Source organism: Variovorax sp. GW821-FHT10C12, from assembly GCF_059415405.1.
The window spans coordinates 111,569-166,268 of record NZ_JBWKNE010000005.1; the positions used below are offsets into that span (position 1 = coordinate 111,569).

Annotated in this window: 54 protein-coding genes (2 of these 54 cut by a window edge); 19 read left to right on the top strand and 35 right to left on the bottom strand. The window is 69.1% G+C overall.

Annotation, left to right across the window (positions count from 1 at the left end):
- The 3 genes from AC07OH_RS21870 to AC07OH_RS21880 form a co-directional block, all read right to left on the bottom strand.
- A protein-coding gene (locus tag AC07OH_RS21870; protein WP_495302095.1) for a beta-ketoacyl synthase chain length factor crosses the window boundary here: on the bottom strand, positions 1–194 show its beginning. Its footprint begins 619 nt before the window's first position; only the first 194 of its 813 coding nucleotides appear in the window; its start codon is at positions 192–194; the stop codon falls past the left edge of the window.
- Positions 191–1,393 carry a beta-ketoacyl-[acyl-carrier-protein] synthase family protein gene (locus AC07OH_RS21875; protein ID WP_495302096.1) on the bottom strand — a complete coding sequence of 401 codons (1,203 nt, stop codon included), beginning with the start codon at positions 1,391–1,393 and terminating at the stop codon, positions 191–193. The genes AC07OH_RS21870 and AC07OH_RS21875 overlap by 4 nt, the downstream gene beginning before the upstream one ends.
- A gap of 155 nt (positions 1,394–1,548) precedes the next feature.
- The gene (locus tag AC07OH_RS21880; RefSeq protein ID WP_492743686.1) at positions 1,549–2,943 is read right to left on the bottom strand and encodes an AmpG family muropeptide MFS transporter; all 1,395 of its coding nucleotides are present in this window, start codon (positions 2,941–2,943) and stop codon (positions 1,549–1,551) included.
- Positions 2,944–3,062: 119 nt separating this feature from the next.
- Between AC07OH_RS21880 and AC07OH_RS21885 the strand changes: the two genes are divergently transcribed.
- On the top strand, positions 3,063–3,917 hold the full coding sequence (locus tag AC07OH_RS21885) for a M48 family metallopeptidase (protein WP_495302097.1): 855 nt from the start codon (positions 3,063–3,065) through the stop codon (positions 3,915–3,917).
- A gap of 18 nt (positions 3,918–3,935) precedes the next feature.
- Here the strand turns inward: AC07OH_RS21885 and AC07OH_RS21890 are convergent, their stop codons facing one another.
- Both AC07OH_RS21890 and AC07OH_RS21895 read right to left on the bottom strand, forming a co-directional pair.
- Positions 3,936–4,898 carry a tripartite tricarboxylate transporter substrate binding protein gene (locus AC07OH_RS21890; protein WP_495302098.1) on the bottom strand — a complete coding sequence of 321 codons (963 nt, stop codon included), beginning with the start codon at positions 4,896–4,898 and terminating at the stop codon, positions 3,936–3,938.
- 40 nt (positions 4,899–4,938) lie between these two features.
- Positions 4,939–6,189 carry a flavin-dependent oxidoreductase gene (locus tag AC07OH_RS21895; protein WP_495302099.1) on the bottom strand — a complete coding sequence of 417 codons (1,251 nt, stop codon included), beginning with the start codon at positions 6,187–6,189 and terminating at the stop codon, positions 4,939–4,941.
- A 72-nt stretch (positions 6,190–6,261) separates the two neighbouring features.
- Between AC07OH_RS21895 and AC07OH_RS21900 the strand changes: the two genes are divergently transcribed.
- A complete protein-coding gene (locus AC07OH_RS21900) occupies positions 6,262–7,161 on the top strand; it encodes a LysR family transcriptional regulator (protein WP_495302100.1) in 900 nt (299 codons plus the stop codon).
- Between the two features lie 3 nt (positions 7,162–7,164).
- Here AC07OH_RS21900 and AC07OH_RS21905 read toward each other — a convergent pair whose 3' ends face one another.
- From AC07OH_RS21905 to AC07OH_RS21920, 4 genes are read right to left on the bottom strand one after another with little or no spacing between them, the layout of a single operon-like run.
- A complete protein-coding gene (locus tag AC07OH_RS21905) occupies positions 7,165–9,168 on the bottom strand; it encodes a DUF4034 domain-containing protein (RefSeq protein ID WP_495302101.1) in 2,004 nt (667 codons plus the stop codon).
- Between the two features lie 16 nt (positions 9,169–9,184).
- A complete protein-coding gene (locus AC07OH_RS21910) occupies positions 9,185–9,994 on the bottom strand; it encodes a DUF1266 domain-containing protein (protein WP_495302102.1) in 810 nt (269 codons plus the stop codon).
- Entirely contained in the window at positions 9,991–11,340 is a 1,350-nt protein-coding gene (locus tag AC07OH_RS21915) for a hypothetical protein (protein WP_495302103.1), read from the bottom strand. Before AC07OH_RS21915 ends, AC07OH_RS21910 begins: the two co-directional genes overlap by 4 nt.
- A gap of 15 nt (positions 11,341–11,355) precedes the next feature.
- Entirely contained in the window at positions 11,356–12,159 is an 804-nt protein-coding gene (locus AC07OH_RS21920) for an exodeoxyribonuclease III (RefSeq protein ID WP_489060242.1), read from the bottom strand.
- Between the two features lie 12 nt (positions 12,160–12,171).
- Here AC07OH_RS21920 and pyrE point away from each other — a divergent pair, with 12 nt between their 5' ends.
- On the top strand, positions 12,172–12,852 hold the full coding sequence (pyrE, locus tag AC07OH_RS21925; RefSeq protein ID WP_495302104.1) for an orotate phosphoribosyltransferase: 681 nt from the start codon (positions 12,172–12,174) through the stop codon (positions 12,850–12,852).
- Between the two features lie 12 nt (positions 12,853–12,864).
- A complete protein-coding gene (locus AC07OH_RS21930; protein ID WP_495302105.1) occupies positions 12,865–13,557 on the top strand; it encodes a DUF4124 domain-containing protein in 693 nt (230 codons plus the stop codon).
- A 46-nt stretch (positions 13,558–13,603) separates the two neighbouring features.
- On the opposite strand, the gene gatB is transcribed toward AC07OH_RS21930, so the two are convergent.
- Genes gatB through gatC form a run of 3 tightly spaced genes read right to left on the bottom strand, consistent with a single transcriptional unit; the run spans position 13,604 to position 16,891 of the window.
- Complete coding sequence (gene gatB, locus AC07OH_RS21935; protein WP_495302106.1) at positions 13,604–15,100, bottom strand: Asp-tRNA(Asn)/Glu-tRNA(Gln) amidotransferase subunit GatB; 1,497 nt, start codon at positions 15,098–15,100, stop codon at positions 13,604–13,606.
- 1 nt (position 15,101) lies between these two features.
- Positions 15,102–16,592: an Asp-tRNA(Asn)/Glu-tRNA(Gln) amidotransferase subunit GatA gene (gene gatA, locus AC07OH_RS21940; protein WP_495302107.1), complete on the bottom strand. Its 1,491-nt coding sequence runs from the start codon at positions 16,590–16,592 to the stop codon at positions 15,102–15,104.
- The gene (gene gatC / locus AC07OH_RS21945) at positions 16,592–16,891 is read right to left on the bottom strand and encodes an Asp-tRNA(Asn)/Glu-tRNA(Gln) amidotransferase subunit GatC (RefSeq protein WP_489060235.1); all 300 of its coding nucleotides are present in this window, start codon (positions 16,889–16,891) and stop codon (positions 16,592–16,594) included. Before gatC ends, gatA begins: the two co-directional genes overlap by 1 nt.
- 216 nt (positions 16,892–17,107) lie before the next feature.
- Between gatC and AC07OH_RS21950 the strand changes: the two genes are divergently transcribed.
- The 4 genes from AC07OH_RS21950 (at position 17,108) to mrdA (ending at position 21,773) form a co-directional block, all read left to right on the top strand.
- A complete protein-coding gene (locus AC07OH_RS21950) occupies positions 17,108–18,151 on the top strand; it encodes a rod shape-determining protein (RefSeq protein ID WP_056583929.1) in 1,044 nt (347 codons plus the stop codon).
- Positions 18,152–18,237: 86 nt separating this feature from the next.
- The gene (gene mreC, locus AC07OH_RS21955; protein ID WP_489060233.1) at positions 18,238–19,200 is read left to right on the top strand and encodes a rod shape-determining protein MreC; all 963 of its coding nucleotides are present in this window, start codon (positions 18,238–18,240) and stop codon (positions 19,198–19,200) included.
- Entirely contained in the window at positions 19,197–19,718 is a 522-nt protein-coding gene (mreD, locus tag AC07OH_RS21960) for a rod shape-determining protein MreD (protein WP_062472721.1), read from the top strand. Before mreC ends, mreD begins: the two co-directional genes overlap by 4 nt.
- A 57-nt stretch (positions 19,719–19,775) precedes the next feature.
- Positions 19,776–21,773 carry a penicillin-binding protein 2 gene (gene mrdA, locus AC07OH_RS21965; RefSeq protein ID WP_489060232.1) on the top strand — a complete coding sequence of 666 codons (1,998 nt, stop codon included), beginning with the start codon at positions 19,776–19,778 and terminating at the stop codon, positions 21,771–21,773.
- Positions 21,774–21,907: 134 nt separating this feature from the next.
- Here the strand turns inward: mrdA and fahA are convergent, their stop codons facing one another.
- The 6 genes from fahA to AC07OH_RS21995 all read right to left on the bottom strand — a co-directional run bounded on the left by fahA (position 21,908) and on the right by AC07OH_RS21995 (position 28,404).
- Complete coding sequence (gene fahA / locus AC07OH_RS21970; protein WP_495302108.1) at positions 21,908–23,176, bottom strand: fumarylacetoacetase; 1,269 nt, start codon at positions 23,174–23,176, stop codon at positions 21,908–21,910.
- A 26-nt stretch (positions 23,177–23,202) separates the two neighbouring features.
- Positions 23,203–24,183 (bottom strand): Bug family tripartite tricarboxylate transporter substrate binding protein, encoded by a 981-nt coding sequence (locus tag AC07OH_RS21975; protein WP_495302251.1) that lies wholly within the window; start codon positions 24,181–24,183, stop codon positions 23,203–23,205.
- Between the two features lie 2 nt (positions 24,184–24,185).
- A complete protein-coding gene (hmgA, locus tag AC07OH_RS21980) occupies positions 24,186–25,496 on the bottom strand; it encodes a homogentisate 1,2-dioxygenase (RefSeq protein WP_495302109.1) in 1,311 nt (436 codons plus the stop codon).
- A gap of 46 nt (positions 25,497–25,542) precedes the next feature.
- On the bottom strand, positions 25,543–25,737 hold the full coding sequence (locus AC07OH_RS21985; RefSeq protein ID WP_062472729.1) for a DUF2783 domain-containing protein: 195 nt from the start codon (positions 25,735–25,737) through the stop codon (positions 25,543–25,545).
- Between the two features lie 5 nt (positions 25,738–25,742).
- Positions 25,743–27,380, bottom strand: a complete 1,638-nt coding sequence (locus AC07OH_RS21990; RefSeq protein ID WP_495302110.1) for an FAD-dependent oxidoreductase — start codon at positions 27,378–27,380, stop codon at positions 25,743–25,745.
- A gap of 64 nt (positions 27,381–27,444) precedes the next feature.
- Positions 27,445–28,404, bottom strand: a complete 960-nt coding sequence (locus AC07OH_RS21995; RefSeq protein ID WP_062472733.1) for an MBL fold metallo-hydrolase — start codon at positions 28,402–28,404, stop codon at positions 27,445–27,447.
- Positions 28,405–28,552: 148 nt separating this feature from the next.
- Between AC07OH_RS21995 and AC07OH_RS22000 the strand changes: the two genes are divergently transcribed.
- Together AC07OH_RS22000 and AC07OH_RS22005 are read left to right on the top strand one after the other, a co-directional pair.
- Positions 28,553–29,416, top strand: a complete 864-nt coding sequence (locus tag AC07OH_RS22000; protein WP_062472735.1) for an IclR family transcriptional regulator — start codon at positions 28,553–28,555, stop codon at positions 29,414–29,416.
- On the top strand, positions 29,413–30,216 hold the full coding sequence (locus AC07OH_RS22005; protein WP_495302111.1) for an SIR2 family NAD-dependent protein deacylase: 804 nt from the start codon (positions 29,413–29,415) through the stop codon (positions 30,214–30,216). Before AC07OH_RS22000 ends, AC07OH_RS22005 begins: the two co-directional genes overlap by 4 nt.
- Here AC07OH_RS22005 and AC07OH_RS22010 read toward each other — a convergent pair.
- Positions 30,200–30,856: a DUF998 domain-containing protein gene (locus tag AC07OH_RS22010; protein WP_495302112.1), complete on the bottom strand. Its 657-nt coding sequence runs from the start codon at positions 30,854–30,856 to the stop codon at positions 30,200–30,202. The genes AC07OH_RS22005 and AC07OH_RS22010 overlap by 17 nt on opposite strands.
- A 76-nt stretch (positions 30,857–30,932) precedes the next feature.
- Here AC07OH_RS22010 and AC07OH_RS22015 point away from each other — a divergent pair, with 76 nt between their 5' ends.
- Positions 30,933–31,559, top strand: a complete 627-nt coding sequence (locus tag AC07OH_RS22015; protein WP_495302113.1) for a TetR/AcrR family transcriptional regulator — start codon at positions 30,933–30,935, stop codon at positions 31,557–31,559.
- A gap of 15 nt (positions 31,560–31,574) precedes the next feature.
- On the opposite strand, the gene AC07OH_RS22020 is transcribed toward AC07OH_RS22015, so the two are convergent.
- From AC07OH_RS22020 to AC07OH_RS22050, 7 genes are all read right to left on the bottom strand, one after another.
- On the bottom strand, positions 31,575–32,069 hold the full coding sequence (locus tag AC07OH_RS22020) for a GFA family protein (RefSeq protein WP_495302114.1): 495 nt from the start codon (positions 32,067–32,069) through the stop codon (positions 31,575–31,577).
- A gap of 19 nt (positions 32,070–32,088) precedes the next feature.
- Positions 32,089–32,310: a hypothetical protein gene (locus AC07OH_RS22025; RefSeq protein WP_062472741.1), complete on the bottom strand. Its 222-nt coding sequence runs from the start codon at positions 32,308–32,310 to the stop codon at positions 32,089–32,091.
- Positions 32,311–32,365: 55 nt separating this feature from the next.
- Positions 32,366–33,049, bottom strand: a complete 684-nt coding sequence (locus tag AC07OH_RS22030) for an ABC-type transport auxiliary lipoprotein family protein (protein ID WP_495302115.1) — start codon at positions 33,047–33,049, stop codon at positions 32,366–32,368.
- A gap of 22 nt (positions 33,050–33,071) precedes the next feature.
- A complete protein-coding gene (locus AC07OH_RS22035; RefSeq protein ID WP_495302116.1) occupies positions 33,072–34,028 on the bottom strand; it encodes an MlaD family protein in 957 nt (318 codons plus the stop codon).
- An 8-nt stretch (positions 34,029–34,036) separates the two neighbouring features.
- Positions 34,037–34,891 carry an ABC transporter ATP-binding protein gene (locus AC07OH_RS22040; protein WP_495302117.1) on the bottom strand — a complete coding sequence of 285 codons (855 nt, stop codon included), beginning with the start codon at positions 34,889–34,891 and terminating at the stop codon, positions 34,037–34,039.
- Positions 34,888–36,060: an MlaE family ABC transporter permease gene (locus AC07OH_RS22045; RefSeq protein WP_495302118.1), complete on the bottom strand. Its 1,173-nt coding sequence runs from the start codon at positions 36,058–36,060 to the stop codon at positions 34,888–34,890. Before AC07OH_RS22045 ends, AC07OH_RS22040 begins: the two co-directional genes overlap by 4 nt.
- A 133-nt stretch (positions 36,061–36,193) precedes the next feature.
- On the bottom strand, positions 36,194–37,102 hold the full coding sequence (locus AC07OH_RS22050; protein WP_495302119.1) for a LysR family transcriptional regulator: 909 nt from the start codon (positions 37,100–37,102) through the stop codon (positions 36,194–36,196).
- Between the two features lie 86 nt (positions 37,103–37,188).
- Here AC07OH_RS22050 and AC07OH_RS22055 point away from each other — a divergent pair, with 86 nt between their 5' ends.
- Both AC07OH_RS22055 and AC07OH_RS22060 read left to right on the top strand, forming a co-directional pair.
- Positions 37,189–38,706: a CoA-acylating methylmalonate-semialdehyde dehydrogenase gene (locus tag AC07OH_RS22055; protein WP_495302120.1), complete on the top strand. Its 1,518-nt coding sequence runs from the start codon at positions 37,189–37,191 to the stop codon at positions 38,704–38,706.
- 66 nt (positions 38,707–38,772) lie between these two features.
- The gene (locus AC07OH_RS22060; RefSeq protein WP_495302121.1) at positions 38,773–40,407 is read left to right on the top strand and encodes a GMC family oxidoreductase; all 1,635 of its coding nucleotides are present in this window, start codon (positions 38,773–38,775) and stop codon (positions 40,405–40,407) included.
- A 6-nt stretch (positions 40,408–40,413) separates the two neighbouring features.
- On the opposite strand, the gene tetR is transcribed toward AC07OH_RS22060, so the two are convergent.
- On the bottom strand, positions 40,414–41,058 hold the full coding sequence (gene tetR / locus AC07OH_RS22065) for a tetracycline resistance transcriptional repressor TetR (protein ID WP_495302122.1): 645 nt from the start codon (positions 41,056–41,058) through the stop codon (positions 40,414–40,416).
- 77 nt (positions 41,059–41,135) lie between these two features.
- Between tetR and tet the strand changes: the two genes are divergently transcribed.
- On the top strand, positions 41,136–42,362 hold the full coding sequence (gene tet / locus AC07OH_RS22070) for a Tet(A)/Tet(B)/Tet(C) family tetracycline efflux MFS transporter (protein WP_495302123.1): 1,227 nt from the start codon (positions 41,136–41,138) through the stop codon (positions 42,360–42,362).
- On the opposite strand, the gene AC07OH_RS22075 is transcribed toward tet, so the two are convergent.
- A complete protein-coding gene (locus AC07OH_RS22075) occupies positions 42,359–42,634 on the bottom strand; it encodes a GIY-YIG nuclease family protein (protein ID WP_489060200.1) in 276 nt (91 codons plus the stop codon). The two genes, tet and AC07OH_RS22075, sit on opposite strands and share 4 nt — an antisense overlap.
- A gap of 181 nt (positions 42,635–42,815) precedes the next feature.
- On the opposite strand from AC07OH_RS22075, the gene amaB reads away from it, so the two are divergent.
- The 4 genes from amaB to AC07OH_RS22095 all read left to right on the top strand — a co-directional run bounded on the left by amaB (position 42,816) and on the right by AC07OH_RS22095 (position 48,304).
- Positions 42,816–44,354: an L-piperidine-6-carboxylate dehydrogenase gene (amaB, locus tag AC07OH_RS22080; RefSeq protein ID WP_495302124.1), complete on the top strand. Its 1,539-nt coding sequence runs from the start codon at positions 42,816–42,818 to the stop codon at positions 44,352–44,354.
- Between the two features lie 100 nt (positions 44,355–44,454).
- Positions 44,455–45,363: an amino acid ABC transporter substrate-binding protein gene (locus AC07OH_RS22085; protein ID WP_447740294.1), complete on the top strand. Its 909-nt coding sequence runs from the start codon at positions 44,455–44,457 to the stop codon at positions 45,361–45,363.
- Positions 45,360–46,577 carry a pyridoxal phosphate-dependent aminotransferase gene (locus tag AC07OH_RS22090; protein WP_495302125.1) on the top strand — a complete coding sequence of 406 codons (1,218 nt, stop codon included), beginning with the start codon at positions 45,360–45,362 and terminating at the stop codon, positions 46,575–46,577. The genes AC07OH_RS22085 and AC07OH_RS22090 overlap by 4 nt, the downstream gene beginning before the upstream one ends.
- 29 nt (positions 46,578–46,606) lie before the next feature.
- Positions 46,607–48,304, top strand: coding sequence for a thiamine pyrophosphate-binding protein (locus AC07OH_RS22095; protein ID WP_495302126.1), 1,698 nt, complete (start codon positions 46,607–46,609; stop codon positions 48,302–48,304).
- A 7-nt stretch (positions 48,305–48,311) separates the two neighbouring features.
- Here AC07OH_RS22095 and AC07OH_RS22100 read toward each other — a convergent pair whose 3' ends face one another.
- Together AC07OH_RS22100 and AC07OH_RS22105 are read right to left on the bottom strand one after the other, a co-directional pair.
- Positions 48,312–48,614, bottom strand: coding sequence for a hypothetical protein (locus AC07OH_RS22100; RefSeq protein WP_082818034.1), 303 nt, complete (start codon positions 48,612–48,614; stop codon positions 48,312–48,314).
- A gap of 21 nt (positions 48,615–48,635) precedes the next feature.
- A complete protein-coding gene (locus AC07OH_RS22105; RefSeq protein ID WP_495302127.1) occupies positions 48,636–49,874 on the bottom strand; it encodes an ammonium transporter in 1,239 nt (412 codons plus the stop codon).
- A gap of 420 nt (positions 49,875–50,294) precedes the next feature.
- On the opposite strand from AC07OH_RS22105, the gene AC07OH_RS22110 reads away from it, so the two are divergent.
- Positions 50,295–51,053 (top strand): sulfite exporter TauE/SafE family protein, encoded by a 759-nt coding sequence (locus AC07OH_RS22110; protein WP_487848825.1) that lies wholly within the window; start codon positions 50,295–50,297, stop codon positions 51,051–51,053.
- 49 nt (positions 51,054–51,102) lie between these two features.
- On the opposite strand, the gene AC07OH_RS22115 is transcribed toward AC07OH_RS22110, so the two are convergent.
- The 5 genes from AC07OH_RS22115 to AC07OH_RS22135 all read right to left on the bottom strand — a co-directional run.
- A complete protein-coding gene (locus tag AC07OH_RS22115) occupies positions 51,103–52,614 on the bottom strand; it encodes a tripartite tricarboxylate transporter permease (protein WP_062472774.1) in 1,512 nt (503 codons plus the stop codon).
- Positions 52,615–52,627: 13 nt separating this feature from the next.
- Positions 52,628–53,116 carry a tripartite tricarboxylate transporter TctB family protein gene (locus tag AC07OH_RS22120; protein WP_070063464.1) on the bottom strand — a complete coding sequence of 163 codons (489 nt, stop codon included), beginning with the start codon at positions 53,114–53,116 and terminating at the stop codon, positions 52,628–52,630.
- Between the two features lie 399 nt (positions 53,117–53,515).
- A complete protein-coding gene (gene rbp, locus AC07OH_RS22125) occupies positions 53,516–53,926 on the bottom strand; it encodes an RNA-binding regulator (protein ID WP_159278843.1) in 411 nt (136 codons plus the stop codon).
- A 182-nt stretch (positions 53,927–54,108) separates the two neighbouring features.
- Positions 54,109–54,345 carry a DUF3820 family protein gene (locus AC07OH_RS22130; protein WP_056584018.1) on the bottom strand — a complete coding sequence of 79 codons (237 nt, stop codon included), beginning with the start codon at positions 54,343–54,345 and terminating at the stop codon, positions 54,109–54,111.
- Positions 54,346–54,352: 7 nt separating this feature from the next.
- A protein-coding gene (locus tag AC07OH_RS22135; RefSeq protein ID WP_489060184.1) for a translation initiation factor Sui1 crosses the window boundary here: on the bottom strand, positions 54,353–54,700 show its 3' portion. The gene runs 24 nt beyond the window's last position; 348 of the gene's 372 nt are visible here — the last part of the coding sequence; its start codon lies off the right edge, out of view; its stop codon occupies positions 54,353–54,355.

Sequence of the window (54,700 nt, forward strand, 5' to 3'; positions counted from 1 at the left end):
ACTTCGAGCGCCAGCGCCACGGTGTCGGGCGCTCGGCGGCGCTCGGCGGGGGCCAGCACCTGCGGCGAGGGCCGCTTGGCGGGCGGATCGGCCAGCGCGCCTTCGCCGCGGAAGGCCGCGCGCGCGGCGTCCCAGCCGGGCAGCGTGGGGGTCCAGAAGGCGGGGCCTTCGATGTAGAGCGTGGGGGTGCTCATGCCGTCACCGCCTTGCCGAAGACCAGCGCGCAGTTGTTGCCGCCGAAGCCGAAGGAATTGGACAGCGCGTAGCGCACCTCGCCCGTCGCGGGTTCGAGCTTGATCTGCGGGCCGAAGCCTTCGTCCAGCGTGCGCGTGTTGACCGTGCCCGGCATCAGGCCGCGCTCGATCGCCAGCAGGCAGACCACGGCTTCGACGATGCCCGCGGCGCCCAGCGTGTGGCCCATGAAGCCCTTGGTCGAGCTGGCGTGCGTGCGCGCCGGGAAGCGGCGCGCCACCAGCGCGCCCTCGACCTCGTCGTTCTTCTGGCTCGCCGTGCCGTGCATGTTGATGTAGTCGATGGCGTCGGCGGCCAGGCCGGCGCGCGCCAGTGCGTCGTCGAGTGCGCGCTCGGCGCCCAGGCCCTCGGGATGCGGCGTCGACATGTGGTGCGCGTCGCTGGCCTCGCCGTAGCCCAGCAGCTGCGTGGCGTTGTCACCGGCCTGCACGCGCTCGACCAGCGCAAAGCCGGCCGCCTCGCCCAGGCTGATGCCCTTGCGGTCGGCATCGAAGGGGCGGCAGGGCTCGGTGGAGACCAGTTCGAGCGAGTTGAAACCGAACAGCACGCTGCCGCACAGCGTGTCGGCGCCGCCGACCACGGCCGCGTCGGCCAGGCCCAGACGGATCAGGCGCTCGGCCGAGGCGAACACCTTGGCGCTGGACGAGCAGGCGGTGGAAATCGTCTCGCTCGGGCCGTCGATGCCCAGCACCTGCTGCACGAACATGGCCAGCGAATGCGGCGTGTGGACGGCCGCGCGGCGCTGGTCCGGCGGAAAGTTGCCGTCGGCGTCGAGCTGCGTGTAGGCCAGTTCGGTCTCGCCGATGCTGGCCGTGGAGGTGCCGAGCACCAGCGCGATGCGCGTGGCGCCGTACTTCTGGCGCGCGGCCGCGACCGCCTCGAGGAAGCCGTCGGCCTGCAGGCCCAGCCAGGCCAGCCGGTTGTTGCGGCAGTCCCAGAACGCGGCCGACTCGGGCAGGCGGACGTCTTCCAGGCCGTCGACGCGGCCGATCCAGGTCGGCAGCGGCGCCTCGCCGAAGTCGTTGGCGCGCAGGCCGCTGCGGGAGTGTGCGAGTGCGTCGGCGTGCGCTTCCTTGCCGACGCCGACGGCCGAGGTGGCCGTGTAGGCACTGATTTGAAGGGGAGAAATTCGGGACGGCACGATGGATGTGGGGGCAGGCGACAGGCGAAAGGGCGTCGGCGACAGAAGAAAAAGCGGGAAAGCGCAATTTTCACGCAATGAATGTCGCAGCCTACCAGCGTTGCGTATCAGGTTGCGTCGGCTGTTTCCTATAGATGACAGCTCCGGCGCGGGCCCTATTGACGCTCGCCGTCGCCTGTGCGGGCCGCCATGCGCGAGGCCAGCGCCACCAGCAGCAGCACCGGCACGCCCAGCAGCGCGGTGGCGGTGAAGAAGGTGCTGTAGCCGTAGGCGTCCACAAACGCGCCCGAATAGCCGGCGATGAACTTCGGCAGCAGCAGCATCAGCGAGCTGAACAGCGCGTACTGCGTGGCCGAGTAGCTGATGTTGGTCAGGCTCGACAGGTAGGCGATGAAGGCCGCCGAGGCGATGCCGCCGGCCAGGTTGTCGGCCGAGACCACGGCGATCAGCGCCGTCAGGTCGTGGCCGCGCGTGGCCAGCCAGGCGAACAGCAGGTTGCTCGCGGCGCTCAGCACCGCGCCCAGCATCAGCACCCGCATCACGCCCAGGCGCATCGACAGCACGCCGCCCACGAAGGCGCCCACCAGCGTCATGATCACGCCGTAGATCTTGCTGACCGTGGCCACCTGGTCCTTGGTGAAGCCCATGTCCACATAGAAGGGGTTGGCCATGATGCCCATCACCACGTCGCTGATGCGGTAGATGGCGATCAGCGCGAGGATCAGCGCGGCCTGCCACTTGTAGCGGCGGATGAAGTCGGCAAAAGGCTCGATCAGCACGCTTCGCAGCCATTCACCTGCGTTCTTCGCCTTCGGCAGCGCGCGCCGCACCGGTTCGGGCGACAAGAGCACCGTGAGCACGCCCACCGCCATCGAGGCCGCCATGACGAGGTAGGCCGTCTTCCAGGCGCCGTTCTGGTAGGCCGCCGCGCCGGTGACCGCCACGGCGGGCGCCACCTCGGCCCAGGCCGCGACCCACAGCACGCCGGCGCCGGCCCAGATCATCGCGAGCCGGTAGCCCGTTTGATAGGCGGCGGCCAGCGCGGCCTGCTTGCGCGTCTCGGCCGATTCGATGCGGAAGGCGTCCAGCGCGATGTCCTGCGTGGCCGAGCCGAAGGCCACCAGCAGCGCGCACCAGATCAGCGGCTGCAGCCCCAGGCGCGGGTCGTTCATCGCCATGCCGACCAGCCCGACGATGACCATGCCCTGCGCCAGCAGCAGCCAGCCGCGCCGGCGCCCCAGCAGCGTGGTCAGCGGCGGCAGCGGCAGCCGGTCGACCAGCGGCGCCCAGACCCACTTGAAGCCATAGGCCAGCCCGACCCAGCTCAGGTAGCCGATGGTGGTGCGGTCGATGCCCGCCTCGCGCAGCCGGAAACTCAGCGTGCCCAGCACCAGCAGCAGCGGCAGGCCGGCCGAGAAGCCCAGCGCGAGCATGCGCAGGGTGGCGGGTTCGAGGTAGACCTTGAGCGCGTCGCGCCAGGGCAGCGCGGCGCTCGCGGGGGCTTGGGTGGGTTCGGCGGGCGGTGCGGACATGAGTGGGGGATTGTCCATGAGTGCCGCCCGGCCGCCCGAAGGCACTCGCACCGCAGCCGAAGGCGGAGGTTTTCGTGGAGTGTTGGGGACATCGACGCGCCCACTTGTCTTCATTTGTTCCTATCATCCGGGCACCTATGTGCACACGATGCGAACGCCCCCTTTCCGCCCTCTCCGAAGCCTCGGCCTGGAACCCGCGCCGGGCCTTCCTGCTGGCCGCCGCCGGTGCGGCGCTGAGCGCGCCGGCGCTGGCGCAGGTCAACGTCGGCAATGCCTCGGTGGCGCGCAACCTCGTGCCTGCTGAGCAGATCGAGGCGGCCGGCGTGCAGCAGTACGGCCAGCTGCTCGAACAGGCACGCGCCAAGGGCGCGCTGGCCGGCGACGGCAACGGGCAACTGCAGCGGCTGCGCACCATCGCGCAGCGGCTCATTCCCTTCGCCCTGCCGTGGAACAGCCGGGCGCGCGAATGGAAGTGGGAGGTCAACCTGATCGGCAGCAAGCAGATCAACGCCTTCTGCATGCCCGGCGGCAAGATCGCCTTCTTCACCGGCATCCTTGAGCAGCTCAAGCTGAGCGACGACGAGGTCGCGATGGTCATGGGTCATGAAATGGCGCACGCGCTGCGCGAACACGCCCGCGCGCGCATGGCCAAGAGCGCCGGCACCGGGGCGGCGCTGTCCATCGGCGCGCAGCTGCTCGGCTGGGGGCAGGTCGGCGACCTCGCGGCGCGCGCCGGCACGCAGCTCATCACCCTGAAGTTCAGCCGCAGCGACGAGACCGACGCCGACCTCGTGGGCCTGGAGCTCGCCGCGCGCGCGGGCTACGACCCGCAGGCCTCGGTGTCGCTGTGGAAGAAGATGGCCACGGCCTCCAAGAACCAGGGCGGCCTGAGCTTTTTGTCGACCCACCCGAGCGGGCCGGACCGCATCGCCAAGCTCGAGGCGAACGTGCCGAAGGTCGAGAACCTGTACCGGGCGGCTGCGCGCAAGTAGCTGCGCTTCCCGCCGCGCTCAGTCGGCGGTGATGTTCCCCTTCTTCACCACCGTCGCCCAGCGCTGTGCGTCCTTCTGGATCAGCGCGCCGAACGCCGCCGGCGTCGAGCTGGCGGGCACCATGCCCTGCGACTCGAAGGACTTCGCCACCTCGGGCGATTTCAGCACCGCGGCGATCTCCGTGTTGAGCCGCGCCACCACGTGGGCCGGCGTGCCCTTGGGCGCGAGCACGCCGTACCACATGTCGACGTTGTCGGCGGTCACGCCGGCCTCGGCCAGGGTGGGCACGTCGGGCAGCTGCGGCAGGCGGTGGCTGCTGCCGGTGGCGAGCGCCTTGAGCTTGCCGGCCTGGATGTGCTGCAGCGCCACGTGCACCGGCAGGAACATCGCGTCGATGCGCCCGCCGAGCAGGTCGGTGACGGCGCCGGCCGTGCCCTTGTAGGGCACGTGCAGCAGGTCGGTGCCGGTGCCCTGCATCAGCAGCGCCATCGACAGGTGGTGCGGCGTGCCGACGCCCGGCGTGGCGTAGGTCAGCTTGCCGGGGTTGGCCTTGGCGGTGGCCACCAGCTGCGCGAGCGAGCCCGCCTTCTGGGTGGACGGGTTGGTCACCAGCAGCAGCGTGCCCCACGAGGTCTGCGACACCGGCGTGAAGTCGGCCACCGGGTCGTAGGCGAGCGACTTGTACAGGCCCTTGTTCATCACCAGCGTGTTGACCTGCACCAGCAGCGTGTAGCCGTCGGGCTTGGCGCGCGCCACTTTCTCGCTGCCGATGTTGCCGCTGGCGCCGGCCAGGTTCTCCACGATCACCGGCTGGCCGAGCACGGCGGGCAGGCGGGCCGAGAGCTGGCGCGCGATCAGGTCGATGCCGGTGCCGGGCGTGTAGGGCACCACCAGCGTCACCGGCTGGTCGGGCCAGGCATGGGCCACGGCGGCGCTGGCCGCAACCAGCAGGGTGGCGAAGGTCTTGCTCAGAAATTTCATCGTGTCTTGTCTCCGTCTTGTTCGGTGAATGTGCAGTCGCTCAGAGGTACGACGCACGCGCCTTCAGCGCCGCCGGGTCGTAGCCGGCCACGCGCTTGTAGTGGTCCGAGATCGCCTGCAGCTCCTGCTGCGTGACGATCGCGTCGAGGTTCTCGACGCGCTGGCCGCCCGAACGCTCGAACACCTCGCGCAGGATGGTGTCGGGCGGGTTGCTGCGGTTGGTCAGCACCACGTCGGTGGTGGCCTTCACGCGCACGCGGTCGTAGGTCTCGAGCGCCGCGGTGCCCACGCCTTCGTGCTTCATCGCACCGGCGAGAAAGCGCGCGTCGATGATCGCCTGGCCCGCGCCGTTGGAGCCGCGCGGCACCATCGGGTGCGCGGCGTCGCCCAGCAGCGTGAGGCGGCCGTGGCTCCAGCGCGGCAGCGGGTCCTGGTCGACCATCGGGTACTCCAGGATGGTGTCGGAGGCCAGGATCAGCGCGGGCACGTCGAGCCAGTCGAAGTGCCAGTCGGCGAAGGCGGGCAGGAAATCCTCGAGGCGGCCGGCGCGGCTCCAGTCGCGCATCGCGGGCTGGGGCGCGTGGATCTCGGCCACCCAGTTCACGAGCTGGCGGCCCTGGTCGTCGATGTCGTTGCGGATCGGGTAGATCACCATCTTGCCGACGGTGAGCCAGCCCGCGCGCACCATGCTGCCGCCCGAGAGAAAGGGCTTCCAGGCCGCGGTGCCGCGCCACATGTTGATGCCCGAATAGCGCGGCGCGCCCTCGTTCGGATACAGCTGCTTGCGCAGCGCCGAGTGGATGCCGTCGCAGCCCACCGCGACCGCGCCGCGCACCGGCGCGCGGCCATCGGCGAAGTGCACCGTCACGCCGTCGGCGTCCTGTTCGACGCCGGTGCAGCGGTGGCCGCAGCGCACGCTGTCGGGCCCCAGGCGCTTCAAGGTTTCGTTCAGCAGCACGGTCTGCAGGTCGCCGCGGTGGATCGAGTACTGCGGCCAGTCGTAGCCCGCGTGCTGGCCGGCGGGCTCGCGGAACACCAGCTGGCCGTGCTCGGTGAAGAAGACCGCCTCCTGCGTGCGCACGCCCACGGCGTCGAGCGCGTCGAGCAGGCCCAGCTCGGACAGCTCGCGCACCGCATGGGGCAGCAGGTTGATGCCCACGCCGAGCGGGCGCAGTTCGGGCACGGCCTCGTACACGCGGCAGGCGATGCCGGCCTGGTGCAGGCTCAGGGCGAGGGTCAGGCCGCCGATGCCGGCGCCGAGGATGATGACTTCGTTGGGTGCGGTGCTCATGGGGTCCGTATTGGGACCGCAAACGAGACATATGGGAAATTTAGATGTGATATGGATTTATCATGAATCCTTATGAACCTGACCACGCGCCAGATGCGCGCCTTCCTGCAGGTGGCGCGCATCGGCAACTTCACCCGTGCGGCGGAGCAGGCGCATATCACCCAGGCCGGCCTGAGCATCCTGATCCGCGAGATGGAGAAGCAGCTCGGTTGCCGCCTGTTCGACCGCACCACGCGCATGGTGAGCCTCACGCCGGCCGGCCGCCGGCTGCTGCCGGTGGTGGAGCGGCTCGTCACCGACCTCGATGACGTGGCCGCCGAGCTCGGCGCCGAGGGCGACGCGGCACGCCAGACGCTGCGCATCGCGGCCACGCCGCTGGTGTCCTCGCACCTGCTGCCCTGGGTGTTCGCGAGTTTTCGCCAGGCGCATCCGCAGGTCGCGCTGCGCCTCTTCGACGCCGACCTGCGCGATGTGGAAGCGATGGTGGCCGCGGGCGAGGCCGACCTCGGCCTGGGCTTCTTCTTCAAGGCCGCGGCGGGGCTCGACCGCACGCCCGTGGGGCGCTTCGAGCTGATGCGGGTCACGCAGGCCACGGCCGACGGCGAACCGGTCGGCACCGCGCCCTGGTCCGCGCTGCGCGGCGCCACGCTGATCGGCCTGCCGCCCGGCAACCCGATCCAGAAGGTGATCGAGCGCCAGCTCGGCGAGATCGGCCTGGCCGACGCGCAGCGGCCCGCCTTCAACTTCTTCGGCACGCTGATCTCTATGGTCGAGGCCGGCTTCGGCACTGCCGTGATGCCCACCTTCGCGCTCGCGGCCTGCCGCCGTCACCGCGTGAAGACCGACGTGCTGCTGAAGCCGCGCGTGGGCATGGACTTCTTTCGCCTGACCAAGCGCGGCACGCAAGAGACCGAGGCGATGCGCGCCTTCAGCGAGACGCTGGCCAAGGCCTTGCCGGCGTTGTCCCGCTAGCCGTTACACCATCGCGTTGTCGCCGCCCGGGATCTCGTGCGCCTTGATCTGCCGGCGCGTGAGCTTGTAGAGCGTGGACGACAGGAAGCCGTCCTGGTGGGTGTTCTTGGTCACGTTCACCACGAACTCGTCCTCGGGCGCCACGGCCTGCGCGCCCATGATCCAGCGCACGCTCTCGCGGTAGTTGTAGAGCACCTTGTCGCTGGCGTCGGCCAGCAGGGTCGACAGCGTGGCCATGGCGATGGCGTCGCCATTGGTGGCGTGCTCGCGCACGAAGTCCAGGTGGCGGTGGCGCACGGGGATGTCGGACAGGTCGCTGATGAACATCAACGCGCCCTCGGTGGCGTCGTCGTGGCCCAGTTCGCGGGCCTTCATCATGGCCTCGACCGCCTGCGCCTGCAGCGCGGGGCGTTGCGCCGCGGGCGTGGCGTCTTCCCAGGCCATGTCGTGGCAGAGGTAGCCCAGCTTGTAGGCCGCGACGCTGTTGCCGGCCTCTGCCGCCTGGCCGTAGAAGTGCATCGCCTGTTGTCGGTCTTTCGGTCCGTGCACGCCGCCGGCATGGAAGAGGCCGAGCGTGAGCAGGCACGAGGTGTCGCCGGCGGCCAGCCCCATCTCCAGGATCTCGAAGGCTTCCTGGTTGCGCGGCACGCGCCACAGCGCGCGCGCCAGGTCGTCCCAGTTCTCGGTGCCGGCGTTGCGTTCGCGCGCGGCCGCCAGCCAGGCGTTGCCGGTCGCCGCGTTGGGCACGAAGCCGAAGGCGCCCTTGAGGCTGCAGTAGCCGTGCAGGATCAGCGCGGTGTTGCATTCGTAGGCGTTGGCGCTGTTGCAGATGGCCTGGCCCAGCCAGTGGCCGCCGGGGTCCTGCTCCAGGGCGACGTGCACCGCCATGTTCATGGCGTAGTCGTCGTCGATGGGATGGTGGCTCTCGGCCTCGCGCAGGCAGGCCAGCGCTTCGGCGTGCTGGTCGAGCATGTAGTGGCTCACGGCCAGCCAGCGCAGGGTTTCCCAGCGGTGGTAGGGGTAGAGCGCCTCCTGGGCGCGCTGGCGCGTGGCGGCCATGCGCTGCTGGGCTTCGGCCGGGTCTTCGTCCTTGTCGACGCTGTTGCCCTGGTAGTCGTCGCGCCAGATCTCGTGGCGCAGCCGGTCTTTCTCGACCTCGCTCAGGTGGGCGCAGGCGGGCGAGGCGATGAAGGCGCGCACGCGCTCGTGGCTGCCGCCCCAGCGCGGCTGCTGGAACCAGACGCACTGGCGCATGAAGAAGAACAGCCGCGGGTGCACGTGCAGCGTGGCGTGGATCCAGTAGGACGTGCCGCTGATCACCTTGCGGCCCTGCACGGGCGAGGGCAGGGCGGTGGGCGCGGCCTCGGGGCAGGCGATGCGCTCGTCGCGCGCCAGGCCGGAGCGCGCGAGCTGCGTCAGCAGCTCCTCGCGGGTGGCCGCATCGTCGTCCAGCGAAAAGTCGTGCTGCTGCGGCTTGTCGGGCCAGCGGCCGCTGCGCACCAGCTCGGTCAGCCAGTCGGGCTCGTTGAAGGCCGAGGTGCTCTGCAGCAGCAGGGCGCAGGCGGTCCACATCGTGGGCGCGAGCGTGAGGGCACGCAAGGCGGCGACGGCGCAGCGCGTGGCGCAGGCATGGGCGCATTCCCAGCCGAGCGCGGTGACCGTGCTGGCCCAGCCCGAGCCGCGGTACTCGTAGGCCCAGTGGTACCAGTAGTGCGCTTCGCAGAGCCAGGCGTGGGCCGATTGCGGGTTGGCGGCCTGCCACGCGGCCAGGCGGGCCAGCCCTTCGGCGCCGTCGGCGGTGCAGCCGGCCAGGTCGTCGGGCAAGGCGCCGTAGTAGCGCTCTTCCTCGTCGCGGTCTTGAAAGCTGGCGGCCAGCGCGTCGTCGAGCCGCTGGTCGAGTGCGGCGTAATCGCCGGCGCGCAGCAGGGCGTCGATGTCGCAGAGCTTCCAGCGCGCGGGCGCGGGGGGAATCACGGTCGCTGCGGCGGGGGGCGTGTGTGTGGTCATGGGCGGGGCTCGCGCGTCAGGCCGACGCGGCAGGGGCGAGAGTGACGGGTTGGGGATCGAAGATGCGGTAGCGCTTCCAGGGCAGCGTGAGCCAGTTGCCCTGGGTGTTCTGCAGGTGCTCCTGCACTTCCAGCGTGGCGCGCGACGAGGCGGGGCCGTCCTGGCTGCTGATGCGCAGCCAGTGCAGCCGGGCCCGCGCATAGGCGTGGCCGAAGTCTTCCCAGCTCTCGAAGCTGTCCTGCGCGCGCTGCGCATTGAGGAACAGCACCAGCCAGGCCTGCGACTCGGGCACCCAGCCCAGCAGCGCGATGCAGCGCACCAGGAAGGCGGTGCGCGCGCAGTCGAAGGCCAGCGCGTCGCGCACCTGGCCTTCGGCCGCGAGTTGTTCGTAGAAATTGGCGTGGGTGCGGCCGAGCCCGCCGACCCAGCCGACCAGCGCGGCCTGCATCTGCGTGGCGATGTCGCGCTCGGGCAGGTCGGCGGCCATGTTCATTTCGCGCAGCACCTGTTTGGCCAGCCGTTGGCGCTGCTCGGCGGGCACGTCGAGCGCCAGCGTGTCGCTGTCGCAGCGCAGGCCGTTGCGCAGCAGCAGGATGTCGCCGAGCGCCAGCGCCCAGCGGCGGCGGTTGGGCACGACCTTGCCAGCATCGGCTCTGGCCTGCGCCGCGCGCACCGCGAGGTCGGCGTTGGCCTTTTCCATGTGGCCGATCGCCGTGCCCGAGCCGCGCACGACGATGCGGAATGCCGTGCGCACGACGAACCACGCGACGCGCACCCCGAGGTACAGCAGGCCCAGGAACACAACGATGACGATGGCCTGCGTCATGGCAATGCGGCTCCCAGCGGCGGCGCGCACACGGCGGCGCTCAGCGAGATGCCTTCGATTTCCAGCATCGCGGCGGGCGCCGGCGTGGGGGCCGCCTGCAGCGACGGCGGCAACCGGTTCGGGGGCAGCGTCAGCCGGGCGGCGGCGGCCACCGCCACGTCCATCTGGCGCAGCCGCGCCAGCTCGTGCGGCGCGATGCGCAGCAGCAGCCATTGCAGGGCCGGCGGCGGCTGCTCGAAGTGCTCGATCAGGTGGAAGTTGCCGCTCATCACGCTGAGCAGGAAGTCGGGGCTCTGCACGTCGGTGACGAACTTCCATTCGCCCCGGGCGGTGTCCGAGGCCTCGGGCTCGAACACCAGGCCCATGCCCTCGCAGTCGCTGTGGCGCTCGCCGCGCGGCGGCAGCGTGCGCAGGAACTGCAGCACGTCGTCCGCGTACTTGCGGATCGGGTGGCGGTTCTGCTTGCCCTTGATCTGGTCGACGCGCAGCCCGTCGGGATGCACCTCGAGGCTGATGGTCACGTGCGGCAGGTTGCCCGCGCTGCGCAGCGTGAACAGGCGCAGCCGGCCGCTCTGCGCGGCGCTGGCGTACTGCTCTCCGTAGCCGCCGTTCAGCTTCTTGATGTTGGCGAACTGGCCCAGGCAGTGCTGCATGTGGAACGACTCGTAGGCCATTTCCTCGCGCAAGGCCGCATGGCTGCCGATGAACTCGAAGATCACGCCGTTGGGCGTGCGCAGCACTTCCTTCAGCGCCAGGCCGCTGCTGGGCACCCAGCCCTTGTTGCGCTTGGCCTGCATGCGCTGGTGCTCCTGCTCCCACAGGGCCATGGCCATGAAGCAGGTGATGCGCTGCAGCTTCTGCTCGAGCCGCGTGCCGCGCCGCGAACGCAAAAACTCGACCAGCATGCGTTCGCGGTCGACCAGCAGCAGGTGATCGGGGTCGAGGTAGTAGAAAGTTTTCGGGACAGCTTCGGCGGCCGGCGATTCGGCCTTGTGGCCTTTGGGCTTTTCCTTGTCCTGCGCGGACGCCGCGTTCACCGCGGCAGGGGCGCGCGGCTGCAGCTGCCTGGCCAGCCACTCGGGCAGCGGCTTGTCGGGCCCGGCCGCGGCCAGGTAGTCGGCGGGCGACTGCACCGGCAGCACGTTGCCGAAGCTGCCGATGGCCCAGCGGAAGAAGTGGTTCAGCAGCCAGGCCGCCATGTCGGCGTCGTCGCCGCGCTCGGCGCTGCGGCGCGCGATCGCGGCCTTGACCTCGGGCGCGTTCACCACGTCGCGCGGCAGATAAACCGCCGTCGCGGCAGGTGGCGCGGAGGGGCTCGTGGACGGAGACGGAGTCGGGATGGGCATCGACGGGCGGGCGACTTACAGCGTGAAGTCGTACTCCACCGTGATCGGCGCGTGGTCGCTGAACTTGACCGTCTTGTAGATCGCCTCGGTGCGCGCCAGCGCGCCCATCGCCGGCGTGGCCAGGTGGTAGTCCAGCCGCCATCCCACGTTGTTCGCGTAGGCCTGGCCGCGGTTGCTCCACCAGGTGTAGGCGTCGCCCGTGGTGTCGGGCTTGAGGCGGCGGTACACGTCCACCAGGCCGGCGCCTTCGGTGCCGGCGTCGAGCAGGCGCGTCATCCAGGCGCGTTCCTCGGGCAGGAAGCCGCTGTTCTTCTGGTTGCCGCGCCAGTTCTTCAGGTCGATTTCCTGGTGCGCGATGTTGATGTCGCCGCACAGGATGAACTCGCGCTCCTTCTTCAGCGCCACCAGGTGCGGGAAGAAGCCCTTCAGAAACCGGAACTTGGCGGCCTGGCGCTCTTCGCCCGAGCTGCCGCTCGGGAAGTAGCAGCTGATCACCGAGAACTTGCGTTTCGGCGTGTCGAAGCGCAGCTCGAGGTAGCGGCCTTCGGCGTCGAATTCGGGATCACCCCAGCCCACCACCACGGCGCTGGGCGCATGCTTCGTGTAGACGGCGGTGCCCGCGTAGCCTTTTTTCTCGGCAAAGTGGAAGTGGCCCTGCAGGCCGGCCATCTGCTCGAAGCGGCCCTCGACATCGCTGGCCTGGACGCGGATCTCCTGCATGCAAATACAATCCGGCGCGAGTTCGGCCACCCAGTCGGCGACGCCCTTGGTGGCCGCCGAGCGCAGGCCATTGAGATTGAGACTGGTCAGTTTGAACACAAGGAATTTCCAATGGCTGTAGACGGTCAGACAAGCAGCGCGGTGGCACAGGACTTCGTCCAGTTCGCGCTCGACGCCGGCGTGCTTCGCTTCGGCGAATTCAAGACCAAGGCCGGTCGCATGAGCCCGTATTTCTTCAATTCGGGCCTCTTCGACGACGGCGCCAAGATCGCGCGGCTCGCCGGATTCTATGCAGACCGCCTGGTCGAAAGCGGCCTCGAGTTCGACATGATCTTCGGCCCCGCCTACAAGGGCATCCCGCTGGGCGCCACCGTGGCCGCCGAGCTGGCCCGGCGCGGGCGCAACTACCCCTTTGCCTACAACCGCAAGGAAGCCAAGGCGCACGGCGAAGGCGGCAACCTGGTGGGCGCGCCGCTCAAGGGCCGCGTGCTGATCGTCGACGACGTGATGTCGGCCGGCACCGCGGTGCGCGAATCCATCGCCACGATCCAGGCCGCGGGTGCCACGCCGCATGCCGTGGCCATCGCCCTGGACCGGCAGGAAAAAGCCACCGAGAACGGCGTCGACGTGGACCACAGCGCCGTGCAGTACGTGCGCAACCAGCTCGGCCTCGCGGTGGTGCCCATCGCCACGCTGGACGACCTGCTGAGCTACCTCTCGGGCAACGCCGCCGCCGACCTCGGCGCGCACCGCGAGCGCGTGCTGGCCTACCGCACGCGCTACGGCGCCTGAGACGCAGCGCCGATGCGACGCCCCGCGCGCGATCCCTCTTCCGCTGCCGTCGTGGCGTCGCTGTGGCTGGGCCTGGCGGCCCTGTCGTCGTGCGCAACGGCGCTGGCCCAGCCCGCCAGGACGGACGGGCCCGGCGTCGGCATCTACACCTGCGTCGACGCGCGTGGGCGCACGCTCACGGCCGACCGGCCGATCGCCGAGTGCAGCGACCGCGAGCAGCGCGAACTGGGCCCGAGCGGCACGGTGCGCCGCAAGCTGGAGCCGACCTACACGGCGCGCGAGCAGCAGGAGCGCGAGGACCGCGCGCGCGAAGCCGCCATCCAGGCCGCACGGCTCATCGACGAGCGCCGCCGCGAGCGCGCGCTGCTGGTGCGCTACCCCAACGCCACCACGCACGACCGCGAGCGCGTCGAGGCCCTGTCGCAGATCGATGCGGTGATCCAGGCCGCCAAGAAGCGCCTCGTCGAGCTCGCTGACGACCGCAAGAAGATCGACGAAGAGCTCGAGTTCTACAAGCAGGACACGAGCAAGGCGCCCGGCGCCGTGCGCCGCCGCATCGAGGACAACACGCAGAGCGTGGCCGTGCAGAACCGCTTCATCGCGGAGCAGGAAGAAGAGAAGAAGCGCGTGAATGCGCGCTTCGACGAAGAGCGCGGGCGCCTGAAGACGCTCTGGTCGCCGCAGAACGGCGGCAACCCGCGCTGAACGAACCCGCCGGGGCCTGGCGCAAGGCCCCGGGGCTCGTTCGTGATCAGCCCAGCTTGGCTTTCAGCAGCTCGGTGACCTGTGCAGGGTTGGCCTTGCCCCCGCTGGCCTTCATGACCTGGCCCACGAGGCCGTTGAGCGCCTTTTCCTTGCCGCCGCGGTATTCCTCGACGTTCTTCGCGTTCTTGGCAATCACCTCGTCGAGGATCTTGTCGAGCGCGCCGGCGTCGTTCATCGGCTTCAGGTCTTTCGCTTCGATGATCGCGTCGACATCGCTGCCTTCGCCGCTCCACAGTGCTTCGAACACCTGGCGCGCGGCGTTGTTGGGCAGCGTGCCGTCGGCGATGCGCGTCACCAGCTGCGCGAGCTGCGCGGCCTTCACGGGCGCGGCTTCGATGCCGATCTCGGCGGCGTTCAGGCGGCGTGCCATCTCGCCGGTGATCCAGTTGCTGGCCAGCTTGGGCGCTGCACCGGCGTTCACCGCGTCGTCGAAGTACTGCGCCAGTGCCGCGCCTTGCGTGAGCTGCGCGGCGTCGTATTCCGACAGGCCGTGGTCGCGCACATAGCGCTCGGCCGTGGCACGCGGCAGCTCGGGCATGGTGGCGCGCACGCGCTCGATCCACTCGGCGGCCACCACGAGGGGCGGCAGGTCGGGGTCGGGGAAGTAGCGGTAGTCGGCCGCGTCTTCCTTGGTGCGCATGGTGCGCGTCTCGCCGGTGGCGGGGTCGAACAGCACGGTAGCCTGCTCGATGGCGCGGCCTTCTTCGAGCTCGTCGATCTGCGAGTTGATCTCGTAGTCGATCGCCTGCTGCATGAACTTGAAGCTGTTCAGGTTCTTGATCTCGCGGCGCGTGCCGAGCTTGTCGCCGGGCTTGCGCACCGACACGTTGGCGTCGCAGCGAAAGCTCCCTTCCTGCATGTTGCCGTCGCAGATGCCGATCCACGTGACGATCTTGTGCAGCTCCTTCGCATAGGCCACGGCCTCGGCGGTGGAGCGCATGTCGGGCTCGGTCACGATTTCCAGCAGCGGCGTGCCGGCGCGGTTCAGGTCGATGCCGCTCTGGCCGATGAAGTCTTCGTGCAGCGACTTGCCCGCGTCTTCCTCGAGGTGGGCGCGCACCAGGCGCACGGTCTTCTTTTCTTCGCCGAGGAAGAACGACACCGCGCCGCCTTGCACCACCGGGATCTCGAACTGGCTGATCTGGTAGCCCTTGGGCAGGTCGGGGTAGAAGTAGTTCTTGCGCGCGAACACGCTGCGCGGCGCGATGTGCGAGCCCAGCGCCAGGCCCAGCTTGATGGCGCGTTCGACCGCGCCCTTGTTCATCACGGGCAGCGTGCCGGGCAGTGCCAGGTCGACCGCGCAGGCCTGCGTGTTGGGCTCGGCGCCGAAGGCGGTGGAGGCGCGGCTGAAGATCTTGCTCGCGGTCGACAGCTGGGCGTGCGTCTCGAAGCCGATGATGACTTCATAGCCGCGCACCAGCGGGCCGGTCGGGCGGCCTTGTTGTTGTGCTTCGAAGGTGTTCACTGCGGTGGTGTCGCTCATCTTAAAAACCCTCCGGCGTGCGCGTGTGCCAGTCGGTGGCTTGCTGGAAGCGGTGCGCTGCATTGAGCAGCTTCGCTTCGCTGAAGTAGTTGCCGATCAGCTGCAGGCCCACGGGCATGCCGGCGTCGAAGCCGGCGGGCACGCTCATGCCGGGCAGGCCGGCCAGCGATGCGGGCAGCGTGAAGATGTCGGCGAGGTAGTCGGCCACGGGGTCGTCGCCGTGTTCGCCGATCTTCCAGGCGGTGGTCGGCGCGGCGGGGCCGGCGATCACGTCGCACTGCGTCAGCGCCTGCTGGAAGTCGTCCGCGATCATGCGGCGCACCTTCTGCGCCTGCAGGTAGTAGGCGTCGTAGTAGCCGTGCGAGAGCACGTAGGTGCCGATCATGATGCGGCGCTTCACCTCGTCGCCGAAGCCCTCGGCGCGCGTGCGCTCGTACATCTCGGCCAGGTCCTTGTACTGCTTGGCGCGGTGGCCGAACTTGACGCCGTCGAAGCGGCTCAGGTTGCTCGAGGCCTCGGCCGCGGCCAGGATGTAGTACACGGGAATCGACAGCTCGGTGCGCGGCAGCGAGACCTCGACGCGCTTGGCGCCGAGCTTCTCGTACTGCGCGAGCGCCGCATCGATGGCGGCGCGCACGCCGGGCGCCACGCCGTCGCCGAAGAACTCCTTGGGCACGCCGATGCGCAGGCCTTCGAGCGAATCGTTCAGCGAGCGGCCGAAGTTTTCGGCGGGCTTGTCGAGCGAGGTCGAATCGCGGTCGAGATCAGGGCCGCAGAAGGCCGACAGCAGCAGCGCGCAGTCTTCGGCCGAGCGGGCCATCGGGCCGGCCTGGTCGAGGCTCGATGCGAAGGCCACCATGCCGTAGCGCGAGGCGCGGCCATACGTGGGCTTGATGCCGGTGATGCCGCAGAACGAGGCGGGTTGGCGGATCGATCCGCCGGTGTCGGTGCCGGTGGCCGCAGGGGCTAGGCGTGCCGCGACGGCTGCCGCGCTGGCACCCGACGAGCCGCCCGGAATGCACTCGAGGTTCCAGGGGTTGCGCACTGGCACAGCTTTGTCGTGGCCCACGGCGGGCACGGCGACGTTCTCGTTGGCCGAGCCCATCGCGAACTCGTCGCAGCTGAGCTTGCCCAACGTGACCGCGCCGGCTTCGGCCAGGCGGCGCACCACGGTCGCGTCGAAGGGCGAGCGGTAGCCCGCGAGCATCTTCGAGCCGGCGGTGGTGGCGAAATCGGTGGTGACGAAGATGTCCTTGTGCGCGATCGGCACGCCGGCCAGCGCGGGCGCGTTGCCCTTGGCGAGGAGCGCGTCGGCGGCGCGGGCCTGGGCCAGCGTGACTTCTTCGTTGACGTCGACGAAGGTGCCGAGCGATTCGTGGGCCTTCATGCGGCCCAAAAAGGCCTGCGAGGCCTCGACGGCCGAAACCTTGCGGTCGGCCAGCGCCTTCGCCAGCGCGACCACGCTCAATTGGTGCAGTTCACCGCTGCTCATCATTCGATCACCTTGGGCACGAGGAACAGGCCGGCTTCGACGGCCGGGGCGCTCTTCTGGTTGGCTTCGCGGTTGTTCGGCTCGCTCACGACGTCGTCGCGCAGGCGCAGCGTCACGTCTTCGAGCGCGGCCACCGGGTGCGCCAGCGGCTCGATGCCCGTGGTGTCGACCGCGCGCATGCGTTCGACCAGATCGAAGAAGCCGTTGATTTGAGTGAGCATGCGCTCGCTTTCATCGGGGGCAAGCTGCAGCCGCGCCAGGGAGGCGATGCGTGCAATATCGGAAGCGGAAAGAGACATAGATGGCTGACGGGTCGAAAAAACCAGAGGCAATCGCACGCCGAAGAGGGTGCCGACACGGGATTCAGAGGGGATTCGGTTATTATCCCGCCTTTGCCGCAACCCCCGCGAACGCGCCGGCTTTTGCGCCAAAAACGATCAATTCACCCCGTCAAACGACCCAAAAATAGAGCGACGACCTGCCGATGCGCAGGCCGTGCTCAGAGGATTCCGCACATGTTTGGAGCTTTCCGTCGGTACTTCTCCACCGACCTGGCGATCGACCTCGGCACCGCCAATACCCTGATCTTCGCCCGCAACAAGGGCATCGTGCTGGACGAGCCCTCCGTGGTCGCGATCCGCCACGAAGGCGGCCCCCATGGCAAGAAGGTGATCCAGGCCGTCGGCCGCGAAGCCAAGGCCATGCTGGGCAAGGTGCCCGGCAACATCGAGGCCATCCGCCCGATGAAGGACGGCGTCATTGCCGACTTCGTGATCACCGAGCAGATGATCAAGCAGTTCATCAAGATGGTGCACCCGCGCACGCTGCTCACGCCGAGCCCGCGCATCATCATCTGCGTGCCCTGCGGCTCGACCCAGGTCGAGCGCCGCGCCATCAAGGACGCGGCCGAAGCCGCCGGCGCCACCGCCGTCTACCTCATCGAAGAACCCATGGCCGCGGCCATCGGCGCTGGCCTGCCCGTCAGTGAAGCCTCGGGCTCGATGGTGGTGGACATCGGCGGCGGCACCACCGAAGTGGGCGTGATCTCGCTGGGCGGCATGGTCTACAAGGGCTCGGTGCGCGTGGGCGGTGACCGCTTCGACGAAGCCATCATCAACTACATCCGCCGCAACTACGGCATGCTGATCGGCGAGCCGACGGCCGAAGTCATCAAGAAGAACATCGGCTCGGCCTTCCCGGGCTCCGAAGTCAAGGAAATGGAAGTCAAGGGCCGCAACCTCTCCGAAGGCGTGCCGCGCAGCTTCACCATCAGCAGCAACGAAGTGCTGGAAGCCCTGACCGACCCCCTGAACAACATCGTCTCGGCCGTGAAGAACGCACTGGAACAGACGCCTCCCGAACTGGGCGCCGACATCGCCGAGCGCGGCATGATGCTCACCGGCGGCGGCGCGCTGCTGCGCGACCTCGACCGCCTGCTCGCCGAGGAAACCGGCCTGCCGGTGCTCGTGGCCGAAGACCCACTGACCTGCGTGGTGCGCGGCTGCGGCATCGCCCTGGAGCGCATGGACCGTCTGGGCAGCATCTTCACGAGCGAGTAAAAGGCGAAAGCCATCATCGGCCGGCCTCTGCTTGCGCAGGCCGGCTTTTTGTTATTTGATGCCGCACCACCGCCGGGTCTGACTACATGCCTCTGGGCACGCTCGATCGCACAGCGCCACCCCTGTTCAACCAGGGGCAATCGGCACTCAGCAAGCTGATCTTCTTCGGCGCGCTCTCGCTCTTCCTCATGGTCGCCGACGCCCGCTTTCACCTCGTGAAGCCGATCCGCTCGGCCATCGGCGCGGTGCTCTACCCGGTGCAGATGGCGGCGCTCAAACCGGTCATGCTGGTGATGGGCGGCAGCCGCTACTTCGAAGAGCTGCAGACCGCGCAGCGCAACGAAGACGAGGCCCGCAAGGCCCTGATGCTGCAGGCCGAAACCGCCAGCCGCGCCGACACGCTGGCACAGGACAACGCCCGCCTGCGCGAGCTGCTCGAGCTGCGCCAGACCACCACCACGCCGGGCCGCCCGGCCGAGGTGCTGTACGACGCGGCCGACCCCTACACGCGCAAGATCGTCATCGACCAGGGCCTCACGCAGGGCGTGGCGGCCGGCTCGCCGGTGATCGACGCGCGCGGCGTGCTGGGCCAGGTCACGCAGGTGCTGCCCTTCACGAGCGAGGTCACGCTGGTGATCGACCGCGACCTGGCCATTCCCGTGCAGAACACCCGCACCGGCGTGCGCAGCGTGGCCTTCGGCGATGCCTCGGCGCACGGCGGCGGCATGGAGCTGCGCTTCATGGCGGCCAATGCCGACCTGCAGGAGGGCGACCTGCTGTCCACCAGCGGCGTCGACGGCATCTACCCGGCCGGCCTGCCGGTGGCGAAGATCGAACGCATCGAGCGCCGCGCCGACTCGGCCTTTGCGCGCATTTATTGCGTGCCGCTGGCCCGCGTGACCGCGGCGCGCTACGTGCTGGTGCTCGAGCCCTCCGGCGCCCCGGTGGCGCCGCCGCACGTCGAAGCCGCATCCACCCAGCGCAAGCGCCCCGACGGCAAGCCCGGCGCCGGCAAGAACGAGAAGAAGCCCGCGGGAGCCACGCGATGATCAAGCGCCCCGGCCAGCAGCAGCTCTTGCTGCCCGTCAGCCCCGTCTTCATGTGGACCAGCCTGCTCGTGGCGCTGCTGGTCAACATGATCCCCATCGGCCGCGCCGCCTGGATGCCCGACCTGCTGGCACTGGTGATCGTGTTCTGGGGCGTGCACCAGCCCGCGCGCGTGGGCATCGGCGCGGCCTTCATGTTCGGCCTGCTCATGGACGTGCACCAGTCGTCGATGCTGGGCCAGCATGCGCTGTCCTACACCACGCTGGGCTTCTTCGCGATCATGATCCACCGGCGCCTGCTGTGGTACCCGGTGCTCTCGCAGGCGCTGCAGGTGCTGCCGCTGTTTGCGCTGTCGCAGTTCATCGAGGTGATCACGCGCATGATCGGCGGCGGCGTGTTCCCGGGATGGGGCGTGCTGGTCTCGCCGGCGCTCGAGGCCGCGCTGTGGCCGCTGGCCACCGCGCTGCTGCTCGCACCGCAGCGTCGCACGCCGGAACCCGACGAGAACCGACCCCTCTAAGTTCTTCTTTCCGTCGCATTTGCCATCGCACCTGCGCACGCCTAAGCTCCTGATGCCATGACTGAAATCCGCAACGTTGCCGCCGATCTGGCGCGCTTCAAGCGCCGCGTGATCGTCATCGGCCTGGCGGTGCTGTTCGCCTTCAGTCTGTTGGGCTCGCGCCTGGTGTACCTGCAGGTGGTGCGCCACGAAGACCTGGCCGAGCAGGCCGAGAGCAACCGCACGGCCGTGGTGCCGGTGGTGCCGAACCGGGGGCTCATCCTCGATCGCAACGGCATCGTGCTGGCCTCCAACTACTCGGCCTACACGCTGGAGATCACGCCCTCGAAGGTCGGTGACGTCGAGGAGACCATCAACAGCCTGACCAGCGTGCTCGAGGTGTCGCCGCGCGACCGCCGCCGCTTCAAGCGACTGCGCGAAGACTCGCGCAGCTTCGACTCCATTCCGATCCGCACCCGCCTGAGCGACGAGGAAGTGGCGCGCTTCGCGGCGCAGCGCTACCGCTTCCCGGGCGTGGAGATCAAGGCGCGCCTGTTCCGCAACTACCCGCAGGGCGAGCTGGCCTCGCACGTGCTGGGCTACATCGGCCGCATCAACCAGCGCGAAAAAACCGCGATGGAAGACTGGGACGAGGAAGACCAGGCCAACTACAAGGGCACCGACTACATCGGCAAGCTGGGCGTCGAGCAGAGCTACGAGAAGATGCTGCACGGCCAGACCGGCGTGGAGCAAATGGAAACCTCGGCCGGCGGGCGTGCCGTGCGCCGGCTCGCGAGCCACCCGGCCACGCCGGGCAACACCGTCATGCTGTCGCTGGACATCAAGCTGCAGAAGCTGATCGAAGACATGTACGGCGACCGGCGCGGTGCGCTCGTAGCCATCGACCCCAAGACCGGCGAGGTGCTGGCCTTCGTGAGCAAGCCCACCTTCGACCCGAACCTGTTCGTCGAAGGCATCGACACCGAAAGCTGGGCGGCGCTCACCGAATCGCTGGACAAGCCGCTGCTCAACCGCGCGCTGCGCGGCACCTACCCGCCGGGCTCCACCTACAAGCCCTTCATGGCGCTGGCGGCGCTGCAGACCGGCAAGCGCGCGGCCAACGTGGTGGTGAACGACCCCGGCTACTTCAACTTCGGCGGCCACCGCTTCGGCAGCCCCGAGGGCAACATCGGCGGCGTCGACATGCGCCGCTCGATCCAGCTGTCGAGCAACATCTACTACTACTCGCTGGCCAACGAGATGGGCGTGGACCTCATCCACGACTTCATGAAGCCCATGGGCTTCGGCCAGATCACCGGCATCGACCTGGGCGGCGAGGTGCGCGGCGTGCTGCCGAGCACCGAGTGGAAGCGCAACGCCTACAAGCGGCCCGAGCAGAAGAAGTGGTACGCGGGCGAGACCATCTCGCTGGGCATCGGCCAGGGCTACAACGCCTTCACCATGCTGCAGCTGGCGCAGGCCACGGCCATCGTGGCCGACGGCGGCATGAAGCACCGGCCGCACGTGGCGCTGGCGATGCGCAACACGGTGAGCGGGCAGATCGTGCCGCTGCCGCAGCCGCCGGCCGAGAACCTCGGCTACACGGCGGCCAACGTCGCGGTGATCCGCGAGGGCCTGACCAGCGTGGTCACCAGCGGCACCGCGCGCGGCGTGTTCGCGGGCGCGGGCTACCAGGCGGCCGGCAAGACCGGCACGGCGCAGGCGGTGACGCAGGCCAAGAACACCAAGTACAACGCGCGCGCGCTCGAAGAACACCAACGCGACCACGCGCTGTTCATGGCCTACGCACCGGCCAACAACCCGAAGATCGCGCTCGCCGTCATCGTCGAGAACGCCGGCTGGGGCGCGGGCGCTGCGGCGCCCCTGGCGCGCCGCGTGTTCGACTACTGGCTCATGGACCAGTACCCGAGCGAGGCCGACATGGCCGCCGTGCGCATCGGCCGCGCGGGTGCGCCGATGGGCAAGCCGCGTGTGGGCAGTGAGGTGGCGTGGCCCACGGCGGTCGCTGCGCCGGCGCCTGCGGGCGCGGCATCGTCGGCGGCGCCGACGCCCTGACTGTCTTACTCCCTCTCCCCTTGGGGAGAGGGCGGGGGTGAGGGTGAGCGGCCATCGACGCCGCGCGATGTTGTGAAGCCCCTGCCCTCACCCTAACCCTCTCCCCGCAAGGGGAGAGGGGATAACACAGGACCTCAGGCCACCACGGTCCCTGCGACTTCACCCAGCCCGATGCGCACCGCGCCATCGCGCTCGCACCAGCCGCGCATCACCAGCGTGTCGCCGTCTTCCAGGAAGGTGCGCTTCTCGCCGTTCGGCAGCGTGATCGGCTGCTTGCCGCCCAGCGTGAGTTCCATCAGCGAACCGGCCTGGTCGGGCTGCGGGCCCGACAGCGTGCCCGAGCCCAGCAGGTCGCCGGGTTGCAGGTTGCAGCCGTTCACCGTGTGGTGCGTGATGAGCTGAGCGGCGGTCCAGTAGGCGGCCTCGGTGGTGTTGCCGAGCGTGAGGCGCACGGGTGCCACGCCGTCGGCGCGCATCTTCGCGGTCTGCAGCAGCACTTCGAGCGTGATGTCGAGCGCGCCGCTGGCGCGGTTCGAGGGCGCATCGAGGTAGGGCAGCGGTTGCGGGTCTTCGGCGGGGCGCTCGAACTTGGCGCGGAACGGCGCCAGCGCTTCGGTCGTCACGATCCAGGGCGACAGCGTGCTCGCGAAGTTCTTCGCCAGGAACGGGCCGAGCGGCTGGTACTCCCAGGCCTGCAGGTCGCGCGCCGACCAGTCGTTGAGCAAGGTCACGCCGAACAGGTGGTCTTCGGCGTCGCCGATGGCGATGGGCTCGCCCAGCGCATTGCCACGGCCCACGAGGAAGCCCAGCTCCAGTTCGTAGTCCAGCCGCTTCGAGGGGCCGAAGCTCGGCGCCACGGCATCGGGCGCCTTGGTCTGGCCTTGCGGGCGCTTGAAGACCTGGCCGCTCACGCCGATCGACGACGCGCGGCCGTGATAACCGATGGGCACCCACTTGTAGTTGGGCATCAGCGGCTGGTCGGGACGGAACAGCTTGCCGATGGTGGTGGCGTGGTGGATGCCCGTGTAGAAGTCGGTGTAGTCGCCGATGCGGCAGGGCACGGTCATCTCGGCCTGGGCCTGCGCGAGCAGGGCCTTCGACCATGCGGCCTGCTGGCCGCTGCCTTCGGCCAGGCCGGCGGAGATCGCGGCGCGCAGCGCCTGGCGGTCTTTCACCGAGGCGTTCATCAGCACGTTCATGTCGTCGGTGTCGATGAGGCCGGCCGCGCGCAGATCGAGGATCTGGTCGCCGATGGCCACGCCGATGCGGAAGGCCTCGCTGCTGCCGGCGGCGCGGAAGCGGCCGAAGGGCAGGTTCTGGATCGGGAAGTCGGTGCCGGCCACGTTGGCGGCGGCGACCCAGCTGCGCAGCTTCGGGTCGTGGGTGGCGTTGAGTGCGGTCATGGAGGTCTTTCGGTTCTTGAGTCGGATCAGTCTGCGGTCATGCCGGCCTTCTTGGCCACATCGCCCAGGCGCTTGTATTCGGTGTCGGTGAGCGTGGTGAGCTCCTGCGCGCTCGAGCCGCGCGGCGAGAAGCCGGCCTGCTGCAGCTTGGCCTTCACGTCGGGCATCGCGAGCGCTTCGACGAACGCTTCGTTCAGCGCCTTCACGATCGGTGCCGGCAGCTTCGCCGGGCCGTACACGCCGAACCATGGCTCCAGCGCATAGCCCTTGAGGCCCGCTTCGGCCATCGTCGGCACGTCGGGCAGCGAGGGCGAGCGCGTGGAGCCCGCCACGGCCAGCGCGCGCAGCTTGCCGGCCTGGATGTGTGGCAGCGACGCCGGCAGGTTGTCGAACATCACGCCGATGGTGTTGCCCAGCATGTCGGTGATGGCCGGGCCGCTGCCCTTGTAGGCGACGTGCGTGAGCTCGGTGCCGGTCATCTGCGCGAACATCACGCCGGCCAGGTTCATCGAGGTGCCGGCGCCCGCGGTGGCATAGGGCAGGCCGGGGTTCTTCTTCGCGGCGGCGATGAGCTCGGGCACGGTCTTGATGGCCGAGGTGGCCGGCACTTCGAGCACGATGGTCGACATGCCCAGCAGGCTGATGGCCGTGAAGTCCTTGCGCGGATCGAAGGCCATCGACTTGTAGATGTGCGGGTTCAGCGCATTGGTCGAGATGGCGCCGAAGCCGATCGTGTAGCCGTCGGGCGCGGCCTTGGCCACGGCGTCCATGCCGATGTTGCCGCCCGCGCCGCCGCGGTTGTCGATGAGCACGGGCTGGCCCAGCTTCTCCGACACCTTCTGGCCCACGGTGCGCGCCACCAGGTCGGTGGTGCCGCCAGCCGTGTAGGGCACGATGAACTTGATGGGCTTGGACGGAAAGTCGGCCGCGTGCGCCAGCAGGAACGGCGCCGCGAGCAGTGCGACGGCCGCCGCGCGGCGGGTGAGGGCGAAAGCGCTCTTCTTCATCTTCATGGCTTGAATTGGTCCTTGAGGCCGGCCCAGCAGTCGGTGTAGTCGGTGTCGAGCGCCGGGCTTTGCAGCGCGAAGTTCGTCGGGATGAAACGGTAGCGGCTCTCGAACATGAAGGCCAGCGTGTTGTCCAGCTTGTGCGGCTTGAGGTCGGCGTGCGTGGCCTTGTCGAAGGCTTCCTCGTCCGGGCCGTGCGGCACCATGCAGTTGTGCAGGCTCGCGCCGCCGGGCTTGAAGCCGCCCGGCTTGGCGTCGTACTCGCCCAGCACCAGGCCCATGAACTCGCTCATGAGGTTGCGGTGGAACCACGGCGGACGGAAGGTGTTTTCCATCACCATCCAGCGCGGCGGGAAGATCACGAAGTCGCAGTTGGCGGTGCCAGGCGTGTCGCTGGGCGAGGTCAGCACGGTGAAGATCGACGGATCGGGATGGTCGAAGCTGATCGAGCCGATGACCATGAAGTTGGCCGTGTCGTACTTCACCGGCGCGAGGTTGCCGTGCCAGGCGACCACGTTGAAGGGCGACTGTTTCGTCGGTGCGGTCCAGAAGCGGCCGCCGAATTTCTTCACCAGCTCGTAGGCGCCGCCGTCTGCCTCGAAGGCCGCCACGGGCGCCTGGAAGTCGCGCGCGTTGGCCAGGCCGTTCGAGCCGATCGGGCCGAGTTCGGGCAGGCGGAAGTGCGCGCCGTAGTTCTCGCACACGTAGCCGCGCGAGAGGCCGTCGGGCAGCGCGACCTTGAAGGCCATGCCGCGCGGCAGCACCACGATTTCGCCGGGCTTCACGTCGAGCACGCCGAGTTCGGTCGTGACGACGAGGCGGCCTTGTTGGGGCATCACCAGCATCTCGCCGTCGGCGTTGACGAAGGCGCGCTGTTCCATCGAGCGACCCGCCAGGTACATCAGCGAGCCGATGCCGACCTGCGATTCAGCGTCGCCGTTGGCGGCCAGCGTGTGCATGCCGTCGATGAAGTCGACGTCGGCCGCGCCGTCCAGCGGCAGCGGGCCCCAGCGCATCGGCTCGGGCGGCAGCGCGATCTCGCGGTCGGCGCCGGTGGTCCAGTGCGCCTGCGCGTAGGGCTGGTAGCGGCCCGACACCACCGAGGGTTGGCGGCGGTACAGCCAGGTGCGGCGGTTCTCGTGGCGCGGCGCCGTGAAGGCGGTGCCCGAGAGCAGCTCGGTGTACAGGTCGAAGGGGCCGCGCTGCGGGTTGTTGCGGCCTTGGGGCAGCGCACCGGGCACGGCCTCGGAGGCGTATTCGTTGCCGAAGCCGCTCTGGTAGCGCCGTTCGGAGGCGGGTGTTGCTTGGGTCATGGGCTTGTCTTTCGAAAGTCGCGATGAGGTGGGAACGTGCGGCCGTTCAGCCGGCGCGCGCCGCGTCGAAGGCTTCGCGCAGCACGGCCAGCGAGCCGACGTGGTTGGCCAGCACGAGCACGAGCCGTGCGTTGAAGGCGTGGCTTTCTTCGGTGGAAAGCCCCTGGTGGGCCTCGATGAGCGCCTCGTAGAAATCGTCGGGCGCTTCGAGGTTCGGCGTGGTGATCAGTTGCGGTTGCATCGGGGTCATGCCTTTGCCAGTGCGTGGTCGAGGGCCGCGCGAAGGTTCGCCGCCGTGGGCTGCCGCCAGCGCGCGCACACGTGCTGGTCGGGCCGCAGCAGGTAGACGGTGCCGGGCTGCGCGTCGTAGCGCTGCGTGGCGAGTTCGGCGTCGGCGCCGGTGCCTTCCACGCGCACGACGTGCAGCGCGAGGTCGCTGCTTTTCAGCGCCTGCAGGCTGCGCTCGGCGGCGTCGCCGGTGCCGAACACCAGCGCGGTGAAGCGCGCCACATGGCATTCGCGCAGCAGCCAGCCGGTGCTGCCGTCGGCGCGCCGCACGGGCGCATCGGCCGCGGCGGCGCCGGGCACCATCGCGCCGGCGAAGGTGTCGGCGTCGGGCGTGTTGAGCGGCGAGTCGCGCAGCACCGTGGCCACCGACAGCCGTCCGCTGTTGACCAGCGAGCGCGCAAAGGCGTGGCGCTTGGTCAGCTCGAGCACCGCGTCGCGGAAGAGGCGGCTCACCTCGCTCTTGGGCGTGATGAAGTCGGTGGCGCGCGTCGAATTGCGGATGTTCTCGTCGGCCGCGAATTCGCGTTCGCTGGCGTAGCTGTCGAGCAGCGCGTCGGGCGCGTCGCCGGCCAGCACGGCCGCGAGCTTCCAGGCGAGGTTGTCGGCGTCCTGCACGCCCGAGTTGGCGCCGCGCGCGCCGAAGGGCGACACGCCGTGCGCCGAGTCGCCCGCGAACAGCACGCGGCCGTGGCGGAAGCGCTCCATGCGCTGGCAGGCGAAGGTGTAGACGCTGGCCCAGCCGATCTGGAACTGCACGCCTTCGAAGCCGATGCTGTCGAGCAGTGCGCGCACGCGCGGCGTGATGCGCTCGGGCTTGCGTTCTTCCACCGGGTCGGCGTCCCAGCCGAGCTGGAAGTCGACGCGCCACATGCCGTCGGCCTGCTTGTGCAGCAGCACGCTCTGGCCGGGGTGGAACGAGGGGTCGAACCAGAAGCGGCGCTCGGTGGGCAGCTGCGCGTCCATGGTGATGTCGGCGATCAGGAAGCGGTCGCGGAACACGCGGCCCTTGGCTTCCTGCCCCAGCATCTGGCGCAGGTTGGAGCGCGAGCCGTCGCAGGCGGCGACGTAGCCGGCCTGCAGGCGGTACTCGCCCTCGGGCGTTTCCACGGTCAGCATCGCGCCGTCGTCGCCTTGCTCGATGCCGGTGACCTTGTTGTTCCAGCGCAGGTCGATCAGCGGCAAGGCCGCGGCGCGCTCGACGAGGTAGCCCTCGACGTAGTACTGCTGCAGGTTGATGAAGGCCGGGCGCTCGTGGCCGGGCTCGGGCAGCAGGTCGAAGCGGTAGACCTGCTCGTCATGGAAGAACACCTTGCCGACGTTCCACGACACGCCCTTGTCCACCATGCGGTCGCCGCAGCCGAGGCGGTCGAACACCTCGAGCGTGCGCTTGGCGAAGCAGATCGCGCGCGATCCGCTGGACAGGCTGTTGTCGTTGTCGAGCAGCACCACGGGAATCTGGCGCAGGGCGAGGTCGATGGCGAGCGTGAGGCCCACCGGGCCGGCGCCCACGACCACCACGGGGTGGCGGGCGGGCGTGGCGGCGTCCTGGTCGGCGTGGCGGGTGTAGTCGAAGCGCAGGCTTTGATAGTCGATCACGTGATGTCTCCGTGTCCTTGTCGTTTCCGTCGCCTTCCCCGCGCGGGGGAAGGTCGCGGCGCGATCAGCCTTCCAGGGCCTTCCACATGTCGATGTCGCGCTGGGCCGTCCACACGCGCGGGTCGGCGTGGCCCGAGGCCTCGTCGTAGGCGCGGCTCACGTCGAAGGGCATGCAGTGGTCGAAGATCACCCACTGCTGGTATTTGGGCTGCAGCTTCGCGTAGGTTTCCTTGTAGACCGCGTTCAGGTCGCGCCCGGCCTTCACGCCTTCCTGCACGCTGGCGTACACGTCGGAGATGAAGGCGCGCGTGCCGTTCAGGCCCTCGGCCACGGCTTCGGGCGTGGTCAGCGCGGCGCCGCGGCCCGGCACCAGGGCCAGGGGCTTCAGGGCGGCGATGTTGTCCAGCGTCTGTGGCCAGTCCTGGAAGTAGGCGTCGCCCGCGTACGGCGTGGCGCCGAACTCGACCAGGTCGCCCGACAGCAGCGCGCGCTCCTGCGGCAGCCAGACGACGGTGTCGCCCTTGGTGTGGCCGCGGCCCAGCTGCAGCAGCTGCACTTCGAGCTTGCCCAGCCACAGCGTCATCTTGCCGGTGAAGGTCATGGTGGGCCAGGTCAGGCCCGGGGGCACGGTCTCGACGTTCTGGAACAGGCGCGGGAAGCGGCCGATTTCGCTGGCCTTGTCTTCCTCGCCGCGCTCCACGATCAGGTCGCGCGTGTCCTGGCTGGCCAGGATGTGTTCGGCGCCGTAGCCCGCCGCGCCCAGCACGCGCACCGCGTGGTAGTGGGTGAGCACCACGTACTTGATGGGCTTGTCGGTCACTTCGCGGATGCGGCGCACCACGTCGGCGGCCATGGCGGGCGTGGCCTGGGTGTCGGCCACCAGCACGCAGTCGTCGCCGATGATGATCCCGGTGTTGGGGTCGCCCTCGGCCGTGTAGGCCCAGGCGTGCTCCGAGATCTGGCTGAAGGTGATCTTCTTTTCTTCCAGGTCGGCCTGGCTGGCGAATTTCTTGGCTTGGCTCATCGTGTGTCTCCGGTGGGGTGGTTTCGAATTCTCTGAATTCGTTTAGGGCGAACGAGTTTGCAAATAACGAATGCGCGGAGTGTAAGCCCGAGATCAGTTCATGTCTAATGCCTTCTTCATGAACGAACAACCAGACGGCAAGGCGGCCATGGCAGCGACTGACACCGACCGCGCCCAGCGCGGCATCCAGAGCATCGAAGTCGGCGGGCAGCTGCTGCGCGCACTGGTGCACCACGGCCGCCCGATGGCGCTCAAAGACCTTGCCCGCGAAGCGGACATGACGGCCGCCAAGGCCCACCCGTACATGGTGAGCTTCGGCCGGCTGGGCCTCATCGAGCAGGACCGCGCCAGCGGCCACTATCTGCTTGGCCCGCTGGCCTTGCAACTGGGGCTGATCAGCCTGCAGCAGGCCGACCCGGTGCACATCGCCACGCCGCTGATCGGCCAGCTCGCGCAGCAGATCGGCCACACGGTGGCGCTGGCCGTGTGGGGCGCGCGCGGCGCGACCATCGTGCGCACGGCCGAGTCGCCTTCGCCGGTGCACGTGAACATGCGCCACGGCACGGTGTTCTCGCTCACCAACACGGCCTCGGGCCGCGTCTTTGCCGCCTACCTCGACCCGGCGGTGGTGCGCGCGCAGCTCGAGGACGAGCGCCAGCGCCAGAAGCAGCGCAAGGGCGCCGCCGAGCCTGCGCCGCCGGCCGGCATGCCGCCGGTGCAGCCGCTGCCCTCGTGGAGCGACTTCGAGCGGCAGTGCCAGGAAGTGCGCGACCACGGCATCAGCCGTTCCGACGGCGAGGTGATCGAGGGCGTGAGTGCCATGGCCGCGCCGGTGTTCGACCACACCGGCGCCATCGTGCTGGCCGTGACCGCCATCGGCCCGGCCGGCATCTTCCACACCGCCTGGGACGGCGAGATCGCGCGCGCGCTCAAGGCCTGCGCGGGCACGGTGTCGCAGCGCCTGGGGGCGAGCGCCACCGGCGCCGTGGTTCCCTCCGTTTCCGATCGATGACCCTGTTTTCTTCCGCCTTGTCTTCCACGTCTTCTTCTTCCTCCGACGACCTCGCGCTGCGCATCGACCGCACCGTGGCGCTGCTGCGCGGTGCGCGGCGCATCGTGGTCTTTTCGGGCGCGGGGCTGTCCAAGGCTTCCGGCATCCCGACCTACCGCGATGCTGACGGCCTGTGGATGAGCCAGAACGCGCTCAAGTTCTCGCATGCCGACGACCTCGCGCGCGACCCCGGCGGCTTCACGAAGTTCTGGGCCCAGCGCCTGGCGCTGATCGAGACCGCATCGCCCAATCCCGGCCACCTCGCGCTCGCGCAGCTGCAGCGGCTGCGCCCCGCGACCCGGCTCATCACGCAGAACGTCGACGGCCTGCTCGGCAAGGCCGGCGGACAGGACGTGCTGGAGCTGCACGGCTCGCTGCGCCGCTGGCGCTGCGACCACTGCGGCAACCGCAGCGGCCCCTGGCCGTTCCACCGCTGCCTGCGCTGCGGCTCGCACGCGCGGCCCGACGTGGTCATGTTCGGCGAGATGCTGAACGCCGGCGTGCTGCTCGACGCGCAGGTGGCGGCGCAGGAGTCCGACCTGTTCCTGGTGGTCGGCAGCACCACCATCGTCTACCCGGCGGCCGAACTGCCCAAGCTGGCGATGGCGCGCGGTGCGCGGCTGGTCACGCTGAACATCGAGCCGCTGCCGCACCTGGACGATGCGGCGGCGGTGGTGTTGCGGGGGGCGTCGGAAGACCTGTTGCCGAAGTTGGTCGCCGGCATGGCGGGCACCGACGACGCGGTCACGCCGCGGGCCTGACGACCCCGCCCGCGCGCATCCGCCACGACAGGACGCCCAGCCACCCGAAGAGCACCAGCCCCGCACCGGCCACGATCACGCTGGCCGAAGCCGGGTTGCTCATGCCCAGGCCGATCAGCACGGGCACCAGGATGCCGGTAGCCATCGAATAGAGCGCCCACCCGCCTTGCTTCAGCGCGAAGAAGCGGCGCGCGAAAACGAAGCAGGCCGCAATCAGCGACAGGAACGCCAGGAAGAACGCGAGCATGTGCAGCGCGCCGGGCACGCTCATCGTGGGCGTCTCGCCGGCCTTGGGGAACGGGTCGGGTGGAAAGACGCCCGCCAGCACCGTGCCGATGCCGAACAGCCCGACCAGGATCGGTCCCCAGGTTCCGCCGCGCTGGCCCTTCAGCCAGGCCCTGAGTCCGAAGGCGCAAAGAATTGCGAACAATCCCGAGAGAATGAAGCTGCCCACCTGGATCCAGCCGAGCTCGCCCAGCGCGAGGTAGCTGATCGGAAGCGCGCGGATGTCGAACTCGGGGCGCAGCAGCAACTGGAGCACGGCGAGCCCATAGAACACGGGCGCGACCCACATGCCGCAGGCCAACAGCGCTCGCTGTGAGGGGGCGCCAGCGGTGCGCGTTGTCGTCTGAAATTCCATGGTGACAGGGTGCAAGTGAATAGAAACTAAACTGTATAGTTTCGTTGTTGATTGTCAAGAAACCCGGAGTCCGGTGATGGAACAGCCCGCAGAAAAACGATCCGACCGCAAGCGCAGGCTCATCCTGGAAGCCGCGTCCACGGTCTTCCTCGACCGGGGCTACAACGGCACGACCATGGACGAGGTCGCCACGCTGGCGGGCGTGTCCAAGCCCACGCTGTACCGGCACTTCACCGACAAGGAGCGGCTCTACGCCGCGATCATTCAGCTCACGGCCGACGACGTCGACAAGGTCATCCAGCTCGTGGCCGGCTCGCTGGCGGACGCCAGCCACCCCCGGGAGGCGTTGCAGGGGCTGGCCCGCAAGCTCGTCACCGCGCTGATGCAACCCGAGCTGCTGCGGCTGCGGCGCCTGGTGATCGCCAATGCGGAGCGCTTTCCCGACGTGGCGCGTGCCTGGTTCGCGCAAGGTTTCGAGCGGGTGCTCGCGACGCTGGCCGCGAGCTTCGAGCGCTACGCGCAGCGCGGGCTGCTCAAGGTCGACGACCCGCTGCTCGCGGCCAACCACTTCACCGGGCTGCTGCTGTGGATTCCGTTGAACCGGGCCATGTTCACGGGCGACCACGCGAGCGACCCCGCCGAACTGGAACGCTACGCGAATGCGGCGGTCGATGCGTTCCTGTCCGGGTACGCGAGCCGCTGAGGCTCGCCGAGCACGCTAGCCGGCCCGCATCTTCTCGCGCAGCACGCGCCAGCGCGCGAGGCTCTCGGCAGGCCAGTAGTCCTTGCGGTCGTAATACTCGTGCACCGCCGCTGCGCCGGGCGGCAGCACCACCCACGGCTGCTTGGACATCGTGAAGATGTGCAGGTCCGGCGGCAACCGGTCGGGCGTGTCGAGCGTGCCCACGCGGATGAAGCTCACGGCATCGCCGGCGCCGGCGTAGTGGCTCCACAGCGCGACGTGGCAAGTGGGGCAGCGCGCGTAGGTCTGGCCGCGTCCGCTGGCCGAGGGCGTGAGCACCCGATCGACCGTGCCCTGCAGCATCTGCACGTGTTCCGGTTCGATGAGCGCATTGAGCGCGAAGGACGAGCCCGTCTCGCGCTGGCACCAGCGGCAGTGGCAGCAGTGCACGAAGAGCGGCGGAGCATCGAGGCGGTAGCGCACCTGCCGGCAGGTGCAGCCGCCTTCCAGCGGCACGAAGGCGTCGGCCATGGCGGTGGTCGGCGGGCGCTCAGCCCTTCTTGCCACCCAGCAGCACCAGCGCGCCGCCCACCACGATCGCCGCCACGCCGGCCCAGGCCGGGATGTTGACGGTCTGCTTTTCCTTCACCGAGAACTCCAGCGGGCCCAGCTTGGCCTGATGCGTTTCCTTGGTGAAGCTGAAGCCGCCCAGGCCGAGCCCGGCGATGCCGGCCACGACCAGCAGGATGCCGACGATGCGCGTTGCGTTCATGGGACGGGTCTCCTCAGGGTTGGTTGGAAGGAAGAGAGAGCAAGTCGCCGGCCGTTCAGCGCCGTGGCGCCGCCGCACGCGGCTGCGGCGGGTCTTGCTGCTGCAGCTGGTCGACCCATTGCACGACCTCGGCCATGGCCGCGTCGCTCGCCGCGACCAGCGCCTTCACGCCGCCGGGCGCATCGGCGCTGGCGGCGGGGCGGCGCACGGTGAAGGTCCGCTGGCCCATCACGCGATCGCCGCCGGTGGCGGTGCGGACCAGCGTGGCGCGCAGGCGCACCAGGCCCGTGCTGCTGGCGGGCGCGTCGAAGTAGTGGCTGAACTCGTCGAGCGAAATGCGCAGCGTGTCGGGCACGATGCCTTCGGTGCGCGCGAGCGTCGCGCTTTCTTCAGGGCCGAGCACGGTGCGGCGCTCGGCCAGCGTGTCGCGCAGCCGCTGGCGCAGCAGCTGCGCGGGCGGCAGGCTCCAGCGCGACTGGCCGTAGGGGCGCAGCTCGTTGGCGTCGGCGTAGCCCATGCGGTAGAGGATCTGCGTGCCGTCCAGGCGCGCGTTGCTGTCGAACTCCGCGAGGGACAGCGCCGGCAGCGCGGTCGTCGGCGCTGCTGCAGGTGCGGTGGCTGAGAGGCCGGGGCCGAAGTCGTACAGCGTGGCGCGTGCCGGCTTGTCGGGCAGCATGCCGCAGCCGGCGACCAGCAGCACACAGCCGAGGCTGGCGAGGGCGAGGAGGGTGTTCTTCATGCGCATGGTGTTCTGCTCCCGGTCAGTGGCGTGCGGCGGGCGCAACGAAGCCGGGCTCGCCCGGGCCCGCGGCCGCGCCGCCGTTGCCGAACAGCAGCGATTGCGGGTTGTCGTTGATGCTGTCGGCCGCGCGGCCCAGGCGGCGCACCGCGTGGGCGGTGTCGTCGGCCACGCGGTTCACGCGCGGCAGGGTGGCGGCATTGAACGAATCGACGGCCTGCGCCAGCGCCTTGGTGCCCTCGCCCAGGCGCTCGACCGGGCCGTCGGGTGCGTTGAGCTTGCCCACGGTGGTGTTGAAGTTGTTGGCCACGCGCGAGACGTCGCCGGCCGCTTTCTTCACTGTCGTCAGCGTCTCGGGCATGGCGGCCAGCGTCGGGTTCAGGCCGGTCTTCACGGTGTTGTCGAGCTGCTTGATCAGCGCGTTGGCACTGGCCGAGGCGGCTGCGATGTTCTCCAGCGCGTCGGCCACGCGCTTCTGGTTGGCGTCGGCCAGCAGCGCGTTGGCGCGCTTGGTCACTTCTTCCACCTGGTCGATGATTTCCTCGCCGCGGTCCTGCAGCTTCGCGAGCATCGAGGGCTTGAGCGGAATGCGCGGCGGGTTGTTGTTGTCGGGCTTGAGCGCGACGGTCGATTCGCCCTCGTCGTCCAGTGCAATGAAGGCCAGGCCGGTCACGCCCTGGTAGCTCAGCGTGGCAAAGCTGGAGGTGGTGAGCGGCACGCGCTCGTCGACCGTGATGCGCACGCGCACGTTGCCTTTGGTCTTGGGGTCGAAGTCGATCGAGGTCACCTTGCCGACCGAGATGCCGCGGTAGCGCACCTGGGCCTGCGGCTGCAGGCCGCTCACGGCGTCGCGGGTGGAGAGTTCGTACACGTTGCGCACGGTGTTGTCGCGCGTGAACCAGACCACCAGCGCGACGAGCGCGGCGATCAGGCCGAGCACGAAGGCGCCGGCGGCGAGGGCGTGGGCCTTGTTTTCCATGAGGGGACCTACCTTTCTTCAGCGCGCGCGGCCTCGGGCCGCGGCGCGGATGGTTGTGTGCCGGCGGCGGGCTTGTCGTGCAGCGCCTCCAGGGCGCGCTGGCCGCGCCCGCCGAGAAAGTATTCGTGGATGAAGGGATGCGGATAGGCGATGACTTCGCGCGCCGTGCCGCTCACGATCACCTTCTGGTCGGCCAGCACCGCGATGCGGGTGCTCAGGTCGAACAGGGTGTCCAGGTCGTGCGTGACCATCACGACCGTCAGGCCCAGCTCGCGGTGCAGGCCGCGCAGCAGGTCGCAGAAACTGTCCGACGCTTCGGGGTCGAGGCCGGCCGTGGGCTCGTCGAGCAGCAGCAGCGGCGGGTCCATGATGAGCGCGCGCGCCAGCGCCACGCGCTTGATCATGCCGCCCGACAGGTCCGATGGGCTCTTGTTCGCATGCTGCGGCTCCAGTCCCACCATCTGCAGCTTCACGAGCGCGGCATGGCGGATCAGCTCGTCGGGCAGCAGCTTGAGTTCGCGCAGCGGAAAGGCGATGTTCTCCAGCACGCTGAAAGCCGAGAACAGCGCGCCGTGCTGGAACAGCATGCCCACGTTGGCCGCGCCGGCCGCGCTGAGTTCGCCCGGCGCCCGGCCCAGCACCTCGACCGCGCCCTTCGTGGGCTTTTGCAGCCCGAGGATCTGGCGCAGCAGCACCGTCTTGCCGGTGCCCGAGCCGCCGACCAGCGACAGCACCTCGCCGCGGTCGAGGTGCAGGTCGAGGTCGCGGTGCACCACCTGCTCGCCATCGGGGCTCTTGAACACGGTCCAGAGCTTGCGGATGTCGACCACGGTGTTCGACGGGGACGTCACGGCGGCGTTCATCCGCGGAATCCTATGCCCTTGAACAGGACGGCGAACAGCGCATCGACCAGGATCACCGCAGTGATCGAGGTCACGACCGACGACGTGGTGCCGCGCCCCAGGCTCTCGGTGTTGGGCTTGACCTTCATGCCGAAGTAGCAGCCGATCAGCGCGATCAGCACGCCGAACACCGCCGACTTGGCCAGCGCCAGCCAGAGGTTGGCGATGGGCACCGCGCGTGGCAGGGCCGACAGGAAATACGCCGGCGAAATGCCGAGTGCGGCGTCGGCCGCGAGCATGCCGCCGGCCAGCGCCGCCATCGAGGTCCACAGGCTGATCAGCGGCATCGCGATGGCCAGCGCCAGCACGCGCGGCATCACGAGACGGAAGCCGTGCGGGATGCCCATCACGCGCATCGCGTCGAGTTCTTCGGTGACGCGCATCACGCCGATCTGCGCCGTGATCGCCGAGCCCGAGCGGCCCGCGATCAGCACGGCGGCCAGCACCGGCCCGAGTTCGCGGATCAGCGACAGCCCGAGGATGTTCACCACGAAGGTCTCGGCGCCGTACTGGCGCAGTTGCTGCGAGATCAGGTAGGCCAGCACCACGCCGATCAAGAGACCGACCAGCGCCGTGATGTGCAGCGCCGTGGCGCCGAACTGATAGAGATGGCCCGAGAAGTCGCGCCACGGCCCGCGGTGCGGTGCGCGCGCCAGCGTGCACAGGTCGAGCGCGAGCTGGCCGATCAGGCCGACAAAGTCGCGCAGCACGACCATCGCGCGCGGGCCGTTGTGGGCGAGTTCGCGCAAGCGGTCGCTCAGCGATCTGGGCGGCTCGTCGGGTGTGGCCACCGTGAACTTCGCCACATGGTCGAGCACCGCCTGCTGCTGCGGCGCCAGCTCGAGCGTGGCCGGCCAGCCGTGGCCCCAGTGGTCCCACAGCAGCTGCGCGCCGATGTGGTCGAGCTGGCCGATGGGGCGCAGGTCCCAGGCCCGGTCGTCCGCGGGCGGCAGGGCCGCGAGGTCTGCGGCCAAGGCGTCCCAGGCCTGCCGCGACGACATCGCCAGCGTGGTCCAGCAACCGCTGGCCACGGCCCAGCTGCGACCGTCCACGTCCTGCGTTCGCGCGCGCGGCGGCGCAGAGGCGTCGTCGATGGCGGAGGCGTCAGCGGGCGACGGGTTGGAAGGCATGGGCAGGCGTGCGGAACAGAACGTAAACAAAGGTTCAGGTGAGAGGGCGCATCGTAACCGCGTGCATCCGGGGCTTGTGTGCGTCTGGCCCTTCGTTTGCGTAGGGCCAGACGCCGTTTTTTTCAGGAACCCTTCAGCTCCAGGCGCGGGCCAGCGCGTTCCATGCGCTGGCGATCACGGGCTCGTCGCGCCGCGCGGCCAGCGAGACGAAACGCAGCGCGCAATCGAGCCGCACACGGTCGGCCAGCACGAGGCCGTGGGCCTGGCTTTCGCGGATCGCGATCGAGTCGCGCACCAGGCTCAGGCCGACGCCCGACTTCAGCAGGTCGAGCATCGAGGCTTCCTGGTCAACCAGCGCCACGCGCCGGGGCGCCAGGCCGAGCGGGCCGAACACACGTTCCAGCAAACGGTGGTGCGCGGACTCGGGCGGCGTGGCGAGCCAGGGCAGGGCGGCCAGCGCCTTCCAGTCGCGCCCGAGCACCTGCGGGCCCCAGCCGGCCGGCGCGACCACGCGGTAGCTGAAGCGGGTGAGCGTGCGCACCGCCAGCGGCGCCGGCGCGGCGGCGTCGGGTTCGTCGCCGGCGTCGAGGTGAAAGCCCACGTCGAGCTCGCCGCGCAGCACCTGCGCCAGCACGCTGCCGCTCATGCCGTGGCGCAGCTCGGTCTCGATCTGCGGCGCGGCCTCGACCAGCTCGCGCAGGAACACACCGAGCCGCGTGAACTCCGGGTCGAGGATGGTGCCGATGCGCAGCGCCCCGCGCACCGTGACCTGCAGGTTGCGCGCGGCCTGCTGCAGGTCGCCCACGGCCGCCAGCACGCGCTCGGCCTGCGGCAGCATCGCCGCGCCGTCGGCCGTGAGCGCCAGCCCGTGCGGCGTGCGGGTGAACAGCACCAGCCCGGTTTCTTCCGCGAAACGCTTGAGCTGCAGGCTCACCGCGGGCTGCGTGAGGTGCAGCTTTTCGGCGGCGCGCGAGACGTTGCCCTCGCGCGCCGCCAGGATGAAGGCGCGCAGAATCTGGAGGTCCATCGATGACGTAGTCATATAAGACTGATTTATAGCGCCATCGACGCGAATTCATTGGCTTTCTCTTCGTGGATTGGGCCAAATTGCCTTCAGGAGACCCGCACATGTCCATCAGCACCCGAAATATCGACCACCACATCGCCGGCGCCCCCGCCGCCAACACCTCCGGCCGCACGCAGGACGTGACCAACCCCGCCACCGGCGCCGTCACCGGCAAGGTCGGCCTGGCCGACGCCGCCCAGGTGGCCGCCGCCGTGGCCGCCGCGCAGGCCGCGTTCCCGGCCTGGGCCGACACACCGCCCATTCGCCGGGCGCGCGTGATGTTCAAGTTCCTGGAGCTGCTCAACCAGCACAAGGACGAGCTCGCCCACCTCATCACCGCCGAGCACGGCAAGGTCTTCACCGACGCGCAGGGCGAGGTGAGCCGCGGCATCGACATCGTCGAGTTCGCCTGCGGCATTCCGCAGCTGCTCAAGGGCGACTTCACCGACCAGGTGAGCACCGGCATCGACAACTGGACGCTGCGCCAGCCGTTGGGCGTGGTCGCCGGCATCACGCCTTTCAACTTCCCGGTGATGGTGCCGATGTGGATGTTCCCGGTGGCCATCGCCGCGGGCAACACCTTCGTGCTCAAGCCCAGCCCGACCGACCCGAGCGCGTCGCTGCTGATGGCCGAGCTGCTCAAGAAGGCCGGCCTGCCCGACGGCGTGTTCAACGTGGTGCAGGGCGACAAGGCCGCGGTCGACGCGCTGCTGGAGCACCCCGATGTCAAGGCGATCAGCTTCGTCGGCTCCACGCCCATCGCCAACTACATCTACGAAACCGGTGCCCGCCACGGCAAGCGCGTGCAGGCGCTGGGCGGCGCGAAGAACCACATGGTCGTCATGCCTGACGCCGACATCGACCAGGCCGTGGACGCCCTCATCGGCGCCGGCTACGGCTCGGCCGGCGAGCGCTGCATGGCGATCAGCGTCGCGGTGCTGGTGGGCGACGTGGCCGACCGGCTGCTGCCCAAGCTCATCGAGCGCACGAAGACGCTGAAGGTGCTCGATGGCGAGAACCTCGCGGCCGAGATGGGCCCGATCGTCACGCGCGCCGCGCACGAGCGCATCACCGGCTACATCGCGCAGGGCGAGAAGGAAGGCGCGAAGCTGCTGGTCGACGGCCGCCAGTTCGACGGCAACAAGGCCGGCGAAGGCTGTGGCGACGGCTTCTGGATGGGCGGCACGCTGTTCGACCACGTCACGCCCGAGATGCGCATCTACAAGGAAGAGATCTTCGGCCCCGTGCTGGGCTGCCTGCGCGTCGCGACCTTCAAGGAAGCCGTCGACCTCATCAACGCGCACGAGTTCGGCAACGGCGTGAGCTGCTTCACGCGCGACGGCAACGTGGCGCGCGAGTTCGGCCGCCGCATCCTGGTCGGCATGGTCGGCATCAACGTGCCGATCCCGGTGCCGATGGCCTGGCACGGCTTCGGCGGCTGGAAGAAGAGCCTGTTCGGCGACATGCACGCGTATGGCGAAGAGGGCGTGCGCTTCTATACGAAGCAGAAGTCGATCATGCAGCGCTGGCCGGAGAGCATCGGCAAGGGCGCCGAGTTCGTGATGCCGACGGCGAAGTAAAAAGGGGCGCCGCACGCGCGGCGCTGCTTCCATCCGAAGAACAACGAGAGACACAAGCCAGCCGCCATGAGCGACACCACCTTCGACTACATCATCATCGGCGCCGGCACCGCCGGCTCGCTCATCGCCAACCGCCTGAGCGCCGACAAGACCAAGCGCGTGCTGCTCATCGAGGCCGGCCGCAAGGACGACTACCACTGGATCCACATTCCGGTGGGCTACCTGTACTGCATCGGCAACCCGCGCACCGACTGGCTCTACAACACCGAGCCCGACGCGGGCCTCAACGGCCGCACGCTGCGCTATCCGCGTGGCAAGACGCTGGGCGGCTGCTCGAGCATCAACGGCATGATCTACATGCGCGGCCAGTCGCGCGACTACGAACACTGGGCTGAACTCACGGGCGACGAAGGCTGGCGCTGGGAGAACGTGCTGCCGGCCTTTCGCAAGCACGAAGACTTCTACCTCGGCGCCGACGAGATGCACGGCGCGGGCGGCGAATGGCGTGTCGAGAAACAGCGGCTGCGCTGGGACATCCTCGACGCCTTTGCCGACGCGGCCGTGCAGGCCGGCGTGCCGCACACCGCCGACTTCAACCGCGGCAGCAACGAAGGCGTGGGCTACTTCCAGGTCAACCAGAAGAACGGCTGGCGCTGGAACACCGCCAAGGCCTTCCTGCGGCCCACCTGCTACGGCCGCCCCAACTTCGAGCTGTGGACCGGCGCGCAGGTGTCGCGCCTGCTGTTCGAGACGCTGCCCGACGGCACCAAACGCTGCACCGGTGCGCAGGTGTGGGACGGCTCCGAGATGACCACGGCGCACGCCGAGTGCGAAGTGATCCTGAGCGCGGGCGCCATCGGCTCGCCGCAGATCCTGCAGCTGTCGGGTGTCGGCCCGGCCGATCTGCTGCGCCAGCACGGCATCGACGTGGCGCTCGATGCACCCGGCGTCGGCGCCAACCTGCAGGACCATCTGCAGATCCGCGCGGTCTACAAGATCGAGGGCGCGCCCACGCTCAACGTGCTGGCCTCGTCGCTGGTCGGCAAGGCGAAGATCGGCCTCGAATACCTGCTCAAGCGCAGCGGCCCGATGAGCATGGCGCCGTCGCAGCTCGGCGCCTTCACGCGCAGCTCGCCCGACCGCGCGTGGCCCAACATCCAGTACCACGTGCAGCCGCTGTCGCTCGACGCCTTCGGCGAGCCGCTGCACAGCTTTCCGGCCTTCACCGCGAGCGTGTGCAACCTGAACCCGACGAGCCGGGGCTCGGTGCGAATCAAGAGCGCGCGTTTCGAAGACGCGCCCGCCATCGCGCCCAACTACCTGAGCACCGAGGAAGACCGCAAGGTCGCGGCCGATTCGCTGCGCGTGACGCGCCGCATCGCGCAGCAGCCCGCGCTCGCGAAGTACAAGCCGCAGGAGTGGAAACCCGGCGTGCAGTACCAGACCGACGAAGACCTCGCGCGGCTGGCCGGCGACATCGCCACGACCATCTTCCATCCGGTCGGCACCACCAAGATGGGCGCCGACGGCGACCCGATGGCGGTGCTCGATGCGCGCTTGCGCGTGCGCGGCGTGCGCGGCCTGCGCGTGGTCGATGCGGGCGCGATGCCCACCATCACCAGCGGCAACACCAACAGTCCGACGCTGATGATGGCGGAGAAGGCGGCGGGCTGGATTCTGGAAGACAACCGCAACCTCTGAGGCGGCTCAGCGGCGCGGCTTGGCGCCGCGCTGGGTGTCCGCCGCCAGGCGCGCCTTCGCGCCTTCGAGCATGAGGTCCACGCCGACCTCGAACATCGCATCGGGGCCGGCCTTGCGGTAGCTGGCGAAGGCCTCGGCCAGCAGCGGGCGCGAGGCTGCGGCGGCATCGAGCGCCTGCTGCCGGATTTCCGCATCGGGCGGTGCCGCCTGTTCCTCCAGCACGCAGCCCACGGTGTAGCGGCCCAGCGCGATCAGCAACGCCATCGCCTGCGTGGCCGGCAGGCCCCGGCTGACCACGGCGGCCAGCTGGGCCTCCACCATCTCGAGGTCGCCCGGGTCGGGCTCGGAGCCGGCATGCAGGCGCGCGCCGTCGCGCCGCGCCAGCAGCGCGCGCCGGAAGCTGCGCGCGTTCTCGCGCAGGAAGGTCTCCCACGACTCGCCCTCCAGCGGCAGCCGGCGGTCGTGCGCGCGGCGCAGGATCTCGCGGTTCATCGCGTCGAGCAGCGCGCGCTTGTTCTTGAAATGCCAGTACAGCGCAGGCTGCTGCACGCCGAGCCGCTCGGCCAGCAGCCGGGTGCTGAGCTTGTCCATGCCGACCTCGTCGAGCAGCGCGAGCGCGGCTTCGAGGATCACTTCACTGTCCAGTTTCATGTCGGTGTGCGTGCCCGGAGTCGGGCGAATGAGGGGTGCTTCACAGCCTGGAATTTATCGCTGATAATTCCTTATCAATGATAAATTCTGATCTTTCTTCTCCGTCCGCCGTCGCGGGCGGGCGCCACGCGCAGGCGGTGATCCTCGCGATCGTCACGCTCGACGCCGTCGGCATCAGCCTGGTCATGCCCATCGTGCCGGGCCTGCTGCGCGAGGTCGGCCACACCGGCGACCTCGGCTGGCGCTTCGGCGCTTTTCTGTCGCTCTACGCGCTGATGCAGTTCCTGTGCGCGCCCGTGCTCGGCGCGCTGAGCGACCGCTTCGGCCGCCGGCCGGTGCTGCTGGTGTCGGTGGCGGGCGCGGCGATCGATGCGCTCTTCATGGCCTTCGCGCCCTCGCTGTGGATGCTGTTCGTGGGCCGCGCCATCGCAGGCATGACGGGCGCGAACATGGCGGTGGCCTCGGCGGCCATCGCCGACCTCACGCCCGAGCACCAGCGCGCGCGCTGGTTCGGCCGCATGGGCGCCTGCTTCGGGCTGGGCTTCATCGCCGGGCCGGCCATCGGCGGCGTGCTCGGCGACCACGGCGTGCGGCTGCCCTTCGTGGCCGCCGCGGTGCTCAACGGCATCACGTTCCTGGTTGGCCTGCTGGTGCTGCGCGAGTCGCGCCCGCCGGCGCTCGCGGCCCGGCCCTTCGACCGCGGCGTGCTGCATCCGCTGGCGCCGCTGCGCTGGGCCGCGGGCATTCCTGCGCTGCTGCCGATCCTGGGCGTGTTCGGGGTGCTCGTGATGGTGGGCGAGGTCGCCGGCACGACCTGGGTGCTCTACGGCGAGGACCGCTTCGCCTGGAACGCCACCACGGTCGGCCTGTCGCTCGCCTGCTTCGGCCTGCTGCATGCGCTGGTGCAGGGCTTCGTGGCGGGACCGGTGGTCGAGCGCTGGGGCGAGCGCGCGGCGATCGCCCTCGGCACGCTCGCCGACTGCACGGCCTACGCACTGATCGCCTTCGCCACGCAGGGCTGGATGGCGCTCGCGCTGCTGCCGCTGCTGTGCATGGGCGGCATCGGCCAGCCCGCACTGCAGGCGACGCTCTCGCGGCGCGTGGGCGAGGCCGAGCAGGGGCGGCTGCAGGGCGTGCTCGCGAGCCTCTCCAGCCTGGCCTCGGTGGTCGGGCCGCTGGTGATCAGCTCGGTCTACTTTGCGTTTCGCACGCGCTTTCCGGGCATCGTGTGGCTGGCCGGCGCCGTGCTTTATCTGTTGTGCCTGCCGGTGATGCTGCGCAGGTCGCCCGCGGCGGGGGGCTAGCTCTCGAAGAACGCCAGCTTGCGCGCGCGAGGCAGCGCCTTGAGCGCGATCTCCGCCCGCAGCGCGGCGCCCTTGTCGGGGTACTGGCGCGCCGCCAGCACGCGCTGCGGCGGACGCGCGCGCGTGAACTTGGCACCCAGCCCGAAGACATGCTGGAAGAAGCGCTGCTCCACGTCGAGCGCGATGCCCGCGTAGTACACGCCGCCTTCGCATTCCAGCAGGTAGAGCCAATAGGGTCGGGGCGGCGAGGGATCGGGCGGTTTTCGGGGCACGTGCGCATTGTGCGGGTGGGCGTTTGTCGTGCGTTGAAGGAAGGTGTTGTCACGGAGTTCATTCGCAAAACGCACCAAGTCCTTCCAATTTTTCGCTAGGCAAGGGCGCGGGTTTCGCACATATTGGCCCGTTCCTGCTGTCGCATTTCTTCTTCTGTCCTTCCTTCTCCCTGGAGCGTCCATGCCAGAAGCCCAGACCCCCGTGTCCCTCCCCGCCGAGGTCGACCAACTGCTGCATCGCCTGGGCGTGCCCCGCACCGCCCACACCGGCGGCGACCTCACGGTGCGCTCGCCGGTCAGCGGCGAGGTGATCGCGCAGGTGCCGCAGACCACGGCCGTGGAAGCCTCCGGCGCCATCGGCCGTGCGCACGAGGCCTTCAAGGCCTGGCGCCTGGTGCCGGCACCACGCCGTGGCGAACTGGTGCGCCTGCTGGGCGAAGAGCTGCGCGCCGCCAAGCGCGACCTGGGCCGCCTCGTCACGCTGGAGGCCGGCAAGATCCCGTCCGAAGGCGCGGGCGAGGTGCAGGAAATGATCGACATCTGCGACTTCGCGGTCGGCCTCTCGCGCCAGCTCTACGGCCTCACGCTGGCCACCGAACGCGCCGAGCACCGGATGATGGAAACCTGGCACCCGCTGGGCGTGTGCGGCGTGATCTCGGCCTTCAACTTTCCGGTGGCCGTGTGGTCGTGGAATGCGGCGCTCGCGTTGGTGTGCGGCGACCCGGTGGTGTGGAAGCCGTCCGAGAAGACGCCGCTCACCGCGTTGGCCGTGCACGCCATCGCGCAGCGCGCCATCGAGCGTTTCGGCGACGCGCCCGAAGGCCTGCTCGGCCTGCTGCTGGGCCGGCGCGACATCGGCGAAGTGCTGGTCGACGACCCCCGCGTGCCGATCCTCTCGGCCACCGGCTCCACGGCCATGGGCCGGCAGGTCGGACCGAAGCTGGCGGCCCGCTTTGCCCGCGCCATCCTCGAACTGGGCGGCAACAACGCCGCCATCGTCACGCCCTCGGCCGACCTGGACCTCACGCTGCGTGGCATCGCCTTCGCGGCCATGGGCACGGCGGGCCAGCGCTGCACCACGCTGCGGCGCCTGTTCGTGCACGAGAGCGTGTACGACCAGCTGGTGCCCCAGCTCGTGAAGGTCTATGGCAACGTGCAGGTGGGCGACCCGCGCGAGGCTGGCACGCTGGTCGGTCCGCTGATCGACCGCGCGGCCTTCGACGGCATGCAGAAGGCCCTGAACGAAAGCCGCGAGACCGGCGCCACGGTGCACGGCGGGCAGCGCGTCGAGGGCATCGGCACGCCGGACGCGTTCTATGTGCGCCCGGCGTTGGTGGAGCTGACGTCGCACGCCGGCCCGGTGCTGCGCGAGACCTTCGCGCCCATCCTCTATGTGGTGCGCTACCGCACGTTCGACGAAGCCATCGAATGGCACAACGCGGTGGGCGCGGGCCTGTCGTCGTCGATCTTCACGCTCAATGTGCGCGAGGCCGAGCGCTTCATGTCCAGCGCAGGTTCGGACTGCGGCATCGCCAACGTCAACATCGGCCCGAGCGGTGCCGAGATCGGCGGCGCCTTCGGTGGCGAGAAGGAAACCGGCGGCGGGCGCGAAGCGGGCTCGGACAGCTGGAAGGCCTACATGCGCCGCGCCACCAACACCATCAACTACTCGACGGCATTGCCCTTGGCTCAAGGCGTGACCTTCGACATCGGCGACTGAACAACCCCGGCCCGTGGTGCCTGCCGCGCGGCGTTTCGCCGCAGCGGCCAGGCAGCGGCCGTACCTATCCCCCCAGAAAAACCACCAGGAGACAGCAAAGATGAAGATGCAACTGAAGACCCTCGCCACCGCCGCGCTGCTTGCGCTCGCCTTCGGCACCACCGCCACCGCGCAGCAGGCGCCCACGGGCGGCACGCTCGACAAGATCAAGGCGAGCGGCAAGGTCGTGCTCGGCGTGCGCGAAGCCTCGCCGCCCATGGCCTACATGCTGGGCGCGGGCGAGAAGTACGTGGGCTACCACGTCGAACTCTGCGAGCGCGTGCTCAAGGACATCACGCCCAACGCCAAGCTCGAGTACATGGCCGTGACCGCGCAGAACACCATCCCGCTGGTGCAGAACGGCACGCTGGACATCGGCTGCGGCCCCACCACCAACAACACCGCGCGCCAGCAGCAGGTGGCCTTCGCGCTCACCACGTACGTGAGCGAAGTGCGCATGGCGACCAAGGTCGACTCGGGCATCACCACGCTCGACCAGCTCGCGGGCCGCAACGTGTCGGCCTCGACCGGCACCACCGCCGTGCAGCTGCTGCGCAAGCGCGAGCGCGCACAGAACGTCTCGTACAACACCATGCTCGGCAAGGACCACCTGGAGAGCTTCCTGCTCATGGAGTCGGGCCGCGCCGACGCCTTCGTGCTCGACGACAACCTGCTCGCCGGCATCATCGCGAACTCGAAGAACCCGACGGCCTACCGCATCACCGGCGAGGCGCTGGGCTCCGAGCCGATCGCGCTGCTGTTCCGCAAGGACGACCCGGCCTTCAAGGCCGCGGTGGACGATTCGCTGCGCAAGCTCATGAAGAGCGGCGAGCTCGAGAAGATCTACACCAAGTGGTTCGTGGCCGCGATCCCGCCGAAGAACACCAGCCTCAACCTGCCGATGAGCCCCGCGCTCAAGCAGCTGATCCTCGAACCCAACGACAAGCCGCTGGAGACCTACGCCAAGTGACAGACGCCGCCGTGTTCTCGCCGGCGCAACGCGTGCGCGCCATCAATGTCTCGGAGATCCTGCGCATCACCGACCACGCGCAGGCGCTCAAGCGCGCCGGCCGCCCGGTGATCGTGCTGGGCGCGGGCGAGCCCGACTTCGACACGCCCGAGAACATCCGGCATGCCGCCTCGCAGGCCATTGCGCGCGGCGACACGCGCTATACGGTGCTCGACGGCAGCCCGGCGATGAAGGCGGCCGTGCAGCTGAAGTTCAAGCGCGACAACGCGCTGGACTTCGCGCTCGACGAGATCAGCGTGAGCGCGGGCGCCAAGCAGGTGATCTTCAACGCGCTGATGGCGAGCCTGAACCCGGGCGACGAAGTGATCCTGCCGGCGCCGTACTGGACTTCGTATGCGGACATCGTGCAGATCTGCGGCGGCGTGCCGGTGTCGGTCGCGTGCGGGGAGGAGAACGGCTTTCGGCTGACGGCGGCGCAGCTGCAGGCGGCCATCTCGCCGCGCACGCGCTGGCTCTTTCTCAACTCGCCGTCGAACCCGAGCGGTGCGGCCTACAGCGCGGCACAACTCAAGCCGATCACCGATGTGCTGCTCGACCACCCCCACGTCTGGGTGCTGGCGGACGACATCTACGAGCACATCCTCTATGACGGCCTCGCGTTCGCAACGCCGGTGGCCGTGGAGCCTCGGCTGCGCGAACGCACGTTGACGGTGAACGGCGTGTCGAAGGCTTATGCGATGACCGGTTGGCGCGTCGGCTACGGCGCGGGACCGCGCCCGCTCATCGCGGCGATGGCCGTGGTGCAGAGCCAGTCGACCTCGTGCCCGTCGTCCGTGAGCCAGGCCGCGGCGATCGAGGCGCTCACCGGCCCGCAGGGCATCGTGGCCGAGCGCTGCGCATCCTTTCAACAGCGCCGCGATGCCGTCGTGGCCGCGCTCAACCGCACGCCAGGCCTGCACTGCCGCGTGCCCGAGGGCGCCTTCTACACCTTCGCAAGCTGCGCCGGCGTGCTCGGCAAGCGCACCGCCGCCGGCGCGCTGCTGCAGACCGACAGCGACTTCTGCCGCTACCTGCTGCAGGATTTCGAGGTGGCGGTGGTGCCGGGCAGCGTGTTCGGGCTCGCGCCGTATTTCCGCATCTCGTATGCGACGTCGATGGCGCAGCTGGAAGAGGCGTGTGCGCGCATCGCCGCCGCCTGCGCCGCGCTCTCCTGACCTCTCCTCTTCATTCCACTGGAACCCTCATGACTTCCTCCCGCACCGGCGGCCAGATCCTGGTCGACCAGCTCATCACCCACGGCGTCAAGCAGCTCTTCTGCGTGCCCGGCGAAAGCTTCCTGGCCGTGCTCGACGCGCTGCACGACGCATCGATCGACGTGACGGTGTGCCGGCAGGAAGGCGGCGCGGCAATGATGGCCGAGGCGCAGGGCAAGCTCACGGGCCAGCCCAGCATCTGCTTCGTCACGCGCGGCCCCGGCGCCACCAACGCGGCGGCGGGCGTGCACATCGCGCACCAGGATTCGACGCCGTTGCTGCTGTTCGTCGGCCAGGTCGCGCGCGACGCGATGGGCCGCGAAGCCTTCCAGGAGCTGGACTACGGCGCGGTCTTCGGCACGATGGCCAAGTGGGTCGTGCAGATCGACGATCCGGCGCGCGTGCCCGAGCTGGTGTCGCGCGCCTTCCATGTCGCGACCTCGGGCCGGCCCGGTCCCGTGGTGATCGCGCTGCCCGAAGACATGCTCACCGAAGCCGCCGTGGTGGCCGATGCGCTGCCTTATTCGGTGACCGAGACTTACCCCGGCCCGGCGCAACTGGCCGAGCTGCAGCTGCGCCTGTCGCAGGCGCAGCGGCCGGTCGTCATCCTGGGCGGCAGCCGCTGGTCGGAAGCCGCGACGCAGCAGTTCGCGCAGTTCGCCGAGGCGTATTCGCTGCCCGTGTACTGCTCGTTCCGCCGCCAGATGCTGATGTCCGCCGAGCACCCCTGCTACGCGGGCGACCTGGGGCTCGGCGCGAATCCGCGCATGCTGGCGCGCATCCGCGATGCGGACCTCGTGCTGCTGGTGGGCGGGCGCTTGTCGGAAGTGCCGTCGCAGGGCTATGAGCTGTTCGCGATCCCGCAGCCGAAGCAGGCGCTGGTGCATGTGCACGCCGATGCCGACGAGCTCGGCAAGCTCTACCGCCCGACGCAGGGCATCCACGCCACGCCGCAGGCGTTCGCCGAAGCGGTGTCCGCGCTGCGTCCGGCGTCACCGCCCGTGTGGCAGGCCGAGACGAAGACCGCGCGCGAAGACTTCCTGCGCTGGAGCGATCCGGCCGCGGTCCGCATCCCCGGCCCGCTGCAGATGGGCGAGGTCATGCAGCATCTGCGCGAGGTGCTGCCGGCCGACACCATCTTCTGCAACGGCGCGGGCAACTTCGCGACCTGGGTGCACCGCTTCTGGCCGTTCCGCGCGTTCGCGAGCCAGCTCGCGCCGACCAGCGGCTCGATGGGCTACGGCCTGCCGGCCGGCGTCGGCGCCAAGCGGCTGTGGCCCGAACGCGAGGTGGTCGTGTTCGCGGGCGACGGCGATTTCATGATGCACGGCCAGGAGTTCGCCACTGCCGTGCAGTACGGCCTGCCGATCCTCGTGGTGCTGCTGGACAACGGCATGTACGGCACGATCCGCATGCACCAGGAAAAGCACTACCCCGGCCGCATCAGCGCCACGCAGTTGAAGAACCCCGACTTCCGCGGCTATGCCGAGGTGTTCGGCGGCCACGGCGAGCGCGTGACCACGACGGAAGAATTCGGCCCCGCACTGGCGCGTGCGCGTGCCAGCGGCAAGCCGGCGATCCTGCATTGCCTGCTGGACCCGGAGGCGATCACGCCCGCGAGCACGCTGGCGTCGATCCGCAAGGCGGCGCTGGCGTCGATCCGCAAGGCGGCGCTGGCGGCGAACTGAAGCGTCGTCAGCGCAGCCCGCCGACATAGCGCGGCGGCGGCGTGGGTGGCAGGCCGTCGGGCTGGCGCGCCGCCAAGCGCGCGGCGCGGGCCAGCGGTTCCATGGCCTGCTCCAGCCGCGTGGCGAGCTGGTCGAGTTCGTCGTCCTTCGTCTCGGCGGCGTGCTGGCGCGTCATGCGCACGATCTCGGCGGCGTACTCGGCGTTGGTGGCCATCCATTCGGTGTCGGTCACGCGTCCGTGCTTGCGCCGCAGCGCCACGTGAAGGCGGGCAGCGAGGGCGATGCGTTCGCTTTCGGACATGGAGGGCATGGCGGGGTCTCCGTCGTTGGGTCAGGCTCCCAGGTGTTCTCTGTGTTGAGCAAGATCGAGGCCCACGAGTTCGCTCTCGGGGTCGACGCGCAATCCGACCAGCACATGCACGAGGAACAAGACGATGGCCGTGCCCGCCGCGCTGTAGATCGCCACGCTGGCGACCGCGATGGCCTGCGTCAGCACACTGCCCGTCGCGCCCGAGATGCGCGGGTCGGCGAACACGCCCGTGAGCAGCGCGCCCACGATGCCGCCGATGCCGTGCACGCCGAACACGTCGAGCGAGTCGTCCGCACCGAGCAGGTGCTTCAGGCCCGTGGCGCCCCAGTAGCAGGCCAGCCCGGCGATGGCGCCGATGGCCAGCGCCGACAGCGGCGTGACGAAGCCGGCCGCCGGCGTGATCGCCACCAGCCCGGCCACGAGGCCGGAGCACAGGCCCAAGAGCGAGGGGCTGCGGCGCACGATCCATTCGCCGACCATCCAGCTCATGGCGCCGGCCGCCGCGGCGATGTGCGTGACCAGCATGGCCAGGCCGGCGCGTCCGTCGGCCGCCACCGCCGAGCCGGCATTGAAGCCGAACCAGCCCACCCACAGCAGGCCCGCGCCCGTCATGGTGAGCGCCAGGCTGTAGGGCTCGAAGGCCTCACGCCCGTAGCCCCGGCGCGGCCCGAGCGCATAGGCGCACACCAGCCCCGCGATGCCCGCGTTGATGTGCACCACCGAGCCGCCCGCGAAGTCGAGCGCACCCATCTGCGCGAGCCAGCCGCCCGGCTCCCACACCCAGTGCGCCACGGGTGCGTACACGAGCACGCTCCACAGCAGCGCGAACCACAGCAGCGCCGAGAAGCGCATGCGCTCGACAAAGGCGCCGAGCACCAGCGCGGTGGTGATGATCGCGAAGCTCAGCTGGAACATGGCGTAGACCGATTCCGGCACGTTCGGCGCCACGTGGCTCACGGCCACCTGGCCGGCCTCCTTCAGGTACTCGAAGCCCGAGAAGCCGATGCGCGAGAGCTTGCCCAGCCAGGGCCAGCCGGGCGTGAAGGCCAGCGAGTAGCCGAGCGCGAACCAGGTCAGCGAGACCACCGCGGCGATCGCCACCACCCCGGCCATGGTGGCCAGCACGTTCTTGCGCCGCACCATGCCGGCATAGAAGAGCGCGATGCCGGGCAGCGTCATCAGCAGCACCAGCGCAGTCGAGGTCATCATCCAGGCGGTGTCGGCCGCGTTCAGGGAGGCTTGGGGTGCCAGCAGGGCCATGACCGTTTCTTCTTGGAGTGGTGGACAAGAGGCCTGTGTGCACGAGTCATGCCATCTTGTTAACTGCCTGAAACACTTTGGTTTCCCAACCGGGGGGTCGAAGTAACACGAAGCGGGTAATTCCTAATGCACCGGGCGGGTGCGCGCTTGCACAATCTGCGCACTCGCGACGGGCCCTGCTCGTACTGCCGAGGGTCCGAGGAGACAAGCTTCTGATCGATCAACAAGAACATTCTTCAAAGGCTCCGTACGAGATGCCTGTCTGATATTTGAAAAGCGCCGCTGGTCGGCGCTTTTTTTTTGCCCGTTCGCAGCGCAAACGCGGGCGCTTTCTTCCAAGCCAAACAAGCCTCCTGGCCAGCCGGTACCGGCCACCACAGCTATCGTTTCGATAGCGATTCCGGTGAGACAATCGCCCGCATGGAAATGCTGGTGGTCACGGGCGCCTCACTGCTCGCGGGTTTTATCGATGCGATCGTGGGCGGCGGCGGGTTGATCCTGGTGCCGGCCCTCTTTGCGGTGTTTCCGGGCGCGCCGCCCGCCACGCTGCTGGGCACCAACAAGAGCGCGTCCATCTGGGGCACCGCGGCCTCGGCGGCCCAGTTCAGCCAGCGGGTGCAGATGCGCTGGAGCGCCATGTGGCCGGCCGCGCTGCTGGGCTTCGGCGGCTCGATGCTCGGCGCCTGGACCGTCACGGTCTTTCCGGGCGACTTCCTGCGCCGGGCACTGCCGGTCATCCTGCTGGGCGTGCTGATCTACACGCTGGCGCGCAAGGACATGGGCCGGCTGCACGCGCCGCGCTTCAGCGGCCGTGCCGAGACGCTGGCGGCCAGCACCATCGGCCTGACCATCGGTTTCTACGACGGCTTCTTCGGGCCGGGCACGGGCAGCTTCCTGGTGTTTTTGTTCGTGCGCTGGATGGGCTACGACTTCCTCAACGCCTCGGCCTCGGCCAAGGTCATCAACACGCTGACCAACGCCGCCGCGCTGATCCTGCTGGCCGCCAAGGGCCACGTCTGGTGGCACTACGGGCTGGTGATGGCCGTGGCCAATGTGGCCGGCAGCCTGGTCGGTACGCGCGTGGCGCTGAAGCACGGCGCGGGCTTCGTGCGGATCGTGTTCATCGTGGTGGTGAGTGCGCTGATCCTGAAGACGGCTTACGACGCGTTCCTGAAATAAAAAAAGCCCCTGGCGCGAGGCCAGGGGCTTTTTTCGGGGGCACCGAGGATCAATCTTCGACGAATGCTTCTTCGCGTTTCGCCTTGATCGCCGGCAGCAGCACGATGGCCAGCAGCAGCGCCGCGGCGATCAGCAGGCCCGCCGACAGCGGCCGCGTCACGAACACGCTCCACGCGCCGCGCGACAGCAGCAGCGCGCGCCGCAGGTTTTCTTCCATCATCGGCCCGAGGATGAAGCCCAGCAGCAGCGGGGCCGGCTCGGTGCGCAGCTTCAGGAACAGGTAGCCGATGAAGCCGAAGATCGCCACCATCCACACGTCGAAGGTGTTGTTGTTGGTCGAGTACACGCCGATCGCGCAGAACAGCACGATGGCGGGGAACAGGAACTTGTAGGGCACCGTCAGCAGCTTGATCCACATGCCGATCAGCGGCAGGTTCAGGATGATCAGCATCGCGTTGCCGATCCACATCGAGGCGATCAGGCCCCAGAACAGCTCGGGGTTGCTGGTCATCACCTGCGGACCGGGCTGGATGTTGTGGATCGTCATCGCGCCCACCATCAGCGCCATCACGGCGTTGGGCGGGATGCCCAGCGTCAGCAGCGGGATGAAGGAGGTCTGCGCGCCGGCGTTGTTGGCCGACTCGGGCGAGGCCACGCCGCGGATGTTGCCCTTGCCGAAGGGCACTTCGCCCGGGCGCATCTTGATCTTCTTCTCCAGCGCGTAGGCCGCAAAGGCCGCCAGCAGCGCACCGCCGCCGGGCAGGATGCCCAGGGCCGAACCCAGCGCCGTGCCGCGCAGCACGGCGGGCGTCATGCGCTTGAAGTCGTCCTTGGTGGGCCACAGGCCCTTCACCTTGTGCGTGAACACCTCGCGCTCGTCATCGGGCTGCGAGAGGTTGCCGATGATTTCGCCGTAGCCGAACACGCCCATGGCGATCACCACGAAGCCGATGCCGTCGGTGAGCTCGGGGATGTCGAAGCTGAAGCGCGCGACGCCCGAGTTCACGTCGGTGCCCACGATGCCCAGCAGCAGGCCCAGCACGATCATCGCCACCGCCTTGAGCAGCGAGCCCGAGGCCAGCACCACCGCACCGATCAGGCCCAGCACCATCAGCGAGAAATACTCGGCCGGGCCGAACTTGAAGGCCAGCTCGGTCAGCGGGGGCGCGAAGGCGGCCAGGATCAGCGTGCCGACGCAGCCCGCGAAGAACGAGCCCAGGCCGGCCGCGGCCAGCGCGGGGCCTGCGCGGCCCTGCCTTGCCATCTGGTAGCCGTCGATACAGGTGACCACCGAGGACGACTCCCCGGGCAGGTTCACCAGGATGGCCGTGGTCGAGCCGCCGTACTGGGCGCCGTAGTAGATGCCGGCCAGCATGATCAGCGCCGACACGGGCGGCAGCGCGTACGTGGCGGGCAGCAGCATCGCGATCGTCGCGACCGGGCCGATGCCCGGCAGCACGCCGATCAGCGTGCCCAGGATGCAGCCGACCAGGCAGTACAGCAGGTTGGTGAAGGTGAAGGCGACGCCGAAGCCGGTCGCCAGGTTGTGGAAGAGTTCCATGGCGGTGTGCTCCTCAGCCCGAAATGAAGGTGGGCCAGACCTGGATCTGGAGCTTGAGCGCCCAGATGAAGGCCACATAGCTGCCGGCCGCCAGGATGGTGGAGAGCACCAGCACGTCGCGCAGCTTGAAGTGCTCGCCGGCCATGCTCGAGATGATCGTCAGCGCGTAGATCGCGATGATCATGCCCATCGCCGGCAGCCCGACGCTGGGCAGGCCGCCCAGCAGCACGCCGAAGGCCAGGTTGGCGCCGAGCACGAAGGCCAGCGGCTTCCAGGCCCATTTGCCGATCTTGTCGCCGTCGGCGCTCTCGACCACCATGGCCTGGAACATGATCAGCGCGCCCAGCAGCGCCAGCAGGATGCCCAGCATCAGCGGAAAGTACCCCGGCCCCATGCGGGCGCCATCGCCGATGGTGTAGGTGGTGGCGCCGATGGCGAACGCGCCACCGACGGCGGCGAACATGACTCCTGAGAAGAAGTCCGCCTGTCTCTTGATTTTCATTGTCTCGACCCTCTGTTTTCGAAGGGACGAGGGTCGTCGCCGGCGGCTGACCATAGGCTGACCACCACGGTACGCACTAATGCTTACAGGGTAAGCCCAGGCTTGGCTCTCCCCCAGGCTCCGCGCACTTCGTGTCGCTTTCGCCAACCCCCTTCCGGGGGCAACACCAATGGCCCGGAGGGCGTGGCTCTCCCCCAGGCTTCGCGCACTTCGTGTCGCTACGCCAACCCCCTTCCGGGGGCAACACCAGCGGCCCGGCAAAGCCGGTTCCGCGGTGTTCCTCGAAGGGGCAGGGAACGGGGCCGGGTTTGTGGGGTGGGCCAGAAACGAAAAAAGCTCCCGAAGGAGCTTTTTATTCATTCAGAGCGCCGGGGCGCTCATGAGTGTGTGGGGGAGGGCTTAGTAGCCGCCGCGGCCACCGCCGCCGCCGCCGTAACCACCGCCGCCGCCACCGCTGCGGCCACCACCGCCGCCGCCGTAACCGCCGCCGCCGCCACCACCGTAGCCGCCGCCGCCACCACCGCCGTAGCCGCCACCACCGCCGGTGCGGGGGGGACGTGCTTCCATCGGACGGGCTTCGTTCACCGTCAGGGCGCGGCCCTGCAGCGATGCGCCGTTCATGCCTTCGACTGCAGCGAGTGCTTCAGCGTCGGTGCCCATTTCGACAAAGCCGAAGCCCTTCGAACGGCCGGTGTCACGTTCCATCATGACCTTGGCGCTGACGATCGAACCGAATTCGCCGAAAGCTTGTTCCAGGTCGTTGTCACGCACGGAGTAGGCGAGGTTGCCCACGTAAAGTTTCTTGCCCATGGAGGGACTCCTAATTCAAACCAAAAAAACACAAAGCGATGGAGTCCCAGAATCACAACAAACTAATGCGCTGTGGCGCGAAACTGACCGATCACCAAATTACGTGCACGGGAGCCGAGGCTCGCAGACACGTGAGCCGGATTATCCGGCCCGATTTCCTAAAAAAGGGGGGAAATCTTGTGTTATCGAGAAACATTCCGACCCGACGGGCGGTTTCGCAACGGTTTGAGCAGGTCGGACAGGCCGTTGTGGTCTATTTCATGCATCAAAGCGAGCAGCCGGCCAATTTCTCCCGCGGGAAAACCCTCGCGCGCGAACCAGGTCAGGTAATTTCCGGGCAAATCGGCGATCAGCGTGCCCTTGTGCTTGCCAAAAGGCATTTCGAGCGTCACCAGGCGCTGCAGGTCTTCGGGGTTCATGCGCTGTTCAGCCGCCCGCGCGCTTGACCGTGTGGCCCTGCTTCACGAGGGCGGCAATCACCACCTCGCGGTGATCGCCCTGGATTTCCACGGTGCCGTCCTTCACCGTGCCGCCCGTGCCGCAGGCCGCTTTCAGCTGCTTGCCCACGGCCGCCAGCGCCGCCGCATCGAGCGGCAGGCCCTTGACCACGGTCACGCCCTTGCCCTTTCGGCCCTTGGTCTCGTGCGATACGCGGACAATGCCGTCCGTGGCCGCCGTGCGGGCCTTCGCGAGTTCCTTGCAGCGGCATTGCGCCATCGGGGCGCCGCAGTCGGGGCACATGCGCCCGCCCGCCTCGGTGGAGTACACCAGCGT

Bases quoted from the DNA above. Each gene is read 5' to 3' on its own strand.
- AC07OH_RS21880 (WP_492743686.1), bottom strand. From the start codon at position 2,943: ATGGACAATCCCCCACTCATGTCCGCACCGCCCGCCGAACCCACCCAA.
- AC07OH_RS21885 (WP_495302097.1), top strand. From the start codon at position 3,063: ATGTGCACACGATGCGAACGCCCCCTTTCCGCCCTCTCCGAAGCCTCG.
- AC07OH_RS21890 (WP_495302098.1), bottom strand. From the start codon at position 4,898: ATGAAATTTCTGAGCAAGACCTTCGCCACCCTGCTGGTTGCGGCCAGC.
- AC07OH_RS21895 (WP_495302099.1), bottom strand. From the start codon at position 6,189: ATGAGCACCGCACCCAACGAAGTCATCATCCTCGGCGCCGGCATCGGC.
- AC07OH_RS21900 (WP_495302100.1), top strand. From the start codon at position 6,262: ATGAACCTGACCACGCGCCAGATGCGCGCCTTCCTGCAGGTGGCGCGC.
- AC07OH_RS21905 (WP_495302101.1), bottom strand. From the start codon at position 9,168: ATGACCACACACACGCCCCCCGCCGCAGCGACCGTGATTCCCCCCGCG.
- AC07OH_RS21910 (WP_495302102.1), bottom strand. From the start codon at position 9,994: ATGACGCAGGCCATCGTCATCGTTGTGTTCCTGGGCCTGCTGTACCTC.
- AC07OH_RS21915 (WP_495302103.1), bottom strand. From the start codon at position 11,340: ATGCCCATCCCGACTCCGTCTCCGTCCACGAGCCCCTCCGCGCCACCT.
- pyrE (WP_495302104.1), top strand. From the start codon at position 12,172: ATGGCTGTAGACGGTCAGACAAGCAGCGCGGTGGCACAGGACTTCGTC.
- AC07OH_RS21930 (WP_495302105.1), top strand. From the start codon at position 12,865: ATGCGACGCCCCGCGCGCGATCCCTCTTCCGCTGCCGTCGTGGCGTCG.
- gatB (WP_495302106.1), bottom strand. From the start codon at position 15,100: ATGAGCGACACCACCGCAGTGAACACCTTCGAAGCACAACAACAAGGC.
- gatA (WP_495302107.1), bottom strand. From the start codon at position 16,592: ATGAGCAGCGGTGAACTGCACCAATTGAGCGTGGTCGCGCTGGCGAAG.
- gatC (WP_489060235.1), bottom strand. From the start codon at position 16,891: ATGTCTCTTTCCGCTTCCGATATTGCACGCATCGCCTCCCTGGCGCGG.
- AC07OH_RS21950 (WP_056583929.1), top strand. From the start codon at position 17,108: ATGTTTGGAGCTTTCCGTCGGTACTTCTCCACCGACCTGGCGATCGAC.
- mreC (WP_489060233.1), top strand. From the start codon at position 18,238: ATGCCTCTGGGCACGCTCGATCGCACAGCGCCACCCCTGTTCAACCAG.
- mreD (WP_062472721.1), top strand. From the start codon at position 19,197: ATGATCAAGCGCCCCGGCCAGCAGCAGCTCTTGCTGCCCGTCAGCCCC.
- mrdA (WP_489060232.1), top strand. From the start codon at position 19,776: ATGACTGAAATCCGCAACGTTGCCGCCGATCTGGCGCGCTTCAAGCGC.
- fahA (WP_495302108.1), bottom strand. From the start codon at position 23,176: ATGACCGCACTCAACGCCACCCACGACCCGAAGCTGCGCAGCTGGGTC.
- AC07OH_RS21975 (WP_495302251.1), bottom strand. From the start codon at position 24,183: ATGAAGAAGAGCGCTTTCGCCCTCACCCGCCGCGCGGCGGCCGTCGCA.
- hmgA (WP_495302109.1), bottom strand. From the start codon at position 25,496: ATGACCCAAGCAACACCCGCCTCCGAACGGCGCTACCAGAGCGGCTTC.
- AC07OH_RS21985 (WP_062472729.1), bottom strand. From the start codon at position 25,737: ATGCAACCGCAACTGATCACCACGCCGAACCTCGAAGCGCCCGACGAT.
- AC07OH_RS21995 (WP_062472733.1), bottom strand. From the start codon at position 28,404: ATGAGCCAAGCCAAGAAATTCGCCAGCCAGGCCGACCTGGAAGAAAAG.
- AC07OH_RS22000 (WP_062472735.1), top strand. From the start codon at position 28,553: ATGGCAGCGACTGACACCGACCGCGCCCAGCGCGGCATCCAGAGCATC.
- AC07OH_RS22005 (WP_495302111.1), top strand. From the start codon at position 29,413: ATGACCCTGTTTTCTTCCGCCTTGTCTTCCACGTCTTCTTCTTCCTCC.
- AC07OH_RS22010 (WP_495302112.1), bottom strand. From the start codon at position 30,856: ATGGAATTTCAGACGACAACGCGCACCGCTGGCGCCCCCTCACAGCGA.
- AC07OH_RS22015 (WP_495302113.1), top strand. From the start codon at position 30,933: ATGGAACAGCCCGCAGAAAAACGATCCGACCGCAAGCGCAGGCTCATC.
- AC07OH_RS22020 (WP_495302114.1), bottom strand. From the start codon at position 32,069: ATGGCCGACGCCTTCGTGCCGCTGGAAGGCGGCTGCACCTGCCGGCAG.
- AC07OH_RS22025 (WP_062472741.1), bottom strand. From the start codon at position 32,310: ATGAACGCAACGCGCATCGTCGGCATCCTGCTGGTCGTGGCCGGCATC.
- AC07OH_RS22030 (WP_495302115.1), bottom strand. From the start codon at position 33,049: ATGAAGAACACCCTCCTCGCCCTCGCCAGCCTCGGCTGTGTGCTGCTG.
- AC07OH_RS22035 (WP_495302116.1), bottom strand. From the start codon at position 34,028: ATGGAAAACAAGGCCCACGCCCTCGCCGCCGGCGCCTTCGTGCTCGGC.
- AC07OH_RS22040 (WP_495302117.1), bottom strand. From the start codon at position 34,891: ATGAACGCCGCCGTGACGTCCCCGTCGAACACCGTGGTCGACATCCGC.
- AC07OH_RS22045 (WP_495302118.1), bottom strand. From the start codon at position 36,060: ATGCCTTCCAACCCGTCGCCCGCTGACGCCTCCGCCATCGACGACGCC.
- AC07OH_RS22050 (WP_495302119.1), bottom strand. From the start codon at position 37,102: ATGACTACGTCATCGATGGACCTCCAGATTCTGCGCGCCTTCATCCTG.
- AC07OH_RS22055 (WP_495302120.1), top strand. From the start codon at position 37,189: ATGTCCATCAGCACCCGAAATATCGACCACCACATCGCCGGCGCCCCC.
- AC07OH_RS22060 (WP_495302121.1), top strand. From the start codon at position 38,773: ATGAGCGACACCACCTTCGACTACATCATCATCGGCGCCGGCACCGCC.
- tetR (WP_495302122.1), bottom strand. From the start codon at position 41,058: ATGAAACTGGACAGTGAAGTGATCCTCGAAGCCGCGCTCGCGCTGCTC.
- tet (WP_495302123.1), top strand. From the start codon at position 41,136: ATGATAAATTCTGATCTTTCTTCTCCGTCCGCCGTCGCGGGCGGGCGC.
- amaB (WP_495302124.1), top strand. From the start codon at position 42,816: ATGCCAGAAGCCCAGACCCCCGTGTCCCTCCCCGCCGAGGTCGACCAA.
- AC07OH_RS22085 (WP_447740294.1), top strand. From the start codon at position 44,455: ATGAAGATGCAACTGAAGACCCTCGCCACCGCCGCGCTGCTTGCGCTC.
- AC07OH_RS22095 (WP_495302126.1), top strand. From the start codon at position 46,607: ATGACTTCCTCCCGCACCGGCGGCCAGATCCTGGTCGACCAGCTCATC.
- AC07OH_RS22100 (WP_082818034.1), bottom strand. From the start codon at position 48,614: ATGCCCTCCATGTCCGAAAGCGAACGCATCGCCCTCGCTGCCCGCCTT.
- AC07OH_RS22105 (WP_495302127.1), bottom strand. From the start codon at position 49,874: ATGGCCCTGCTGGCACCCCAAGCCTCCCTGAACGCGGCCGACACCGCC.
- AC07OH_RS22110 (WP_487848825.1), top strand. From the start codon at position 50,295: ATGGAAATGCTGGTGGTCACGGGCGCCTCACTGCTCGCGGGTTTTATC.
- AC07OH_RS22115 (WP_062472774.1), bottom strand. From the start codon at position 52,614: ATGGAACTCTTCCACAACCTGGCGACCGGCTTCGGCGTCGCCTTCACC.
- AC07OH_RS22120 (WP_070063464.1), bottom strand. From the start codon at position 53,116: ATGAAAATCAAGAGACAGGCGGACTTCTTCTCAGGAGTCATGTTCGCC.
- rbp (WP_159278843.1), bottom strand. From the start codon at position 53,926: ATGGGCAAGAAACTTTACGTGGGCAACCTCGCCTACTCCGTGCGTGAC.
- AC07OH_RS22130 (WP_056584018.1), bottom strand. From the start codon at position 54,345: ATGAACCCCGAAGACCTGCAGCGCCTGGTGACGCTCGAAATGCCTTTT.